The sequence below is a fragment of the Citrobacter sp. MGH110 genome, assembly GCF_001037515.1.
GTDB classification, from domain to species: Bacteria; Pseudomonadota; Gammaproteobacteria; order Enterobacterales; family Enterobacteriaceae; genus Citrobacter; species Citrobacter portucalensis.
The window spans coordinates 1-57,671 of the sequence record NZ_KQ089834.1 but is presented as its reverse complement, the minus strand read 5'-3'; the positions used below and the strand labels follow the sequence as shown (position 1 = coordinate 57,671).

The 57,671-nt window shown below is 53.0% G+C and carries 51 protein-coding genes, 6 tRNA genes and 2 rRNA genes (1 of these 59 running past the window's edge); 14 read left to right on the top strand and 45 right to left on the bottom strand.

Features of this window, described 5'->3' with window-relative positions; all coding sequences use genetic code 11:
* Nucleotides 1-298: the final stretch of an EamA family transporter RarD gene (gene rarD, locus SK38_RS22950; RefSeq protein WP_048215218.1), read on the top strand. Its footprint begins 596 nt before the window's first position; only the last 298 of its 894 coding nucleotides appear in the window; its start codon lies beyond the left edge, outside the window; its stop codon occupies nt 296-298.
* A 73-nt stretch (nt 299-371) separates the two neighbouring features.
* Here rarD and corA read toward each other — a convergent pair whose 3' ends face one another.
* From corA to lptM, 8 genes are all read right to left on the bottom strand, one after another.
* Nucleotides 372-1,322 carry a magnesium/cobalt transporter CorA gene (gene corA, locus SK38_RS22945; protein ID WP_003017920.1) on the bottom strand — a complete coding sequence of 317 codons (951 nt, stop codon included), beginning with the start codon at nt 1,320-1,322 and terminating at the stop codon, nt 372-374.
* Nucleotides 1,323-1,476: 154 nt separating this feature from the next.
* Nucleotides 1,477-1,533, bottom strand: coding sequence for a YsgD/CorL family protein (ysgD, locus tag SK38_RS25275; RefSeq protein WP_212723238.1), 57 nt, complete (start codon nt 1,531-1,533; stop codon nt 1,477-1,479).
* Between the two features lie 247 nt (nt 1,534-1,780).
* Entirely contained in the window at nt 1,781-3,943 is a 2,163-nt protein-coding gene (uvrD, locus tag SK38_RS22940; protein ID WP_003828957.1) for a DNA helicase II, read from the bottom strand.
* Nucleotides 3,944-4,031: 88 nt separating this feature from the next.
* Complete coding sequence (gene yigB, locus SK38_RS22935) at nt 4,032-4,748, bottom strand: 5-amino-6-(5-phospho-D-ribitylamino)uracil phosphatase YigB (RefSeq protein WP_032945701.1); 717 nt, start codon at nt 4,746-4,748, stop codon at nt 4,032-4,034.
* Entirely contained in the window at nt 4,748-5,650 is a 903-nt protein-coding gene (gene xerC, locus SK38_RS22930; protein WP_032945700.1) for a tyrosine recombinase XerC, read from the bottom strand. The genes yigB and xerC overlap by 1 nt, the downstream gene beginning before the upstream one ends.
* Nucleotides 5,647-6,354: a DUF484 domain-containing protein gene (locus SK38_RS22925; RefSeq protein WP_008787084.1), complete on the bottom strand. Its 708-nt coding sequence runs from the start codon at nt 6,352-6,354 to the stop codon at nt 5,647-5,649. Before SK38_RS22925 ends, xerC begins: the two co-directional genes overlap by 4 nt.
* Nucleotides 6,351-7,175 carry a diaminopimelate epimerase gene (gene dapF, locus SK38_RS22920; protein WP_003017933.1) on the bottom strand — a complete coding sequence of 275 codons (825 nt, stop codon included), beginning with the start codon at nt 7,173-7,175 and terminating at the stop codon, nt 6,351-6,353. Before dapF ends, SK38_RS22925 begins: the two co-directional genes overlap by 4 nt.
* A 49-nt stretch (nt 7,176-7,224) precedes the next feature.
* Nucleotides 7,225-7,428 (bottom strand): LPS translocon maturation chaperone LptM, encoded by a 204-nt coding sequence (gene lptM / locus SK38_RS22915; protein ID WP_003017937.1) that lies wholly within the window; start codon nt 7,426-7,428, stop codon nt 7,225-7,227.
* 138 nt (nt 7,429-7,566) lie between these two features.
* Here lptM and cyaY point away from each other — a divergent pair, with 138 nt between their 5' ends.
* Entirely contained in the window at nt 7,567-7,887 is a 321-nt protein-coding gene (gene cyaY, locus SK38_RS22910) for an iron donor protein CyaY (RefSeq protein ID WP_003828967.1), read from the top strand.
* A gap of 75 nt (nt 7,888-7,962) precedes the next feature.
* Here cyaY and cyaA read toward each other — a convergent pair whose 3' ends face one another.
* Nucleotides 7,963-10,509 (bottom strand): class I adenylate cyclase, encoded by a 2,547-nt coding sequence (gene cyaA, locus SK38_RS22905; RefSeq protein ID WP_048237124.1) that lies wholly within the window; start codon nt 10,507-10,509, stop codon nt 7,963-7,965.
* Between the two features lie 394 nt (nt 10,510-10,903).
* Between cyaA and hemC the strand changes: the two genes are divergently transcribed.
* The 4 genes from hemC to hemY are packed head-to-tail and all read left to right on the top strand — an operon-like array spanning nt 10,904 to nt 14,987.
* The gene (gene hemC, locus SK38_RS22900) at nt 10,904-11,845 is read left to right on the top strand and encodes a hydroxymethylbilane synthase (RefSeq protein WP_003841203.1); all 942 of its coding nucleotides are present in this window, start codon (nt 10,904-10,906) and stop codon (nt 11,843-11,845) included.
* The gene (gene hemD / locus SK38_RS22895; RefSeq protein WP_048237114.1) at nt 11,842-12,582 is read left to right on the top strand and encodes a uroporphyrinogen-III synthase; all 741 of its coding nucleotides are present in this window, start codon (nt 11,842-11,844) and stop codon (nt 12,580-12,582) included. Before hemC ends, hemD begins: the two co-directional genes overlap by 4 nt.
* Nucleotides 12,583-12,603: 21 nt before the next feature.
* Nucleotides 12,604-13,785 carry a uroporphyrinogen-III C-methyltransferase gene (gene hemX, locus SK38_RS22890; RefSeq protein ID WP_048237113.1) on the top strand — a complete coding sequence of 394 codons (1,182 nt, stop codon included), beginning with the start codon at nt 12,604-12,606 and terminating at the stop codon, nt 13,783-13,785.
* Nucleotides 13,786-13,787: 2 nt separating this feature from the next.
* The gene (gene hemY, locus SK38_RS22885; RefSeq protein ID WP_048215221.1) at nt 13,788-14,987 is read left to right on the top strand and encodes a protoheme IX biogenesis protein HemY; all 1,200 of its coding nucleotides are present in this window, start codon (nt 13,788-13,790) and stop codon (nt 14,985-14,987) included.
* Between the two features lie 454 nt (nt 14,988-15,441).
* Here hemY and SK38_RS22880 read toward each other — a convergent pair.
* The 20 genes from SK38_RS22880 to trxA all read right to left on the bottom strand — a co-directional run bounded on the left by SK38_RS22880 (nt 15,442) and on the right by trxA (nt 32,605).
* Nucleotides 15,442-15,518 (bottom strand) — tRNA-Pro (locus SK38_RS22880).
* A gap of 41 nt (nt 15,519-15,559) precedes the next feature.
* Nucleotides 15,560-15,645: transfer RNA gene (locus tag SK38_RS22875), tRNA-Leu, on the bottom strand.
* Between the two features lie 20 nt (nt 15,646-15,665).
* Nucleotides 15,666-15,741: transfer RNA gene (locus tag SK38_RS22870), tRNA-His, on the bottom strand.
* 56 nt (nt 15,742-15,797) lie between these two features.
* Nucleotides 15,798-15,874 (bottom strand) — tRNA-Arg (locus tag SK38_RS22865).
* Nucleotides 15,875-15,976: 102 nt separating this feature from the next.
* Nucleotides 15,977-17,362 carry a bifunctional threonine/serine APC transporter ThrP gene (thrP, locus tag SK38_RS22860; protein ID WP_048237112.1) on the bottom strand — a complete coding sequence of 462 codons (1,386 nt, stop codon included), beginning with the start codon at nt 17,360-17,362 and terminating at the stop codon, nt 15,977-15,979.
* A gap of 278 nt (nt 17,363-17,640) precedes the next feature.
* Nucleotides 17,641-18,381, bottom strand: coding sequence for a lipopolysaccharide N-acetylmannosaminouronosyltransferase (gene wecG, locus SK38_RS22855; RefSeq protein ID WP_048237111.1), 741 nt, complete (start codon nt 18,379-18,381; stop codon nt 17,641-17,643).
* Nucleotides 18,381-19,736: an ECA oligosaccharide polymerase gene (gene wzyE, locus SK38_RS22850; RefSeq protein ID WP_048237110.1), complete on the bottom strand. Its 1,356-nt coding sequence runs from the start codon at nt 19,734-19,736 to the stop codon at nt 18,381-18,383. Before wzyE ends, wecG begins: the two co-directional genes overlap by 1 nt.
* The gene (locus tag SK38_RS22845) at nt 19,733-20,812 is read right to left on the bottom strand and encodes a TDP-N-acetylfucosamine:lipid II N-acetylfucosaminyltransferase (protein WP_048237109.1); all 1,080 of its coding nucleotides are present in this window, start codon (nt 20,810-20,812) and stop codon (nt 19,733-19,735) included. Before SK38_RS22845 ends, wzyE begins: the two co-directional genes overlap by 4 nt.
* The gene (wzxE, locus tag SK38_RS22840; protein ID WP_003017971.1) at nt 20,809-22,059 is read right to left on the bottom strand and encodes a lipid III flippase WzxE; all 1,251 of its coding nucleotides are present in this window, start codon (nt 22,057-22,059) and stop codon (nt 20,809-20,811) included. The genes SK38_RS22845 and wzxE overlap by 4 nt, the downstream gene beginning before the upstream one ends.
* 1 nt (nt 22,060) lies before the next feature.
* On the bottom strand, nt 22,061-23,191 hold the full coding sequence (gene rffA, locus SK38_RS22835) for a dTDP-4-amino-4,6-dideoxygalactose transaminase (RefSeq protein ID WP_032945690.1): 1,131 nt from the start codon (nt 23,189-23,191) through the stop codon (nt 22,061-22,063).
* Nucleotides 23,192-23,195: 4 nt separating this feature from the next.
* Nucleotides 23,196-23,873 (bottom strand): dTDP-4-amino-4,6-dideoxy-D-galactose acyltransferase, encoded by a 678-nt coding sequence (gene rffC / locus SK38_RS22830; RefSeq protein WP_048237108.1) that lies wholly within the window; start codon nt 23,871-23,873, stop codon nt 23,196-23,198.
* A complete protein-coding gene (gene rfbA / locus SK38_RS22825) occupies nt 23,851-24,732 on the bottom strand; it encodes a glucose-1-phosphate thymidylyltransferase RfbA (RefSeq protein WP_032945685.1) in 882 nt (293 codons plus the stop codon). The genes rffC and rfbA overlap by 23 nt, the downstream gene beginning before the upstream one ends.
* Nucleotides 24,733-24,765: 33 nt before the next feature.
* Complete coding sequence (rffG, locus tag SK38_RS22820) at nt 24,766-25,833, bottom strand: dTDP-glucose 4,6-dehydratase (protein ID WP_032945684.1); 1,068 nt, start codon at nt 25,831-25,833, stop codon at nt 24,766-24,768.
* On the bottom strand, nt 25,833-27,095 hold the full coding sequence (gene wecC, locus SK38_RS22815; protein ID WP_008787073.1) for a UDP-N-acetyl-D-mannosamine dehydrogenase: 1,263 nt from the start codon (nt 27,093-27,095) through the stop codon (nt 25,833-25,835). The genes rffG and wecC overlap by 1 nt, the downstream gene beginning before the upstream one ends.
* Nucleotides 27,092-28,222 carry a non-hydrolyzing UDP-N-acetylglucosamine 2-epimerase gene (gene wecB, locus SK38_RS22810; RefSeq protein ID WP_048237107.1) on the bottom strand — a complete coding sequence of 377 codons (1,131 nt, stop codon included), beginning with the start codon at nt 28,220-28,222 and terminating at the stop codon, nt 27,092-27,094. The genes wecC and wecB overlap by 4 nt, the downstream gene beginning before the upstream one ends.
* A gap of 55 nt (nt 28,223-28,277) precedes the next feature.
* The gene (gene wzzE / locus SK38_RS22805) at nt 28,278-29,324 is read right to left on the bottom strand and encodes an ECA polysaccharide chain length modulation protein (protein WP_003829003.1); all 1,047 of its coding nucleotides are present in this window, start codon (nt 29,322-29,324) and stop codon (nt 28,278-28,280) included.
* 12 nt (nt 29,325-29,336) lie between these two features.
* Nucleotides 29,337-30,440 (bottom strand): UDP-N-acetylglucosamine--undecaprenyl-phosphate N-acetylglucosaminephosphotransferase, encoded by a 1,104-nt coding sequence (wecA, locus tag SK38_RS22800; RefSeq protein ID WP_032945680.1) that lies wholly within the window; start codon nt 30,438-30,440, stop codon nt 29,337-29,339.
* 238 nt (nt 30,441-30,678) lie between these two features.
* Nucleotides 30,679-31,938 carry a transcription termination factor Rho gene (rho, locus tag SK38_RS22795; RefSeq protein ID WP_002437993.1) on the bottom strand — a complete coding sequence of 420 codons (1,260 nt, stop codon included), beginning with the start codon at nt 31,936-31,938 and terminating at the stop codon, nt 30,679-30,681.
* Between the two features lie 87 nt (nt 31,939-32,025).
* The gene (locus SK38_RS24590; protein WP_071993059.1) at nt 32,026-32,145 is read right to left on the bottom strand and encodes a rho operon leader peptide; all 120 of its coding nucleotides are present in this window, start codon (nt 32,143-32,145) and stop codon (nt 32,026-32,028) included.
* Between the two features lie 130 nt (nt 32,146-32,275).
* Nucleotides 32,276-32,605, bottom strand: a complete 330-nt coding sequence (gene trxA, locus SK38_RS22790) for a thioredoxin TrxA (protein WP_001280776.1) — start codon at nt 32,603-32,605, stop codon at nt 32,276-32,278.
* Nucleotides 32,606-32,748: 143 nt separating this feature from the next.
* Here trxA and rhlB point away from each other — a divergent pair, with 143 nt between their 5' ends.
* Nucleotides 32,749-34,017 (top strand): ATP-dependent RNA helicase RhlB, encoded by a 1,269-nt coding sequence (gene rhlB / locus SK38_RS22785; RefSeq protein WP_003829013.1) that lies wholly within the window; start codon nt 32,749-32,751, stop codon nt 34,015-34,017.
* 136 nt (nt 34,018-34,153) lie between these two features.
* The gene (gene gppA / locus SK38_RS22780; RefSeq protein ID WP_003829016.1) at nt 34,154-35,635 is read left to right on the top strand and encodes a guanosine-5'-triphosphate,3'-diphosphate diphosphatase; all 1,482 of its coding nucleotides are present in this window, start codon (nt 34,154-34,156) and stop codon (nt 35,633-35,635) included.
* A gap of 51 nt (nt 35,636-35,686) precedes the next feature.
* Here the strand turns inward: gppA and rep are convergent, their stop codons facing one another.
* From rep to SK38_RS22760, 4 genes are all read right to left on the bottom strand, one after another.
* On the bottom strand, nt 35,687-37,708 hold the full coding sequence (rep, locus tag SK38_RS22775) for a DNA helicase Rep (protein WP_003829018.1): 2,022 nt from the start codon (nt 37,706-37,708) through the stop codon (nt 35,687-35,689).
* Between the two features lie 104 nt (nt 37,709-37,812).
* Nucleotides 37,813-38,541: a nicotinamide riboside transporter PnuC gene (gene pnuC, locus SK38_RS22770; RefSeq protein WP_048237106.1), complete on the bottom strand. Its 729-nt coding sequence runs from the start codon at nt 38,539-38,541 to the stop codon at nt 37,813-37,815.
* The gene (locus tag SK38_RS22765; RefSeq protein WP_048227515.1) at nt 38,541-39,290 is read right to left on the bottom strand and encodes a nucleoside phosphorylase; all 750 of its coding nucleotides are present in this window, start codon (nt 39,288-39,290) and stop codon (nt 38,541-38,543) included. The genes pnuC and SK38_RS22765 overlap by 1 nt, the downstream gene beginning before the upstream one ends.
* A gap of 25 nt (nt 39,291-39,315) precedes the next feature.
* Nucleotides 39,316-40,020: a Crp/Fnr family transcriptional regulator gene (locus tag SK38_RS22760; RefSeq protein WP_048237123.1), complete on the bottom strand. Its 705-nt coding sequence runs from the start codon at nt 40,018-40,020 to the stop codon at nt 39,316-39,318.
* 193 nt (nt 40,021-40,213) lie between these two features.
* On the opposite strand from SK38_RS22760, the gene ppiC (SK38_RS22755) reads away from it, so the two are divergent.
* Nucleotides 40,214-40,495: a peptidylprolyl isomerase PpiC gene (gene ppiC, locus SK38_RS22755; protein WP_038634595.1), complete on the top strand. Its 282-nt coding sequence runs from the start codon at nt 40,214-40,216 to the stop codon at nt 40,493-40,495.
* Nucleotides 40,496-40,544: 49 nt separating this feature from the next.
* On the top strand, nt 40,545-40,826 hold the full coding sequence (gene ppiC, locus SK38_RS22750) for a peptidylprolyl isomerase PpiC (RefSeq protein WP_003017999.1): 282 nt from the start codon (nt 40,545-40,547) through the stop codon (nt 40,824-40,826).
* Nucleotides 40,827-40,926: 100 nt separating this feature from the next.
* On the opposite strand, the gene ilvC is transcribed toward ppiC (SK38_RS22750), so the two are convergent.
* Nucleotides 40,927-42,402, bottom strand: coding sequence for a ketol-acid reductoisomerase (ilvC, locus tag SK38_RS22745; protein ID WP_003829020.1), 1,476 nt, complete (start codon nt 42,400-42,402; stop codon nt 40,927-40,929).
* A gap of 164 nt (nt 42,403-42,566) precedes the next feature.
* Here ilvC and ilvY point away from each other — a divergent pair, with 164 nt between their 5' ends.
* Nucleotides 42,567-43,469: an HTH-type transcriptional activator IlvY gene (gene ilvY / locus SK38_RS22740; protein ID WP_003829023.1), complete on the top strand. Its 903-nt coding sequence runs from the start codon at nt 42,567-42,569 to the stop codon at nt 43,467-43,469.
* Between the two features lie 172 nt (nt 43,470-43,641).
* The gene (gene fabV, locus SK38_RS22735) at nt 43,642-44,835 is read left to right on the top strand and encodes an enoyl-ACP reductase FabV (protein WP_008787067.1); all 1,194 of its coding nucleotides are present in this window, start codon (nt 43,642-43,644) and stop codon (nt 44,833-44,835) included.
* Between the two features lie 63 nt (nt 44,836-44,898).
* Here the strand turns inward: fabV and ilvA are convergent, their stop codons facing one another.
* The 6 genes from ilvA to ilvL form a co-directional block, all read right to left on the bottom strand.
* On the bottom strand, nt 44,899-46,443 hold the full coding sequence (gene ilvA, locus SK38_RS22730) for a threonine ammonia-lyase, biosynthetic (RefSeq protein ID WP_048237122.1): 1,545 nt from the start codon (nt 46,441-46,443) through the stop codon (nt 44,899-44,901).
* Nucleotides 46,444-46,448: 5 nt separating this feature from the next.
* Nucleotides 46,449-48,299, bottom strand: a complete 1,851-nt coding sequence (gene ilvD, locus SK38_RS22725) for a dihydroxy-acid dehydratase (RefSeq protein ID WP_003829028.1) — start codon at nt 48,297-48,299, stop codon at nt 46,449-46,451.
* Nucleotides 48,300-48,457: 158 nt separating this feature from the next.
* On the bottom strand, nt 48,458-49,387 hold the full coding sequence (locus SK38_RS22720) for a branched-chain amino acid transaminase (protein WP_048237105.1): 930 nt from the start codon (nt 49,385-49,387) through the stop codon (nt 48,458-48,460).
* 17 nt (nt 49,388-49,404) lie between these two features.
* Nucleotides 49,405-49,668: an acetolactate synthase 2 small subunit gene (gene ilvM, locus SK38_RS22715; protein ID WP_003018017.1), complete on the bottom strand. Its 264-nt coding sequence runs from the start codon at nt 49,666-49,668 to the stop codon at nt 49,405-49,407.
* The gene (gene ilvG, locus SK38_RS22710) at nt 49,665-51,311 is read right to left on the bottom strand and encodes an acetolactate synthase 2 catalytic subunit (RefSeq protein WP_003829032.1); all 1,647 of its coding nucleotides are present in this window, start codon (nt 51,309-51,311) and stop codon (nt 49,665-49,667) included. The genes ilvM and ilvG overlap by 4 nt, the downstream gene beginning before the upstream one ends.
* Before the next feature lie 139 nt (nt 51,312-51,450).
* Nucleotides 51,451-51,549, bottom strand: coding sequence for an ilv operon leader peptide (gene ilvL / locus SK38_RS24580; RefSeq protein WP_001311244.1), 99 nt, complete (start codon nt 51,547-51,549; stop codon nt 51,451-51,453).
* A gap of 352 nt (nt 51,550-51,901) precedes the next feature.
* Here ilvL and SK38_RS22705 point away from each other — a divergent pair, with 352 nt between their 5' ends.
* Complete coding sequence (locus tag SK38_RS22705; protein WP_048237104.1) at nt 51,902-53,422, top strand: YifB family Mg chelatase-like AAA ATPase; 1,521 nt, start codon at nt 51,902-51,904, stop codon at nt 53,420-53,422.
* Between the two features lie 24 nt (nt 53,423-53,446).
* Here the strand turns inward: SK38_RS22705 and maoP are convergent, their stop codons facing one another.
* Nucleotides 53,447-53,785 carry a macrodomain Ori organization protein MaoP gene (gene maoP, locus SK38_RS22700; protein ID WP_003018025.1) on the bottom strand — a complete coding sequence of 113 codons (339 nt, stop codon included), beginning with the start codon at nt 53,783-53,785 and terminating at the stop codon, nt 53,447-53,449.
* Nucleotides 53,786-53,891: 106 nt separating this feature from the next.
* Here maoP and hdfR point away from each other — a divergent pair, with 106 nt between their 5' ends.
* Nucleotides 53,892-54,737 carry an HTH-type transcriptional regulator HdfR gene (gene hdfR / locus SK38_RS22695; protein ID WP_008787063.1) on the top strand — a complete coding sequence of 282 codons (846 nt, stop codon included), beginning with the start codon at nt 53,892-53,894 and terminating at the stop codon, nt 54,735-54,737.
* A 100-nt stretch (nt 54,738-54,837) separates the two neighbouring features.
* Here the strand turns inward: hdfR and SK38_RS22690 are convergent.
* The 4 genes from SK38_RS22690 to SK38_RS22675 form a co-directional block, all read right to left on the bottom strand.
* Nucleotides 54,838-54,913, bottom strand: a tRNA-Trp gene (locus SK38_RS22690).
* 52 nt (nt 54,914-54,965) lie between these two features.
* Nucleotides 54,966-55,042, bottom strand: a tRNA-Asp gene (locus tag SK38_RS22685).
* A 55-nt stretch (nt 55,043-55,097) separates the two neighbouring features.
* Nucleotides 55,098-55,213: ribosomal RNA gene (gene rrf, locus SK38_RS22680) — 5S ribosomal RNA — on the bottom strand.
* Between the two features lie 97 nt (nt 55,214-55,310).
* A 23S ribosomal RNA gene (locus SK38_RS22675) occupies nt 55,311-57,671 on the bottom strand; the annotation flags it as partial.

The following is a 57,671-nucleotide window of genomic DNA, read 5'->3' as shown; positions in this document are numbered from 1 at the left end:
CAGCTCAACCAGCCATATGGGGCAAAACCCCATCTCGCTCAACCTGCTGCTGATTGCCGCGGGTGTCGTGACCACCATTCCGCTTCTGTGCTTTACCGGCGCGGCAACCCGCCTGCGTCTGTCAACGCTGGGATTCTTCCAGTATATCGGGCCTACGCTGATGTTCCTGCTGGCCGTCACCTTCTATGGTGAAGTTCCGGGAACGGATAAAATGGTCACGTTTGCGTTTATCTGGGTGGCGCTGGCGATTTTCGTGATGGATGCGATTTATACGCAACGACGGGTTCGTCGGAGCTAGGGGAGTGCCGGATGGCGCTTCGCTTATCCGGCCTACAAAAGCACATCGCCGTAGGCCGGATAAAGTACAGTTATTACAGCCAGTTCTTGCGCTTAAAGTACAGATACGGCGCCAAACCCGCGAGCATCATAAAGACAATCGCGCCCGGGTAACCGAAGCTCCAGTGCAATTCCGGCATAAACTCAAAGTTCATCCCGTAGCTGGAAGCCACCAGCGTCGGCGGCAGGAATACCACAGAAACCACCGAGAAGATCTTGATGATGCGGTTCTGCTCGATGTTGATAAAGCCCATCGCCGCCTGCATCAGGAAGTTAACCTTCTGGAACAGCGATTCATTATGAGGCAGCAGTGACTCGATATCGCGCAGGATCTCACGCGCCTGCTCCAGCTGACTGCCCGGCAAACGCGCTTTACGTACCAGGAAGTTCAGCGCGCGCTGGGTATCCATCAGACACAGACGTACCTTCCAGCCGATATCTTCCAGTTCCGCCAACGTCGACAGCGCTTCGTCATACTCATCGCCCTGACGCCCTTCCATGATCACACGGCTGAGTTTTTCCAGGTCGCTGTAGATGTTTTCGATTTCATCTGCCAGCTGTTCAATTTTGGTTTCGAACAGGTCGAGCAACAGCTCGTAAGCGTTACCATCCACCATCGCCTGGTTACGCGCACGCATGCGGTACAGGCGGAAGGCCGGCAGTTCGCGCTCGCGCAGAGTAAACAGGCGGCCTTCGCGAATGGTAAATGCGACGGTTGAGTTACCCGCGTGATCGTCGGCGTCTTCGTAAAAGAAGAAGGAGTGGATGTGCAGACCGTCTTCGTCTTCAAAAAAACGTGCGGATGCTTCGATGTCTTCCAGTTCAGGGCGCGTAGCCAGATTCTGGCCCAAGTCCTTTTGCACACGGTTTCGTTCTTCGTCATCCGGCTCGACTAAATCGACCCAAACCGAACTGGCCAGGTGCTCGATCTCGTCTGCCTCAAGGCGAGTTAAACGATTGTTTTCCAGTTGAAATGCGCTCAGCATGACCGGGACTCCCAATGCAAAAAATTATCGGACAGTTCGGAGGGCACACAGAAACAAATTGGGTTTCAGACCATTAAACAGCCTGACTCAGCGCGACGGGAAAAAACAGAAGGTCGCTGACAACCGCGAAGGCTATCAGCAAAAAGGGATAGCCTTAGGAGTTGATCCTGGATGACAGGATAATGAGCCAGTATCTACTGGGTGTGTCCAAGGCGAATGTCCTCTTAGCGTAATCGTGCGCGCATGTTACGCCAGCAAAATTTTGACGTCAACACGCAACGGATGGCGAAAAAGTAATAATTTCCCCTTATACAGAAAGGTTAGCAGAGGGGAATTATTTATCTATGATTTCAGAATATTAACCGACAGATAGCCGGATGGCGGCTTCGCCTTATCCGGCCTACAAATCAAAATATTACGTTCCGCGTAGGCCTGATAAGCGCAGCGACATCAGGCGATCATACCGTTTCCAGTCTGGCGTAGGCGGCAACCAGCCATTTGATCCCCTGCCCCTGGAACGCGACCTGCAAACGACTGTGTTCGCCGCTTCCTTCCAGGTTGACGATGGTGCCCTCGCCAAATTTAGCGTGGCGCACGCGCTGGCCGAGCTTATAGCCGGTATCATTTTCCGCCATTGGCGTGCCCATCCGCTGATGGCTCACCGGGCGGCTGACAGTGGCGCGCAGGCGAACCTCTTCAACGCACGCTTCCGGCAGTTCGCCGATAAAGCGCGACGGACGATGGTAAACCTCTTTGCCGTACAGACGACGCGTTTCGGCGTAGGTCAGCGTCAGCTTTTGCATTGCGCGGGTCACGCCTACGTAAGCCAGGCGGCGCTCTTCTTCGAGGCGACCGCCTTCGTCCAGCGACATCTGGCTGGGGAACATGCCTTCTTCCATCCCGACGATAAACACCTGCGGGAACTCCAGACCTTTCGCCGAGTGCAGCGTCATCAGTTGTACCGCGTCCTGCCAGGTATCCGCCTGCCCTTCGCCCGCTTCCAGCGCAGCGTGAGACAGGAATGCCTGCAGCGGCATTAAGTCTTCGTCTTCTTCGTTGTAGCTGAACTGGCGCGTTGCCGTCACCAGTTCGTCTAAGTTTTCGATACGCGTCTGGCCTTTCTCGCCTTTTTCCTGCTCGTACATCATGCGCAGGCCGGAGTCTTTAATCACCCGGTCAGTCTGCACGTGCAGCGGCATATCGGCGGTCTCCTGCGCCAGTGCGTCAATCAGCTCCATAAAGCGCTGTAAGGCGCTGGCGGCGCGACCCGCGAGGGCTTTTTCCTGCAACAGCTCACGACAGGCCTGCCACAACGTTAGCTGGCGGTCACGGGAGGTCTGACGCACCACATCCAAAGTACGATCGCCAATCCCGCGGGTGGGCGTATTCACCACGCGCTCAAATGCGGCGTCGTCATTGCGGTTGGCGATCAGGCGTAGGTAGGAAAGCGCATCTTTGATTTCCTGGCGTTCGAAGAAGCGCATCCCTCCATAAATCCGATACGGCATGCTGGCCTGTAACAACGCCTCTTCCAGTACGCGCGACTGGGCGTTGCTGCGATACAGAATGGCGCATTGCTCCAGCGCACCACCGTTGTCCTGCCAGGTCTTGATACGATTGACCACAAAGCGCGCTTCATCGAGTTCGTTGAACGCGCAGTACAGCGAGATCGGTTCGCCGTCGACGCCGTCGGTCCACAGCTTTTTACCCAGACGCCCGTTGTTGTTTTCAATCAGGGCGTTGGCCGCGCTGAGGATATTGTTAGTCGAGCGGTAGTTCTGCTCCAGGCGAATAGTTTCTGCGCCGGGGAAATCCGTGAGAAAGCGCTGGATGTTCTCCACCTGCGCTCCGCGCCAGCCGTAGATTGACTGATCGTCATCGCCGACGATCATTACCTTGCCGGTATCGCCCGCCAGCAGGCGGATCCACGCGTACTGAATGTTGTTGGTATCCTGAAATTCGTCCACCAGGATATTGGTAAAACGTTCGCGGTAGTGCTGCAGGATATGCGGTTTGTTGAGCCACAGCTCGTGGGCGCGCAGCAGCAGCTCGGCGAAATCCACCAGCCCCGCGCGGTCACACGCTTCCTGGTAAGCCTGATACACTTTCTGCCAGGTTTGCTCAACCGGGTTGCCGTAGCTTTGCAGATGATGCGGACGCAGCCCTTCGTCTTTCTGGCTGTTGATGAACCACATCGCCTGACGCGGCGGCCACTGCTTCTCATCAAGGTTCATCGCTTTGATCAGACGCTTGAGCAAACGCAGTTGGTCTTCACTGTCGAGGATCTGAAAATCCTGCGGCAGGTTCGCATCCATATGGTGCGCGCGCAGCAGGCGGTGGGCCAGACCGTGGAATGTCCCCACCCACATACCGCCCTGGCTGGTTCCCATGATCTGGCCGATACGGTGGCGCATTTCCGCCGCCGCTTTGTTGGTAAAGGTCACCGCCATAATGGAGTACGGCGAGTTATTCTCAACCGTCAGTAACCAGGCGATACGGTGCACCAGCACGCGCGTTTTACCACTCCCCGCGCCTGCCAGAACCAGCATGTTGCTGCGTGGCGCGGCCACCGCTTCACGCTGTTTATCATTAAGGCTGTCGAGCAGGTAAGAAACGTCCATTGGCACCGCCGCGTAAAAGTAGGTAAGGCGGATAAGCGTAGCGCCATCCGCCAAAAAGCTGGGTATATATACAGAGTTCTGCTGGTGATTATATCAGCGAGGTTAGAGATGCCAACTGTGAAATTTCGATATGCGGCAGCAAACGGCTGTCTGCAGTTTGCATCAGGTCGGCATTTTCCGGTTTGATCCAGCAGGCCTGCATACCACAACGGATGGCGCCCGCGACGTCCGTCGTCAGGTCATCACCCACGTGCAGAATCTCACCCACAGGCATTTTCAGTTTTTCCGCCGCCAAGGTGTACATGTCGCTAAAGGGTTTTGATCGCCCGTCGGGACCGGCGCGCAGCACAAACTCAAAGTAATCACCCAGGCCAAACAGTTCCGGCTGCGCGTTACCGTTGGTGATCGCCACCAGCGGCCATTTGCGGGCCAGCGCCTTCAGCGTGTCATGCGTCGTCTGCGGGACTTCAATGCGGCTACGCCATTTGGCAAAATTCATCATCGCCGCATTCGCCCCCATTCTGGCTTCTGCCGCTGACAACCCCGCCTCCAGCATAGCGCGCTCTACGGCACGGTGACGCCATTGGGTAACATCGTGGTAGATTTCCGGCTCAGCGTCGCGAACGGCCTGACGTAAGCGCTGTAGGTCGCTATTTTGCAGCGAATTCAACGCCGGATGGTAATTCTGTACAAACGCGAGCGCTTCCTGCTCGGTGCGTGTGATAACGGGACGGTTATCGTAAAGGGTGTCATCAAGGTCAAAGGTGAGCGCAGAAATGCGCCCCAAAGGCCGGTAAAAACGCATTATTTCCCCCGTTTGGCGCGCGGATGCGCCGCATCGTACACTGAAGCCAGGTGTTGAAAATCAAGATGGGTATAGATTTGAGTCGTGGAGAGATTGGCATGACCCAATAACTCCTGCACTCCGCGCAGATCGCCGCTCGACTCCAGCATATGCGTCGCAAAGGAGTGACGCAATTTGTGGGGATGTACGTGGCTGTTCAGCCCCTGCTTGATACCCCATTCAGCAAAGCGTTTCTGCACATTACGCGCCGAGATGCGTTTGCCCAGTTTGGACAGAAATAGCGCATCGTCATCGCTACCAAATAGCCCGCGTAGATCCAGCCAGTGCTCAATCCACGCCACCGCGTTGCGGCCAATCGGCAGGCGACGCTCTTTACTGCCCTTACCCATCACCCACACTTCGCCGGTGTCGAGGTCGAGATGTTTAATATCCAGCCCAACCAACTCAGATAAACGCAGACCCGCGCCGTACATCACTTCCAGCATTGCTCTATCGCGCACGGCAAGGGGATCGTTGAGATCGATATCCAGCAGACGATTAACATCGTCGACATCGATATTTTTAGGGAGATGACGCGGTGCTTTCGGCGCGGAAACGCTTTTTGCCGGATTAGCTTTCAGCTCGCCCTGATTAACCAGCCAGTCGAAGAAACTGCGTAACGCGGAGAGACGCAGCGCCAGACTCGCCGGCCCCAGTCCTTTACGACGGCTGCGAACAGCAAAACTACGTACCATCGCAGCATCACATTGTTGCCAGCTTTGCAGACCGGTCTCTCCGGCTAACGCAATGATGGCATCAAGCTGACGCTGATAATTAAGCAATGTGATCGGGCTAAGCTGACGCTCAACGCCCAGATAGCGCAAAAAGCGCGCCACATCCTGAGAAAGGGGTGAATCGGTCATACGCGTTCAATCCAGCGCTCCAGCAGCTCCGGCAACATCAGCGAGATTTCCTGCAGCAATTGCGTGCCTTGCCCCTGCTGGTAATGATTAACGTCACGGCTGCTAAACAGCATCACACCCAGAGAGCCATCTTGCCCGAGCATCGACATCGCCACCGAGCCTATGGCTTTCGCCTCCGGCATCATGACCAGCAATTCCGGACCATTGAGCGGCCCAAGATAGTGCTGTGACTGACCCAGACGCTGGATACGCAGCGGTTCAAAAGCCTGACGGCTTAATGCCAGATGGGTGAATTTTGATGGCGCGCCAAGTCGCCAGCGATCCGGGAACAGACGAACCGTCGCTCCGGCCAGCCCTAACTCACGCGCCCAGCGATGAAATCGCATCAGCATGTCGTCAAGACTGCTGGCCGACACCAGCCGCCCTTGCAGATTTAACAGACGATAGAACAGGCTTTCATTGGCGTTGGCTTGTTCCATCAACAACGCCATGTTCTCTTCCAGCACGTTAATATGATTACGTGCCCGCGCCATATGCCATTCCACTAAAGAGACCGTGCCCCGCACTGGGTGCGGAACTCGCATCGCTTCAACGGCCTGGGCATTACGGATAAAAAACTCAGGATTACGTTGCAGGTAATCGACGACCGCCCGGTCGTCCAGCTCCATGAGCGTTTCCTGTAGTTCTTCCCCTGGTTGCTTCATAAGTGAATAAATCCGTCGTAGACATGTGCCGCCGGGCCAGTCATATACAGCGGATGACCCGGACCTTTCCAGGCGATATCAAGTCGACCGCCCGGTAATTCCACCCTCACTTCTTCTGCCAGCAGACCCTGCTGGATACCGACCGCAACGGCAGCGCACGCACCGCTGCCGCAGGCCTGCGTTTCACCCGCACCGCGCTCATAGACGCGCAGTCGGATATGCTCGCGTTTTACCACCTGCATAAATCCGATATTGGCGCGTTCAGGGAAGCGTTCGTGGCTTTCCAGAACCGGTCCCAGTGTTTCTACCGTGGCCGTATCAACATCATCAACCTGAATCACGCAGTGCGGGTTCCCCATTGAAACCACGCCGCACAATACTGTCTGTTCGGCCGCGCGCATAATATAGGTCTTCTCTGCTTTGTTAGCGCGAAAAGGAACCTGCGAGGGTTCAAAATTGGGTTCGCCCATATTCACCCGCACCAGCTCGTCGTCGGTTACGGTTAATACCATACGACCATTCGCGGTACTGACGCGAATATCACGTTTATTGGTCAGCCCTTTCAGGCGAACAAAACGGGCAAAACAGCGGGCACCATTGCCACACTGTGACACTTCACTGCCGTCGGCATTAAAAATACGGTAGTGGAAATCCAGCTCCGGATCATACGGAGGCTCAACCACCAGCAGTTGATCAAATCCAACGCCGAGATGTCTGTCGGCCAGGCGGCGGATCAGCTCTGGTGAGAAAAAGACATTCTGCGTTACCGCGTCGACGACCATAAAATCGTTGCCAAGGCCATGCATTTTAGAGAATTGCATCATTCACTCCGTTCACGCGGGTACAGAAATGTAAAATCTATTCCTGCCGTTAGTAATTCACCTGAGAAGGCCCATCACTAATCCCACGATCGTTTTTCTCAGGCGTAGTGGATTGCGATTGCGGCTGAACGCTCTTGGTCGGAGGCGGCGCGGTTTTATCAGCTGGCGGGAAATAGAGCGGGCCTTTTAACCCACAGCCCGTCAGGCTGAACAGAGTAAAAATGACAGCGAGTGGCTTTAACACGTTTTTCATTATGGATTGCCTGTAAAGTTCATGCTTTCTGTTTTCTATCATCGCAGGAGAAGGCGTAAAAGCAAGAGTTTGGCTAAAAACTGCATCGCGATTTATTCCACGTTATACTGCGGGCATCACGAAAAATAGGATAAGAAAATGAACGACAGTGAATTTCATCGCCTTGCTGACACCCTGTGGATGACCATTGAAGAACGTCTGGATGACTGGGATGGCGACAGCGATATCGATTGTGAGATCAACGGCGGCGTGCTGACCATCAGCTTCGAAAACGGCAGCAAAATTATCATTAACCGTCAGGAGCCGCTGCACCAGGTGTGGCTGGCGACCAAACAGGGCGGCTACCACTTTGACCTGAAAGGCGACGAATGGATCTGCGACCGAAGCGGCGAAACGTTCTGGGATCTGTTGGAACAAGCGGCAACGCAGCAGGCGGGTGAAGAGGTGAGCTTCCGTTGATTTATTTGCCGGATGCGCTTTGCTTATCCGGCCTACTGTAGGCCCGGTAAACATAGCGCCACCGGGCAAGTTAACTCACGAGAAATACTGCTGTAACAGCGGTGTGTCGTTGTCCTGACTGGCTGGCGGAACAGCGCTAATCGGCTGGGTGCGGAACGGAATCACCTGCGCGCGCCCGTCAGTTTTCACAATCTGATAGAACTGCGGCAGGTTAAAGTTGATGAAGCTGGAGCCGTAGGTAAAACGATCGTGCGACGATGAGTAGAAACGGCTGACGTCGCGTACCAACTCCTCTTTGCTACCTTCGCAGTGGTGATACACCTCGGCCCGATTGCTTTCGTCCAGAATGTAGATATTAAAGCCCTGCTCATCACCCGTTTCTTCGAAAAAGAACTGAATAATCCCTTCGCTGGCAAAACCGTCGACCACCGACGGCAGTTTCACATGGTTGGTCTCAACCTGGACGGAAAGCCCGTGCAGTTTGTTATGTGAAATCGCGCCATAGAATTCAATTGCGTTTTCCAGCTTCTGTACCGAAACGTTCAGGCGCTCGAAGAACAATCCCCACGTCTGGCCGGAAACACGCAGCGCTTTGAAACGTCCGGTTTCCTGACGGGTGCTGGAGAGGCGTAATTCGATGCACTCAGACACCAGTTGCTGGACGCGGGTGCGAATTAAACCGCGCAGATGCTGGCTATAGCAGAAGACCTCGACGCTATCTGGCGGCGCGGCATCCTGGTGCATTTTGCCCAGAATCGTTTTTAACGCTTCAATCATCGCCTGCTCGCCGTTGAAGTGCAGCGTACGCACTTCATTCCACGAGTTGCGGTACAGCAGGTCGACGCTTCCTACCAGGCAATTTTGCTCTTCGCCAAAGCTGAAGACGTCCAGCTTACGGAAATCAAAATGTACCACCTGATTACGGAATGCGGCCGTTGGGTCATATTCGAGGTTAACGATAATCGCCAGATGGCGAATTTCGCATGGGCTATAGAGCGCTTTCGGCGTTGGCGCAGGCAGTCGCAGCGGGAAGTGGTGCGACACGTCGGCGACCATTTCCTGCAGCTTCGGCAAATCAACAATGCCGTTGCCCTTAATAAACAAATGCGTACGCGAGGTCAGCAGGCCATTGAACCAGGCCCACGCCACCAGCTTGTTGAGATAGCGGTTATATTCCAGCGGCTGATGGCTGATGATCGAGTCCATGTTAGGCGCGCGGTTGTAGAGATACCAACCTGAACGGTTAGCACGACCCGGCGGTACATGGATAAAGGTCAGATTCGGTTCCGAGAGATCCGGAGATATCTGTGGGTTCACCAGCGTGACTTTACCCGGTAACGCTTCAAACGCGGCATACAGCTTACGGGTCAGCACGCCGATATCCTGCGGGCTGGCGCTGACGCTGAGGTTATTGCGCCGCGCAAAGCGGATCAGGTTACGATAGCTCTGCATCATCGCATCGAGTAGTTCGTTATGCGCTTCGCGTACCTGGTCAATCTTCCAGTTAGCGCGGTTATCCAGCATAGTCAGACGCGCGTCATCCCAGCCCCACTCATTCACTAACTGACTTAATACTTCACGACGCCAACCCACGCAGGCGCGCTCGCGGCTCAGTTTCTCACACACTTTTAAGTAGAAACATCGACGCACTAAATCCAGGCGCGTCGGATCTTCGATCGCCGTGAGGTACTCGGTAACGCGCTCCAGCATCATGCAGTAAGGGTCGAGACCAAAAGAGACGATCTCGCCATCGTGCAGGCGCTGTTTAATATCTTTCGCCAACAGGCGTGGATTTGGGTATTCCCAGGAATAGGCTTCCAGCAGCAGCGTTTTCAGCACCGCTTTGTACGGGGAGTCGATACTCTTGTACAACTGCCAGAGGCTGGCGCCAAAGTACTCTTCGGCGGAAAGCGAACTGAGTCCGCCGAGATCCAGCCATTCGTTTGGCGTTAGCACCCCCTGCGCGTAGAGCGTCATGACGTAATCGTCGTAATGCTCTTCTTCGTCGCCAGGCACCATATTCCACAGAATACGTTTACCCGCGAGGCGCACAGCGGTGCGATAGAATTCATCAAGCAACAGGATATGCTGCGTCGAGCCACAGTCTTCACCACCCAGACTGCCGCTTTCATTGTGACGGAAACGGTTTTCATCAATCAGGAAGAAACTGACCTCCACGCCCAGCGAGGCGGCCCAGCTTTCCAGCAGGCTGCATTTACGCTGCAGCAGCTGGCGCTCTTCGCTATCCAGCCAGGATTGATGGCAGACCCAGATATCAAGGTCAGAGGAACAGCTTTGCCCTACCGAAGAGGTGCTGCCCATTGAGTAAACGCCGGTGATCGGCAGTTCGCCCTTGGGAGGATCCTGCGGCGACATACCGCGGTACAGTTCCAGTTCGTTCAGGTAGTGGCGTTGGGTTTCATCAGGCGTGTAAAAGCATATGCCTTTGGGAACGTTACCATCGAGGTAACCCGGCATCAGCGGATGGTGGTAGTGCAATAATGTCGGCAGCAGACTGTATACCTGCTGGAAGGCAGGTCCCATGGCAGCAAGCGCGCGATCCACACGCAGTTGATTTATGGCATCCAGTCTCTGTTTCAGAGTCTCAATATAGAGGTACAAGACGTATCGCCTGATGTTGCTATCCGTCATGTTGTCGATTGCCGCGGCGCAAGCGCTCACAATAATCGCCATCAATTCGGATAAACCGTATGTCAAAAATAACCGTTACCTGTTTTTCGCCCATATTTTTTAATGCTGTTCAGCCGAAAAAATGGTCTAAAACGTGATCAATTTAACACCTTGCTCATTGACCGTAAAGAAAGATGCGCTACATACAAGTGTAGCACCGTTCGTTACGTGTAAATTCCTTCATACGGTCGGGAGGTTTCTCGTCATTATTCACTGCCAGTGATGATGCAGCGCCTTTTCCTCTCACTTACGTTTGAGCGTAACGCTGACATCCCTTTGATAAGGATGTTAGGATGGTCAATGATTGATAATGACGGTAACAAGCATGTTAGACAATGTTTTGAGAATTGCCACACGCCAAAGCCCCCTTGCGCTCTGGCAGGCACATTATGTCAAAGACGCCTTAATGGCAAACCACCCCGGTCTGATCGTGGAACTGGTTCCTATGGTAACCCGTGGCGATGTGATCCTTGATACCCCGCTGGCGAAGGTCGGGGGGAAAGGGTTGTTTGTTAAAGAGCTGGAAGTCGCGCTGCTGGAAAAACGCGCCGATATCGCTGTGCATTCCATGAAGGATGTGCCGGTTGAATTCCCTGACGGTCTTGGGCTGGTCACCATTTGTGAGCGAGAGGATCCGCGCGATGCTTTCGTCTCAAATAAGTACAACACGTTGGATGAACTCCCCGCAGGCAGCATCGTCGGGACATCCAGTTTGCGTCGCCAGTGCCAGTTGGCGAAGCGTCGCCCGGATCTCGTCATCCGTTCGCTGCGCGGCAACGTAGGCACGCGCCTCAGCAAACTGGATAACGGCGATTATGACGCCATTATTCTGGCGGTCGCCGGATTAAAACGTTTAGGTCTTGAGTCGCGAGTCCGCACCGCTCTGCCGCCGGAAGTCTCCCTGCCCGCTGTCGGGCAAGGCGCAGTAGGCATAGAATGTCGACTGGATGATATGCGCACTCAGGCGCTGTTAGCGCCGCTCAACCATGAAGAGACCGCGCTACGCGTCAAAGCAGAACGCGCCATGAACACCCGCCTGGAAGGGGGATGTCAGGTACCTATTGGTAGCTATGCCGAAATCATCGACGGTGAGATTTGGCTACGTGCGCTGGTCGGCGCGCCAGACGGTTCACAGATGGTATGCGGAGAACGTCGCGGCGCCACACAGGATGCCGAACAGATGGGTATCTCTCTGGCAGAAGAACTGCTGGAGAACGGTGCGCGCGCCATTCTGGCGGAAGTTTATAACGGAGAAGCCCCCGCATGAGTATTCTGGTCACCCGCCCGTCTCCCGCAGGGGAAGAGTTAGTGAGCCGACTGCGCACACTGGGGCAGGTGGCCTGGAGTTTTCCGCTCATCGAGTTTTCACCTGGTCGGGAGCTGGCAACGGTTGCTTCCCGACTGTCGGCGCTGACGGAGAACGATCTGGTCTTCGCCCTCTCGCAGCACGCCGTTACCTTTGCAGATGCCGAGCTTCAGCAGCAAGAGAAAAGCTGGCCATCTCTTCCACGTTATTTTGCCATTGGCCGTACAACGGCGCTGGCGCTGCATACTGTTAGCGGCTTCAATATTCACTACCCTCTGGATCGGGAAATTAGCGAAGTCTTGCTACAATTACCTGAATTACAAAATATTGCGGGAAAACGCGCGCTTATATTACGCGGCAACGGTGGCCGGGAGCTGATAGGTGAAACCCTGACGGCACGCGGAGCCGATGTCGATTTTTGTGAATGTTATCAACGCAGTGCAAAACATTACGATGGTGCGGAAGAAGCGATGCGCTGGCAATCCCGTGGCGTAACCACGGTGGTTGTCACCAGCGGAGAGATGCTACAACAGCTCTGGTCGCTCATTCCGCAGTGGTATCGTGAGCACTGGTTACTACGCTGTCGGCTGTTGGTCGTCAGTGAGCGTCTGGCGCACCTCGCCCGGGAACTGGGCTGGCAAGATATTAAGGTCGCTGATAACGCCGACAACGATGCGCTACTACGCGCATTACAATAACTCTCATAATGGGATGCCATAATGACGGAACAAGAAAAATCCTCCGCCGTGGTTGAAGAGACCAGGGAGGCCGTGGAAACCACGTCACAGCCAGTCAATACTGAAAAAAAGAGTAAGAACAGCACGGCGCTGATTCTGAGCGCTGTGGCGATTGCTATTGCGCTGGCTGCAGGCGTTGGGCTGTACGGCTGGGGGAAACAACAGGCAACAACACAAACGGCAACCAGCGATGCGCTGGCGAACCAGCTGACGGCGCTGCAAAAAGCGCAGGAAAGCCAAAAAGCTGAGCTGGAAGGTATTATTAAACAGCAGGCAACACAGCTGGATGAAGCCACTCGCCAGCAGGCCACGCTGGTCAAACAGCTTGATGAAGTCCAGCAGAAAGTCGCCACCATCTCCGGCAGCGATGCTGGCACATGGCTGCTGGCGCAGGCTGATTTTCTGGTGAAACTGGCCGGTCGTAAATTATGGAGCGATCAGGACGTCACCACCGCCGCTGCGCTGTTGAAAAGCGCCGACGCCAGTCTGGCAGATATGAACGACCCGAGCTTAATTACCGCGCGACGTGCGATTACTGACGACATCGCGAGCCTGTCCGCGGTGACTCAGGTCGACTATGACGGCATTATCCTGAAAGTGAATCAGCTCTCTAATCAGATTGATAACCTGCGTCTGGCCGACAACGACACCGACGATTCTCCAATGGACTCTGACAGCAGCGAGCTTTCCAGTTCGATTAGTGAATGGCGCGTCAATCTGCAAAAAAGCTGGCAGAACTTTATGGACAGCTTTATCACTATTCGCCGTCGTGATGAAACCGCCGTCCCGCTGCTGGCACCGAACCAGGATGTTTACTTACGTGAGAACATCCGTTCTCGTCTGTTAGTGGCCGCACAGGCCGTGCCGCGTCATCAGGAAGAAACATACCGCCAGGCGCTGGAAAATGTCTCCACATGGGTGCGTGCTTACTACGACACCGACGATGCAGCGACCAAAGCGTTCCTTGAAGAAGTAGACCAGCTGAGCCAGCAAAGCATCAGTATGGATGTTCCGGAAACGCTGCAGAGCCAGGCTATTCTCGACAAGTTAATGCAGACCCGCGTACGTAATTTACTGGCGCAGCCTGCCACAGCACCGGTAGCAGTAGCACCTGCGCCAGCGCCTTCGACAGACGCTCCGGCAACCGCGCCGCAAGGAGAATAATGATGCTAAAAGTATTGTTGCTCTTTGTGCTGTTGATCGCCGGGATCGTCGTCGGTCCGATGATAGCCGGTCATCAGGGTTACGTGCTGATCCAGACGGATAACTACAATATCGAAACCAGCGTTACGGGCCTGGTGATCATCCTTATCGTCGCCATGGTCGTCCTGTTTGCGATTGAATGGCTGTTGCGCCGAATTTTCCGCACCGGCGCACATACCCGTGGGTGGTTTGTGGGTCGTAAGCGTCGTCGCGCCCGTAAACAGACCGAACAGGCCCTACTCAAACTGGCGGAAGGTGACTATCAGCAGGTTGAGAAGCTGATGTCGAAAAATGCCGATCATGCAGAACAGCCGGTAGTGAATTACCTGCTGGCAGCAGAAGCGGCTCAGCAACGCGGTGACGAAGCGCGCGCCAACCAACACCTTGAGCGTGCTGCCGAACTGGCCGGAAATGATACGATCCCGGTAGAAATCGCTCGCGTTCGCCTGCAACTGGCGCGTAATGAAAATCACGCCGCACGCCACAGCGTAGACAAACTGCTGGAAGTGACGCCACGTCATCCGGAAGTGCTGCGTCTGGCTGAGCAGGCCTACATTCGCACCGGCGCATGGAGTTCCTTGCTGGATATCATCCCATCCATGGCAAAAGCGCATGTGGGTGATGACGAGCACCGCGCCATGCTGGAACAACAGGCATGGGTTGGCTTGATGGATCAAGTCCGCGCCGATCAGGGCAGCGAGGGGCTGCGTGCATGGTGGAAAAACCAGAGCCGTAAAACCCGTCATCAGGTTGCCCTGCAGGTGGCGATGGCTGAACATCTGATTGAGTGTGACGATCACGATACGGCGCAGCAGGTCATCATTGATGGTTTGAAACGTCAGTACGATGACCGCCTGGTGCTGCCGATCCCGCGTCTGAAAACCAATAATCCGGAACAGATAGAAAAAGTGCTGCGCCAGCAGATTAAAGCCGTGGGCGATCGCCCGTTGCTGTGGAGTACGCTGGGTCAGTCGTTAATGAAGCATGGGGAATGGCAGGAAGCTACGCTTGCCTTCCGTGCTGCTCTCAAACAGCGCCCGGATGCCTATGACTACGCCTGGCTTGCTGACGCGCTGGACAGACTGCACCAGCCGGAAGAAGCCGCCACCATGCGCCGTGATGGCCTGATGTTGACGCTGCAGAACAACAATCCCCCGCAGTAATTCCCTCTTGCCCGGTGGCGCCTCGCTTACCGGGCCTACATATTTTTCAATCGCATAAACAAAATCCTTCGAGAAGTCACTTGAAGGATTTTGTTTATGCATAAAAAAACGCCCGCTCGGTAAGGAGCAGGCGTTAAACAGGTCTGTATGACAACATAAATGGGTGCTTCACTCAACGTTATGTCCATGGTGTTTGATGAGGCCTGAGCGACATCTGTCTGTGGACGATAAGCACCGTAAACGGCTCTGCATCATTCCTGAGTTTATGAGGCCAGATGGCGAACATAAGAGATGGAATGAGCATCTACTCGCATATTATTGCACAACGCATGCCACGATTGCACTGCAAAAACCAGGTATTCGGACTTTTTAAGACTTCAGGAAATTCGCAGATGCGCAGGCTAAGAAGGGAAAATCTGAAAACAAAAAACCCCGCCGAAGCGGGGTTCAAAATTGGTCGGCGAGAGAGGATTCGAACCTCCGACCCACTGGTCCCAAACCAGTTGCGCTACCAAGCTGCGCTACTCGCCGTTTTACTGCTTTTTGAATTTTTAGTTCAATTCTTTAAGTCGTGGTGCGAGGGGGGGGACTCGAACCCCCACATCCTAAGGACACTAACACCTGAAGCTAGCGCGTCTACCAATTCCGCCACCTTCGCATTTCACAACTTTAAATTAATGGGGTGGCTAATGGGATTCGAACCCACGACAACTGGAATCACAATCCAGGGCTCTACCAACTGAGCTATAGCCACCACTGCAAATCTTTTACGCGGTATTAAAACCACCGCAGCTCTGGCACCCTACTAAATGGTGCGCCCGACAGGATTCGAACCTGAGACCTCTGCCTCCGGAGGGCAGCGCTCTATCCAGCTGAGCTACGGGCGCTTAGCGCCGTTGCGGGGCTGGATATTACGGAGGTCTCGGTCTTCTGTCTAGTGCTTTTTTAAAATAAATTATCGTTTGGTCATGGTTTGTGCGTTTTGTCGCTTATTCCCGCAATTTATGGGCTGTGCCATGACGATTCAGACCAAAAACCTTATAAATGAGCGTCACGGCCAGTAAGAAACCCATGCCAACAAAAAGCGACATTCGGGTATCTTCATTAAAGTACATGCCAATTAATACGCAAATCAGGAACGCCATCGTCAAATAATTCGCCCACGGGAACAGAATGGAGCGGAATGGATGACTGGCAATCGCCGCTTTATGCGCCTGACGGAAACGCAACTGGCTTATCAGGATCACAAACCACGGCACCATCCCCGGCAACACGCTGGCACTATAGACATAAACAAACACGCGCTGCGGGTTAGGAATGATGTAGTTCAGGCATGAGCCAATCAGCAGGATCGCGATAGAAATAGCCACTCCGGCAACCGGCACGCCATGGCGTGATACTTTTCCAACAACGGCAGGAAGCTGGCGATTCTTTGCCAGCGCGTAGAGCATACGCCCACAGCTGTACATGCCGCTGTTACAGCCAGACAGCGCCGCCGTCAGCACCACAAAGTTAATAATCCCTGCCGCAGCAGTAATACCAATCTTGGCAAAGGTGAGAACAAACGGGCTGCCGTTGCTGCCAATCTCATTCCACGGGAAAATAGTGACGATGACAAAAATCGCACCAACGTAGAAAATCAGAATGCGCCACAGCACTTTACCCACCGCGCTACGCAGCGTGACCTGTGGATTCTTCGCTTCCCCTGCAGTGATGCCGATCAGCTCCACGCCCTGGTAAGACGCCACAACAATACACAATGCCGTGAGGAAGCCCTTCCAGCCCCCAGCAAAGAAGCCACCGTGCTCGGTCAGGTTGCCAAAACCAATCGCCTGGCCGCCATTGCCGAAGCCGAAGAAAATCACCCCAACCCCAATGACAATCATCACAATGATGGTGGTCACTTTGATCATGGCAAACCAGAACTCAATTTCACCATACAGGCGAACCGCAGCGAGGTTTGCCAACGCAACCAGTACGACCGCGATCAGTGCGGGTATCCATTGCGCCATTTCCGGAAACCAGAACTGCACATACACCCCGATGGCGGTAATCTCTGAGATCCCCACAGCCATCCACATAAACCAGTATGACCAGGCGGTGAGATAGCCAAAGAAGGGGCTCATATAACGGTGAGCGTAAACAGCGAATGAACCTGCAACCGGCTCGAGGAATAACATCTCCCCCATAGAACGCATAATGAAAAACACGAACAGCCCGGCGACGATATACGCCAGCAGAACCGAAGGTCCCGCCCATTTCAGGGTACTGGCGGCCCCCATAAATAGCCCAACGCCAATAGTGCCCCCAAGGGCAATTAATTCGATGTGACGAGCCTCCAGCCCACGCTGTAGCTCAGGTTTGTTCTCAGCCATAAATCCTCTTGATGTGTTTGCATGCTGTCCGGTATTACCGGTTCTCGTTATGGGTACATCTTGTTATGCCATAACAGGCCATGCGGCACCGACCGCTTTACGGTTGGCGCCAAAAACACCACGGCACTGCAATGATTGTTGCGAATGGTTTCCTAAAATCGCTTAAATGGCAATTAAAGCATTCAAAAAATGAATAGATTGTGCGAGAAAGCAGCGATTATGTTGTGAATAAGTAGCGTAATTAGCAGATCACGCTACTTATCAGAGGAGAGAGAGCGTCAGAGGTTGCCGGTATAGTGCCAGCGGAGATAGCGTAATAAGCGAAGTTGTCGAGTAATACGGCTCGGCTGCGACAATAAGCGATACAGCCACTCCAGCCCCAGATTTTGCCAGATTTTAGGCGCACGCTTAACGTGACCGGTAAAGACGTCGTAGGTGCCCCCTACGCCCATATACAGCGCGTCGGGGTGAGTCTTGCGGCAATCACGCATAAAGATCTCTTGTTTTGGCGAACCCATCGCCACCGTCACAATTTGCGCACCGCTGGCGTGAATACGCTCAAACAACGCCTGACGCTGCTCTGGGGTAAAATAACCGTCCTGACTACCCACAATGTTCACACGCCACTGCGCACGTAGTTTTGCTTCTGTTTGTGCCAGAACTTCAGGCTTGCCGCCAACCAGGAAAACTGGCGTTCCGTTTTGCCCAGCTCGCGCCATCAGCGCTTCCCAAAGGTCAGCTCCGGCCACGCGTGAAACCTGCGCCTGTGGGAATTTTTTGCGCACCGAACGCACCACGCTAATCCCATCCGCATACTTGAACTCCGCGGCGTTGATCAGCTCCCTCACTTCAGGGTTATCTTCTGCTGTCAGCATCTTCTCAGCGTTGATAGCCACCAGCGTTCCTGACCTGAGGCGTCCTTCGGCAAACAGGTAATTCAGCGCATGTTGCATATCGCGCCAGCCAATCAGTTGTAATCCACGCAGCGAATACAGCGGCGCAGTTGTGTTATCTGTCATTACGATCCTTCAATCTGTGTCTGGGGCAGCGATTTGATTCGTTTATGAATGAGTCCCGCGCTATCAAACAACCAGAACAGCAGTTTTGCCACCAGTAGGCAAACGCCGAAAATCACGAGGAAAAAGACCACTCGTGAGACAAACGAATCCAGCCCTTCACGTGCCAAAACGATCATATTGAAAATGGCGCCAAAACAGAAACTGTGCAAAATCGCCGCCTTATAGCGATTGGTTTCGCGATTGCCAAGCTCATACAGCCAGTCGAACCACTTGATAATGAGCCCAACAACAATCGCGCCTAATGGTATAAACAGCGCCCCGCCCATCACCACCAGTGAACCAATTAACGTCGGCGAAATCGCCAGTCCTGAGTGGTTGTTCAACACTTCCCAGGTAAAGTAGTTCGCTGAATTGAGTACAATACTCGGCCGCCCAGGCCACAGCCAGGAGGGAATAAAGACGTAGAAGTCACGGACGATCGGCGCCAGCCCCTGGAACTCAATATTGTGGTAATTCTGCAGCAATAGCGCCAGGTTCTCCCACGGTGAGAAGGTGTCGCGCGTAAGGTACAGGAACGTATAGAACGCCTCATCGCCGCTAACGCTCATTCCGTAGCGCTTCAACGCCAGCCAGAACATCCCGACAATGCCCAACACGCCTGCAGCGGCCAACATCCACAGCGAAATCCAGCCGCGAATAATGCCGATAAACAAGAAGATGGCAAACGCGATAATGATATTGGCGCGCGTCCCACCCACAATCATATAGGTCAGCAAACCAAACGCGACGGTACTCACGAGGAAGAACACCCACGCTTTGCTGTCCTGACGCAAGAAATAAACCACCAGCATTGCCGGAATGAAGAAGTAGAAGAAACGCTTCAGAGCGACGCCAGAGACTTCACTGGAAAAAATCTGGCTATAGGATTGCAGTCTGAACAGCAGGAATCCGTTGTGCATAAAGAAGATGCCCACGCTCACCAGCGCAATCGCCATCAGGATAACCCAGGTCAAATGGGCTTCAACGCGATTGATGGTAAACAGCGGCCTGCGCGGCTTATCATCTACTCGTTTGCGCAAGCGCGTTTTATACGTCACGTAGTAGACGGCATAGAAACAGGCGGCTGACAGCAAGGCCTGTAGAAGGATCTCCGGCGGAGCCACTGCCACATCAAAGCGGAACACCAGGATGCTGGTTAACGGGAATCCGAAGAAGAACGTCAGCAAGAACAACAATGAGAAGAAAACATTGAAGTTAAAACGCACGCGGCGGAACTCAAACCAGGTCAGCGTGGCGATAAACAAGGTGGAGAGCAGCCAGACCACCAGAAGACCGCTGAATTGCATCAGGCTCATACGGTTTCTCCTGAAGCAATGCGCAGCGCGTTGTGCCACGGCTGCAGATAATTCGGGCTAAAGAAGGTAATAGTATTTTTATCTACCGATGCCAACTGGCGCTGCGCTTCACGTACGACGCCTTCATTGAGATCATCAGTGGTAAATAACACCGGAAGATTTTGTTCCACCATATCCTGCCAGAAGGGATTTTCACGGTTGAGCACGCATGGGATACCCGCCTGGATCAGTAAACACAGTGTACCGATTCCCTGTTGACGGGCAAAAATAAAGTAACCCAAATCGCATTGACGCAATAACGCGAGATAAGCGTCAAATTCCAGCTTTTCACTCAAAATTTGCAGATTATCAGCGCTAAATAACGCCAGGCCAGCCTGGCGAACCTCGTCGATATAGGCCGCATTATTGGCGGGATAACCCATCGGCACAATCACATTCACCGTGTCGCCAAACTGCTGATGGACGGCGCGAAGCGCGGCAACATGCTCATTGCTGCGATCGCCAGAGTTGCCAACCAGCACCGTCATCTTGCCGCTGCGCTGGTAATCATTGCTCATGTTATTGAGTGAAGGATCCATTCGCGTTGGGAAATAGAGCAACTCACCCCGCACACGGGGATGTTGCTCGGCGAAATAACGTAAATCGCCCCGTGTGGCAAACACGCAGCCCACACGATTCTGCGCCATGCGGCGAATCGGGTAAAACAGGCGGAATTTCAGCCCACTGGAGACTTCGTATAAATCAGCGCCCCAGATATGCCAGTAAAACTGCGCCGGTTTAATCCCGCCACTCAGCAGCGCCAGCCACAGCCTGGTGTTGAACTGGCCGTGGAAGAAGAAACGCTGTTGGCGATCCGCTTTTGCTTTCGCGATCACAGCGTCAGCAAGCGCCTTTTTCCCGCTGTAGAAGCTTAGCGATAACGCCGGGCAGCTCTCACTGAGTCCCGCATCCTGACCGGCAACCATAAACGTGCGCGCATGCTCGCTCGTCGCGGCCAGCGAGTCGTTGAAAAACCGCAACACGGTTTGGTTATGGTGAGGGATATCCGATCCCAGAACGTGAATCAGTACAGTCATGCCCGCCTACGCCAGAGTAAAAACACGCCACAACAAAGAGAAAAATAGACGATGTACGTTGCCATATAAGCCTGTGCCGCTCCCAGCGCACCGTGTGCAGGGATCAGCCAGTGAGCAAACACCGTCAATAACATGAACTGGCTAATTTCAGCCAAAATATAAAACCGCAGCGATGCTTTCGCGATCACCAGATACCCAAAGACATACGCCCCAACTTTCAGTACATCGCCGACCAGTTGCCAGGCAAACAGATCGCGCATGGCGGTGAATTTTGCGGAGAAAAGCAGCCAGATCGCAAAATCACGCAGCAACCAAACAGTAAAGCTCGCAGCGGCAACCGCCGGTAACACGAACTTCAGCGACTTAACCACCTCGCGCGTAATGTCGCGCTTTTCGGTCAGTCGAGACAACGTCGGAAGCAAGTAAACGCTGAATGAGGCGGTAATGAATTGCAGATAAGCATCAGAGATACTGCTTACTCCCTGCCAAATCCCCACATCATCCCAACTGTACTGCGCCGCCAGCAGGTTTCGCATCATCACGTATGCCACTGGCAGCGTTACGGAGGTAATCAGCGCCATCAGGGTAAACTTGCTTAGCTGTCCAGCCAGACCGTTATCCCACGAGGGTTTCAGGTAATGCAGGGGAATTGCCCCACGCTTAATCAGCATAATAGCGGCGGGGATAACGACCAACGCGGGCACTAACGCCAGACCCAGCAAAGCACCTTCATACCCTCCCAGGCGATAACAGCCATAATAAGCCACTACGCCCACCAGGCTACCCACAATCAGCGACAGCGCGTTACCCGCCGCATCGCGAAAGCCCTTCATCAACGCCAGCAGCAGGTTCGCCCAGGCAATACCCATTTGCACCAGCGCAACCAGTCTTACCAGCCCCTGATAATGAGTATGGCCAAACAATCCCTGACTGATTGGCGCGGCCGCCAGCAGAAAAATCACCGCCATCAGCGTAGAGAATCCCAGCACCATCGCGGAAGATGTACCGACTACCTTACGGAGCCGGGTCGGATCGTCATGGTGCTGCGCAACATATTTCGTGACGCCGTTGAAAATGCCGGCCCCCGCCAGAACACCAAGCACGGTGACCATCTGGCGGAAGTTACCCGCCTGCCCCACGCCTGCCGGGCCAAACGACACCGCCAGCAGCTTCACGACCAGCAAACCTGCACCAATTTTTACCAGCGTACTGGCTGCCGTCCATAAGGACGCTTTAGCAAGCGACATATCAGGCGAAGTAGTTGAGTAAGGTCGAAATGACCGTTCGCTGGTTTACTGGCGACAGGTTGTAAAACAGCGGCAAGCGCAGCAGACGCTCGCTCTCTTTAGTGGTGAAACGATCAACACCGGCAAATACGCCGAATTTATCGCCAGCCGGACAATCATGTAGCGGGATATAGTGGAACACCGCCATAATTTCAGCTTCTTTCAAGAAGTTAATCAACGCCGTGCGATCGTCGATATCGCGCAGCTTGATATAAAACATATGGGCATTCTGCACGCAGTTTTCCGGGACAGAAGGCAGATCAATGCGTCCGGCACGCGCCAGCGGTTCGAGAGCATCATAGTAGTTCTGCCACAGCGCCAGACGCTGCTGGTTAATACGGTCAGCCGCTTCCAGTTGTGCCCACAGATAGGCAGCCTGCAGATCGGACATCAGATAGCTGGAGCCAATATCACGCCAGGTATACTTATCCACCTGACCGCGGAAAAACTGGCTGCGGTTAGTTCCTTTTTCACGGATGATCTCTGCACGTTCGACTAATTTTTTATCATTAATCAGCGTCGCACCACCTTCACCGCCTGCGGTATAGTTTTTGGTCTCATGGAAGCTAAAGCAACCGATGTGACCAATCGTCCCCAGCGCACGACCTTTGTAAGTCGACATGACGCCCTGGGCCGCATCTTCCACGACAAACAGGTTATGTTTGGTCGCCAGCGCCATGATGGTATCCATTTCACAGGCTACGCCCGCGTAATGCACCGGAACGATAGCGCGGGTCTTGTCGGTGATCGCCGCTTCAATCAGCGTTTCGTCAATGTTCATGGTATCCGGCCGGATATCAACAAAGACAATTTTCGCGCCGCGCAGCACGAAAGCATTGGCCGTGGAGACAAACGTATAGCTCGGCATAATGACTTCATCGCCAGGCTGGATATCCAGCAGCAATGCCGCCATCTCAAGCGATGCGGTGCAGGAAGGCGTCAGCAATACTTTCTCGCTGCCAAAATGCTGTTCCAGCCACTGTTGGCAGCGACGGGTAAAACCACCGTCGCCACACAGTTTGCCGCTGTTCATCGCAGACTGCATGTAATCGAGTTCAGTGCCCACCACCGGCGGTGCGTTAAATGGAATCATCGTGTCACCTGTATAACCAATACGCGGTGCTTTCCACATTCGCACCACTGTGTATATAACGTTTAAGCGCGGCGGTATTGCCCATTTGGGTCGCCACGCGCAATGTTGTTTTACCGCGAGCCTGCGCCCAGCAAAGGGCAGCCTGCATCAGTTCTGCTCCCGCCCCACGCCCGGCCAGCAGGCCAATTCGCGCATCGGTCGCATTCAGTTCACGCAGCGAGACATAGCCACGAATATCACCTGCCGGTGTACGAAAAACGAGGCATTGATGATCGAACGTCCCCAGCACCGCGTTTTCAATCCACTGCGCATAAAAACGCGTGCTGGCATCTGCGGCATACCACGGGGTACGAAAACGACTTTGCGCGAACGCCTGCCCTGCCAGTTGGCGTAATGCAGGGATATCCGTAGTTTGTGCGATCTGCGCACCGGGGTCGCCATGCGTACACATCACCGGCAGCACAAAATCCACTTCACCTTCAACCAGTGAGAAGCCCAACTGTTGCAGGGCGTCTAATTCATGGGTATTGGCGGCAGGAATTTTTGCCTGTACCCGCGACCAGGGCTGCAACATATCCGCAGTCAGAACCGGCGCGCGTTGGTCAAAACGCACAATGGCGCTATTCACGCCAAAGAACGTATTTTCCCAGCTAAGCGGCTCAATACTGGCGCGGACGAGCACGGAGCAGCTCCAGCAGGTATTGACCATAACCCGTTTTGGCCAGTGAACTGGCAGCACGCTTCACGCCTTCGTCATCCAGCCAACCGTTACGCCAGGCGATTTCTTCCAGACAGGCTATTTTAAAGCCCTGGCGTTTTTCCACCGTCTGCACAAAAGTACTCGCTTCGATAAGACTGTCGTGCGTACCGGTATCCAGCCAGGCAAAGCCACGCCCGAGCAATTCTACCGTCAGATGTCCGTCATCAAGATACATCTGGTTGATAGACGTAATCTCCAGCTCCCCACGCTCAGAAGGTTTTACGCGTTTTGCGTATTCCACCACCTTGCTGTCATAGAAATAGAGACCGGTCACCGCCCAGTTTGATTTTGGTGCTTTCGGCTTCTCTTCCAGCGAGATAGCTCGAAAATTGTCGTCAAACTCCACGACACCAAAACGTTCAGGATCCATCACCTGGTAACCAAACACCGTCGCGCCTTGCGTTCTGGCGGCTACGTGACGCAGTTTTGGACTGAATCCCTGACCAAAGAAGATATTGTCTCCTAACACCAGACATGATGGTTCCCCGTTAAGGAACGTTTCACCAATGATAAACGCCTGTGCTAATCCATCCGGACTGGGCTGCTCAGCATAGTGCAATTCAATGCCGAACTCAGATCCATCGCCCAGTAAGCGCTGGAAATAGCCTTTATCTTCCGGTGTAGTGATAATCAGGATTTCGCGAATTCCCGCCAGCATCAATACTGATAACGGGTAGTAAATCATCGGCTTATCGTAAATAGGCAATAGCTGCTTCGATACGCCACGCGTAATGGGATACAGGCGAGTACCTGAGCCACCCGCCAGAATGATACCTTTCATGCGTTGTCTCCTCCGGGAGCCAAAACCAGGCTGTTAGCCCTTCAGACCTAAACGTTCGCCCTGGTAACTGCCGTCCTGCACGGGTTTCCACCATGCCTGATTAGCCAGATACCACTGCACGGTTTTGCGCATTCCGCTTTCAAACGTTTCTTGCGGCATCCAGCCTAGTTCACGCGCAATTTTCGACGCGTCAATGGCATAACGCAAATCATGACCCGGGCGATCGTCCACAAAAGCGATCAAGTCGCGGTACTGCGCGATACCCTGCGGCTTTTGCGGTGCCAGCTCTTCCAACAGGCTGCAAACCGTTTCGACAACTTCCAGGTTTTTACGCTCGTTATGGCCACCGATATTATAGGTTTCTCCCACCGCGCCCGTTGTCGCCACACAATAGAGCGCCCTGGCGTGATCTTCTACATACAACCAATCACGGATCTGTTGCCCATTGCCGTAAACCGGCAACGGCTTCCCCGCCAATGCGTTGAGGATCATCAGCGGAATCAGTTTTTCCGGGAAATGGTACGGACCATAGTTGTTAGAACAGTTGGTTATCAGCGTTGGCAGACCGTAGGTACGCAGCCAGGCGCGAACCAGATGATCGCTGCTGGCTTTCGACGCGGAATAAGGGCTGCTCGGTGCATACGGTGTGGTTTCAGTGAAGAAATCATCCGTAGAATGCAGGTCGCCATACACCTCGTCAGTCGAGATATGGTGGAAACGAAACGCTGATTTTTTCTCGCTGGTTAAATCACTCCAGTAAGCGCGCGCCGCTTCCAACAGCGTGTAGGTTCCCACGATGTTAGTTTCGATAAAGGCGGCCGGACCATCAATTGAGCGATCGACGTGGCTTTCTGCCGCCAGATGCATCACGCAGTCCGGCTGATAGTGTTGAAACACCCTGTCGAGCGAAGCTCGATCGCAGATATCGACTTTCTCAAAGGTAAAACGAGGATTCTGTGCAACCGGCTCCAGCGACATCAGGTTTCCGGCATAGGTCAGCTTATCGACCACAATTGCCGCATCCTGAGTCTCCTGAATGATATGCCGTACAACCGCCGAGCCGATGAATCCCGCTCCACCGGTAACCAGAATTCGTTTCATTAGCGCCAGACCCCTTTGGTATCAACGATATATTGCTGGTGAACCGCATCGCCTTTAATGGCTTTAAATTCATTATGGTCGACCAGCAAGACCAGCACATCGGCGCTAGCCAGGGCATCGTCCAGCGCTGCCAGTTGGCACAGACCGTCCAGTTTTTTCGGCAGTTGATGGATGTTCGGTTCCACCACCAATGTTTCGCCTTTGTGCCAATGCGCGATGCTTTGCGCAATTCCCATCGCCGGGCTTTCACGTAAGTCATCAATATTCGGTTTAAATGCCAGACCAAAACAGGCAATTTTCACTTCGCTGGCCCGTTTATTAGTATCCGCCAGACAGTCGGCCACGGCAGCTTTTACCTGATCAACCACCCAATGAGGCTTACCGTCGTTTACCTCACGCGCGGTGCGAATCAATTTCGCCTGCTGCGGGTTCTGCGCCACGATAAACCACGGATCAACCGCGATACAGTGCCCGCCAACCCCCGGACCCGGTTGTAAAATATTCACGCGCGGATGGCGATTTGCCAGTCGAATCAGTTCCCAGACGTTGATCCCCTGATCGGCGCAAATCAGCGACAACTCATTGGCGAAAGCGATATTGACGTCGCGGAAGCTATTTTCAGTCAGTTTGCACATTTCCGCCGTACGGGCGTTGGTCACGACACATTCGCCCTCCAGGAAAATGTTGTACAGTTCGCTAGCACGCGCGGAACAGACGGAGGTCATTCCCCCAATCACGCGGTCGTTTTTAATCAGTTCAACCATCACCTGGCCCGGCAGCACTCGCTCTGGGCAATAAGCAATGTTAACGTCCGCGTGTTCACCGACTTGCTGCGGGAAAGTCAGGTCAGGACGCATTTCAGCCAGCCATGTGGCCATCTGTTCAGTGGCCCCGACAGGCGACGTCGATTCAAGGATCACCAACGCGCCTTTTTTCAGCACCGGTGCAAGAGATTTAGCCGCGGCTTCCACATAAACCATATCGGGTTCGTGCTCCCCCTTAAACGGAGTAGGCACAGCAATCAGATAGGCATCCGCATCTACAGGGGTTGTGGTCGCACGCAGAAATCCATTTTCGACCGCCGTTTTCACCACGGCGCCCAAATCTGGCTCAACGATATGAATTTCACCGCGATTAATGGTATCCACCGCGTGTTGATTTACATCTACGCCAATCACATGCTTTTGACGGGAAGCAAAGGCAGCCGCCGTCGGCAGTCCGATATAACCCAGCCCAATGACAGAAATGGTCGTAAAACTCATAGCGATATCCGATTATTTTTTAACGCGTGTAAAATGCGGCCACATGCCTGCCCGTCACCATACGGATTATGGGCGCGGCTCATGGTCTGATATTCATTGTCGTCATGCAGCAAACGCGTGACTTCTTCGACAATACGCTGCGGGTCGGTCCCTACCAGACGTACTGTGCCTGCAGTAATCGCTTCCGGACGTTCCGTCGTTTCGCGCATCACCAGTACCGGTTTCCCCAGAGATGGGGCTTCTTCCTGAATCCCGCCAGAGTCGGTAAGGATCAGCCAGGCGTGATTCATCAGCCAGACAAACGGCATATAATCCTGCGGTTCAATCAGGATGATGTTTTCAACGTGCCCCAGAATGCGATTAACCGGTTCGCTGACGTTAGGATTCAGGTGCACCGGATAGACAATCTGTACGTTCTGATTGGCCGCGGCAATTTCCGCCAGCGCATGACAAATGTGTTCAAAACCACGACCGAAGCTTTCCCGACGATGACCGGTCACCAGTATCATCTTTTTATCCGAGCTCAGGAATGGGTAATGCTCTGCCAGTTCAGCTCGTAATGCATCACTCGCCAGTACGCGATCGCGTACCCAGATCAACGCATCAATAACCGTATTACCTGTAACGAAGATACGGCTATCAGAAATGTTTTCCCGTAACAGGTTTTGGCGCGAGTTTTCTGTTGGTGCAAAATGATACATCGCCAGATGCCCGGTCAGCGTACGGTTCGCCTCTTCCGGCCAGGGAGAGTAGAGATCGCCTGTACGTAAGCCTGCCTCCACATGCCCTACCGGGATGCGCTGATAGAACGCGGCCAGGCTAGTAGCAATGGTGGTTGTGGTATCGCCGTGAACTAACACAACGTCAGGTTTAAAATCAGCCAGAATTGGCTTTAATCCTTCCAGTATTCGGCAGGTAATTTCTGTTAGTCCCTGACCTGGCTGCATAATATTGAGATCGTAGTCAGGTACAATGGAAAAGAGGTTCAACACCTGATCGAGCATCTCCCGATGCTGCGCCGTGACGCAAACTTTTGCCTCAAAATCAGGATCTTTTGCCAGCGCATGAACCAGAGGTGCCATTTTTATGGCCTCCGGTCGCGTGCCAAATACAGTCAGTACTTTCACATCGATTCTCTTCGGATTGGCAGTGAGGGCCCAGCCCCTCACTGCAACGATATTGCTAAATCGTGCGGCGACGGGTTAACGCGACACCAGCACCGATCAGAGCCCCAACGATGCCCCACATAATCATCAGGAAGGCACGACGAGGGCTGTCACGTTTTACCGGTTCCTCCGGCGTACGCAAATAACGATAGGTCTGAAAACGCGGATCCAGAGTTGGCCCAACGTTCAGTGTGTTAAGCATGGCTCGGTTTTGGAAGTAGTCCAGATCGAAATCGGGACCAACAGATTGCAGGTTTTCGAGTCGTGCCTGCAGCATAGGACGTCCAAGCAAAAACAGTTCAGAATCGGGTAGCTCTTCAGCCGGAACGTCAGTGGAAGTACGCGAAATATTATGCTGTTCAGCAATTTTGAGAGCCTGCTCAATGTTGTGAACTCGGCGAGAGAAAATCGATTTCGCCACTTCTTCCTGGCGTTTAACCTGCGCCTTCATCTGCACAGTGCGCGCAGCCCAGGCTCCCTTTAACTCGTCGTTCAGATGACGCGCCGCACGCTGACTGGCAAACGCGACGTACTGACGCAACAGATTGTTGGCATCAGGTGCCGTTTCGGCAATCAGCTTCACGCTGTCATTGGTATTACGAACCGCATCGCCGGGCATAAACTGAATGTTATTAATCAGTTCATCCAGCATCGCCGCATCGGCTTTACTGTTCCCCACCATACGTTGCTTGTAGTAATCAGTCTGCTGCCAGAATTCACGGCGCGTATCCCATGAGGCAAGCTGCATGATAAATTCTTTATAGGCCTCATCCATCACTGACGGCTGATCCGCAGATGCGAGACTGGCCTTGATGTCCAGGTTACGTAAGAACTGCTGCTGAGAGTAATAGCCGCCCAACATATTAACCGTTGGCCTGTCTGAAATCGCCGTCGCGCTCCACTCCTGACGAGCAAAAAACGTATAGGCGAGAGCGACTAACGCAAAGGCGAGAGCCATACCGACGATCCACACCTTCCCTGTCCACAAAGTACGAAACAACCCACGGATGTCCAGTTCATTTTCAGCGCTCATGGCATGTTCCCCCGGTAATGGTTGTGTCATCGTACCCTCAATTTATTTGGTTAAGTTTGGTTTACTGTCACGGTTTCTACGCAACTTGCGCTTCCAGCGTTTGATAAATCTCGCTACCTTCCAGGCACGTTTAATACAATAGTCATACAAGACAAATGCCAGTAAAAAGAGCACCAGCATCACCCATTCCGGAACGACCCGAGAATATTCAGCCAACACGCCGATAGAAGCCAGGATCGCAGCAGCCAGCGTAATCAGGACAAAAGCCTGTCGGGAAGTAAACCCGGCGCGCATAATTAAATGGTGAATATGTTGGCGGTCCGGGGAGAAAGGGCTCATACCTTTACGTAAACGACGATACATGATCGCCACCATATCCATTAACGGAATGGCAATAATCCACAGTGCGGTGACCGGGCTAATAGGATGCGTTTTACCTTGAGTGGTCTCCAGCAGGATCCAGATGACCGTAAAGCCAATCAGCGTACTCCCCGCATCGCCCATAAAGACCTTATAGCGACGTCCGAGAATACCCAGGTTCAGCATGATGTAAGGCAGAATGGCGGCGATCATGGCAAAACACCAGATAGCCAGGCTTGTCTGGCCGTCAAACCACAAGATAAGCCCCATTGCGGCGAATGATACGCTGGATAGCCCGCCTAACAGACCATCAATCCCATCCACCATGTTAAAGGCGTTAATTGCAGCCCAAACGGCGAAAAGGGTAAGGAAATAGCCAAAAGGACCGAGCACCATCTCCCAAGGGCCAAAAATGAACCCAAGGCTCAACAGATAGAGCTTACCTACCGCCATCATAATGATGCCGATGATAGCCTGGATGGTCGCACGGATTTTTACACTGATATCAAAGCGGTCGTCCAGTGCACCGATAAACACCAGTACACCGGCACAAGCCAGGTAGAGAGTTGCATGCGGGATATAATAATCGGCGATGAGGAACGTAAAGCAAATGCCTGCGTAAACCGAAATCCCCCCAACCAACGGAATCAGTCCCTGATGACGTTTGCGGAAGTTGGGTTTATCCACCAATCCTATCTTTTTCGCAACCTTGCGGGCAAAGAAAAGAAACAGCGTTGTGAATAAAAAAATACTGATGAGATCAGTACTTGCTGTCAGTAAATTCACTATACATACTCTCAAAGAATATCAATATATGAAGTATAACCATCCAGGCGATTATTCAGAAGAGAAACCCGATTCCATATCAGGTGGTTCTGTATGATTATTAACCACAAAATACGAATTACAACCCTTCATCGCCAGGCGGTATGTCATACCGGATTATTATTATTGTGTCGTTAAGATTACATCCACAAAAGCAAAACGCCACGTAAAAACGTGGCGTTTTCAGATGATGCCCGAATCAGGAACGCTTCATCATATCGAAGAAGTCGTCGTTGGTCTTGGTCATCGCCAGTTTGTTAATGAGGAATTCCATTGCGTCGATTTCACCCATCGGATGGATGATTTTGCGCAGGATCCACATTTTCTGCAGCTCTTCCTGGGTAGTGAGCAGCTCTTCTTTACGGGTACCAGAACGGTTGTAGTCGATAGCCGGGAAGACGCGTTTTTCAGCAATCTTACGAGAGAGATGCAGTTCCATGTTGCCGGTACCTTTAAACTCTTCGTAGATAACTTCATCCATTTTAGAGCCGGTATCAATCAGCGCAGTCGCGATGATGGTCAGGCTACCGCCCTCTTCCACGTTACGTGCAGCACCAAAGAAACGCTTAGGACGATGCAGGGCGTTGGCGTCCACACCACCGGTCAGTACTTTACCGGAAGCCGGAACCACGGTGTTATATGCACGCGCCAGACGGGTGATGGAGTCAAGCAGAATGATAACGTCTTTCTTGTGTTCAACCAGACGTTTCGCCTTCTCGATAACCATTTCCGCAACCTGAACGTGGCGGGAGGCTGGTTCGTCAAAGGTAGAGGCAACCACTTCACCTTTCACCAGACGCTGCATCTCGGTAACTTCTTCCGGACGTTCGTCAATCAGCAGCACCATCAGCACGCAGTCAGGATGATTGTATGCAATGCTCTGCGCGATATTCTGCAGCAGCATGGTTTTACCCGCTTTCGGCGGAGCAACAATCAGACCACGTTGGCCACGACCGATCGGCGATGCCAGATCCAGTACACGCGCCGTTAAGTCTTCAGTAGAACCGTTACCGCGTTCCATACGCAGACGAGAGTTTGCGTGCAGCGGCGTTAAGTTCTCAAAGAGGATTTTGTTACGGGCGTTTTCTGGTTTGTCGTAGTTAACTTCGTTAACTTTCAACAGCGCAAAGTAGCGTTCACCTTCTTTCGGCGGGCGAATCTTACCAGAAATGGTATCACCAGTGCGGAGGTTGAAACGACGGATTTGGCTGGGAGAAACGTAGATGTCATCAGGACCGGCGAGGTAGGAGCTGTCTGCAGAGCGGAGGAAACCAAATCCATCCTGCAATATCTCCAGCACACCGTCACCAAAGATATCTTCGCCACTCTTTGCGTGCTGCTTCAGGATGGCAAAAATAATGTCCTGCTTGCGCATACGAGCCAGGTTTTCCAGGCCCATATTTTCGCCGAGAGTGATCAGCTCAGAAACCGGCGTATTCTTTAATTCGGTAAGATTCATAATGGTGTGAGTTCTTAAACTTGGGGTAAATCTCGAACTTAATGTTGTGAATGGTATGGCAGGGTCATCCATGCCTGTTTACGGCCATCAACTCATGTCTGTTCGCTGTCTGGTCACAGGAAAGTACGCAGAACTGAAACGACAAGACGGATTGAGTGACAAGCCAAGAATCTGTCCACTCCTCGCGCGAGAAACAACGGGAAGTATTGGATATAACTAGATTCAAACTTAATAAGGTATGTTTAATACGAAGTCAACACTAACTTAGCACGACTCAAGTCGGGCGTCCAGTCATCCGAATCATTTCGAAGTAGGGTCGCCCGATCATGAGACTTCCTTACGCTAAATTAGCGTCGAGGAATTCTTTCAACTGACCTTTGGACAGCGCGCCGACTTTCGTCGCCGCAACTTCGCCGTTTTTAAACAGCAGCAGGGTCGGGATGCCACGGATACCATACTTCGGCGCGGTGCCTGGGTTTTGGTCAATGTTCAGTTTAGCAACCGTCAGTTTGCCCTGATATTCGTCAGCGATTTCATCCAGAATCGGAGCGATCATTTTGCACGGACCGCACCACTCTGCCCAGAAATCAACGAGGATTGCTCCGTCCGCTTTGAGTACATCCGTGTCAAAACTGTCGTCAGTCAGGTGAATAATTTTATCGCTCATAATAACTCCACAGGAATAAGCCTGGTGCATTGGTGTAGCATTAATCAACGACGTGTTGATGTAGCATTAACCAACTAAAGGTTGACTTTATTTCACCGGATACGCTTTCGTAAAGCAATAGTAAGCTGATATTCTACCACACTATGAGCAAAACACATTTAACAGAACAGAAGTTTTCCGACTTCGCCCTGCACCCAAAGGTGATAGAAGCCCTTGAAAATAAAGGCTTTCATAACTGTACGCCCATTCAGGCCCTCGCGCTGCCGCTAACGCTGGCTGGTCGTGATGTTGCCGGGCAGGCGCAAACCGGTACCGGAAAAACGATGGCGTTCCTGACGTCAACGTTTCATTATCTTCTCTCTCATCCCGCGATTGCCGATCGCAAGGTGAACCAACCGCGTGCGTTAATTATGGCGCCAACGCGTGAGTTAGCCGTGCAGATCCACGCCGATGCCGAGCCGCTGGCACAGACCACTGGTCTGAAATTAGGCCTGGCGTATGGCGGCGATGGTTACGATAAACAGCTGAAAGTGCTGGAAAGCGGCGTCGATATTCTTATCGGCACGACCGGTCGTCTCATCGACTATGCAAAACAGAACCACATTAATCTGGGCGCGATCCAGGTCGTGGTGCTGGATGAAGCCGATCGTATGTACGATCTGGGCTTTATTAAAGATATCCGTTGGCTGTTCCGTCGTATGCCGCCAACCACCCAACGTCTGAACATGCTGTTTTCTGCAACCCTCTCATACCGCGTTCGCGAACTGGCGTTCGAACAGATGAATAACGCTGAGTACGTTGAAGTCGAACCGGAACAGAAAACTGGCCACCGCATTAAAGAAGAGCTCTTCTACCCTTCCAACGAAGAGAAAATGCGTTTGCTGCAAACGCTGATTGAAGAAGAGTGGCCAGATCGCGCCATTGTTTTTGCTAACACCAAGCATCGTTGTGAAGATATCTGGGGCAGCCTTGCTGCGGACGGTCATCGCGTCGGTCTGCTGACCGGTGACGTAGCACAGAAAAAACGTCTGCGTATTCTTGATGAGTTCACCCGTGGCGATCTCGACATTCTCGTTGCGACGGATGTCGCTGCGCGTGGCCTGCATATCCCAGCAGTAACGCACGTATTTAACTATGACCTGCCGGATGACTGTGAAGATTACGTTCACCGAATCGGTCGTACCGGACGTGCTGGCGCAAGCGGTCACTCTATCAGCCTGGCCTGTGAAGAGTACGCGCTGAATTTACCTGCAATCGAGACCTATATCGGCCACTCGATTCCGGTCAGCAAATATAACCCGGATGCGCTGATGACCGATCTGCCGAAGCCGTTGCGCTTAACGCGCCCGCGTACAGGCAATGGCCCACGCCGTACCGGTGGTGCTCCGCGTAATCGTCGTCGTTCAGGTTAAGAAAAGTTATGCCATACACAAAATCATTCAGCCTGTATCAAGGCGGCAAGAAAACGAATCCCGATGAGCTTATTTTAGTAGGTGATTCGGGTGAGAGAACGCAGCCAACACAGATACAGGTTGAAGGATGAAGTGTATGAATTCTACTTCGCTGTATGCAGCAATCGATCTCGGCTCGAATAGTTTTCATATGCTGGTTGTACGCGAGGTGGCAGGAAGCATCCAGACGCTCACGCGTATCAAACGCAAAGTGCGTCTGGCCGCTGGACTCAACGGTGACAACGAGCTCTCTGTTGAAGCGATGGAGCGCGGCTGGCAATGCTTGCGCTTGTTTGCAGAACGTCTGCAGGATATTCCGCATCCTCAAATCCGCGTGGTCGCCACCGCAACATTACGCATCGCCGTAAATGCCGATGTGTTTATTGCTAAAGCGCAAGAGATCCTTGGCTGCCCTGTCCAGGTAATTAGCGGTGAAGAAGAAGCGCGACTGATTTATCAAGGTGTAGCCCATACAACCGGCGGTGCCGATCAGCGTCTGGTTGTGGATATTGGTGGCGCCAGCACTGAATTAGTCACTGGTTCCGGCGCACAAACCACCTCTCTGTTCAGCCTGTCGATGGGCTGCGTCACCTGGCTCGAACGCTATTTTACCGATCGTAATCTGGCACAGGAAAACTTTGACGAGGCAGAGAAGGCCGCACGTGAAGTTCTGCGCCCGGTCGCCGACAAACTGCGTTTTCATGGCTGGAAAGTTTGCGTTGGTGCCTCTGGTACCGTCCAGGCGTTGCAGGAAATCATGATGGCGCAGGGTATGGATGAGCGCATTACGCTGGCCAAACTTCAGCAGCTTAAGCAGCGCGCCATTCACTGTGGTCGTCTGGAAGAGCTGGAAATCGAAGGGTTAACGCTGGAACGTGCGCTGGTTTTCCCCAGCGGGCTGGCCATTCTGATTGCTATTTTCACCGAACTGAACATTCAATGCATGACCCTGGCCGGCGGCGCATTACGTGAAGGTCTGGTCTACGGCATGCTGCATCTGGCGGTGGATCAGGATATTCGTAGCCGCACATTACGCAATATCCAGCGTCGCTTTATGGTCGATACAGAGCAAGCACATCGCGTTGCCAATTTAGCGACTAAATTTCTCGATCAGGTAGAAAAAAAGTGGCATCTTGAACCGATTAGCCGCGAACTACTGATTAGTGCCTGTCAGCTGCATGAAATTGGCCTAAGCGTTGATTTTAAACAGGCACCACAGCATGCCGCTTATCTGGTGCGCAATCTCGATCTCCCGGGTTTTACCCCTGCGCAAAAGAAACTGCTAGCAACGCTGTTACTCAACCAGACCAATCCCGTCGATCTCTCTTCGCTCCACCAGCAAAACGCAGTGCCACCGCGCATCGCGGAGCATCTTTGCCGTTTGCTACGTTTGGCGATCATCTTCGCCAGCCGTCGCCGTGACGATCTTGTGCCGGAAATTCAAATGGATGCAAGAAACGAGCACCTGACGGTCACGCTACCAGAAGGCTGGCTGGAACATCATCCGCTAGGTAAAGAGTTAATCGATCAGGAAAGTCAGTGGCAAAGCTATGTCCACTGGCCACTGGACGTTCATTAGATGTTGGTTGCCGGATAGCGCGCGTTTACACGTATCCGACCTACAAAATACCTACTTCGCTTTGGCTTTCGCCATCATTGCCCGAATATTAGCAATGCTGGCCTGCCCTTTTTGCATCCGCTCCTCAGCGCTCACCACTTTACGCTCTTGCTCCCAGATAACGTCATCCTGTGGCAGCTCCAGCAGGAAACGACTCGGTTCCGGACGCACCAGCTCACCGTACTGACGACGCTCTTTACACAGCGTGAAGATGAGTTCTTTCTGTGCACGCGTAATCCCTACGTAAGCCAGACGACGTTCTTCGTCGATATTGTCTTCATCGATACTGCTCTGGTGCGGCAAAAATCCTTCTTCCATTCCCACCATAAACACGTACGGGAACTCCAGCCCTTTGGAGGCATGCAGCGTCATCAACTGCACCTGATCCAGCTCTTCTTCGCTCTCTCCACGCTCCATCATGTCGCGCAGGGTAAAGCGAGTAACGACCTGGGTCAGGGTCATCGGCTCTTCCAGCTCACTGCCTTCCAGCATCTCCGTCATCCAGCTGAACAGCGTATTGACGTTTTTCATACGCATTTCAGCCGCTTTCGGGCTCGGCGAGGTTTCATACAGCCAGGATTCGTAATCAATACCGTGAATCAGATCGCGTACAGCGGCAACCGGTTCGCGCTCCGCCAGGCGCTGAATTTCACCCAGCCAGTGCGTAAAGCGGGTCAGAGAGTCATACCCGCGCCCGGTCAGTGTCTGGCTAAGCCCCATATCAAAGCTGGCGGTAAACAGGCTTTTATTACGTGTCATCGCCCATTCACCCAACTTTTGCAGCGTGGCCGGACCGATTTCACGCTTTGGCGTGTTTACGATGCGCAAAAATGCGCTGTCGTCATCCGGGTTGCTCAGCACACGCAGGTAGGCCAGCAAATCTTTAATCTCCGGACGCGAGAAGAACGATGTTCCGCCGGAAATTTTGTACGGGATACGGTTCTGCATCAGAAACTTTTCGAACACGCGCGACTGATGATTACCGCGATACAGGATGGCGTAGTCTTTATATTGCGTCTTGTTCACAAAGTGATGGGCAATTAATTCCCCGGTCACACGTTCGGCTTCATGCTCTTCATTATTTGCGCTCAGCACCTTCAGCTCAGCGCCGTAGCCCAGCTCAGAAAAGAGCCGCTTTTCAAAGACGTGTGGATTGTTCGCAATGAGGATGTTCGCCGCTTTCAGGATGCGACCTGATGAACGGTAGTTTTGCTCCAGCTTCACCACCTGTAAAGCCGGAAAATCTTTGCTCAACAGTACCAGGTTCTGCGGACGGGCGCCGCGCCAGGAGTAGATCGACTGATCGTCATCACCCACGACGGTAAAGCGCGCACGTTTCCCTACCAGCAACTTCACCAGCTCGTACTGGCTGGTGTTGGTATCCTGATATTCATCCACCAGCAGGTAGCGGATTCTGTTTTGCCAGCGCTCACGCACTTCTTCATTGCGCTGTAGCAGCAGAGTGGGCAGCAGGATAAGATCGTCAAAATCGAGGACGTTACACGCCTTCATATGCGCGTCATACAGACCATAGCAGTGGGCAAAAATACGATCGCGCTCGCCCTTTGCGCTGGCTGCCGCCTGCGCCGGAGTCATCAGATCGTTTTTCCAGTTGGAGATCGTCGAGATCAGCTGCTGGAGAATAAGCTTATCGTCTTCGATTAGCCCTTCGGTCAGTTCCTTAAGCAAGGCCACCTGGTCAGTATCGTCAAACAACGAGAAGTTAGATTTCATCCCCAGCGCCGCGTATTCACGCTTAATGATATCCAGTCCCAGGGTGTGGAAGGTGGAGATCATCAACCCACGCGCCTCTTTACGACCCAGCGTTTGCGCCACGCGCTCTTTCATCTCGCGCGCAGCCTTATTGGTAAAGGTCACTGCCGCAATATGTCGTGCCTGATAGCCACATTCACGGATCAGATGGGCTATTTTGTTGGTGATAACACGCGTCTTGCCGGAACCCGCTCCCGCCAGCACCAGGCAAGGTCCGGTGACGAATTCGACGGCTTGTTGTTGTCCGGGGTTCAAACGCATAAGGGATTGCTCAATCTGTAAACACGGGGGAGGTGGATTGTAGCAGAAAGAGGGAGAAAAAGAGTATCTGGCTACCCCTGTGAGTAGCCAGAAAATCGGGTCAATCAGGAAACCGTCGCGGCAAGCGGTGTGTAACCGTTGCGCTGTGCGCTCTTGATCCAGCTGTAGGATCCCATCACCGCGATTGCCGTCAGCAGGACATACTCAAGCGACATGGCGTAAACGCCCTGTACCGCGTAAATAACCACACTAATCACGTCGATGAGCACCCACAGCAGCCAGTTTTCGACATATTTACGCGTCATCAGAATCATGGCCGCAATCGACAACACCAGCATGGTGGAATCCCAGAACGGGAAGGCATCGGGCTGAAGGTCAGGCATCGCGACCGGTATACCTATCATTTGTAGCAGTGCAATCATAATGCGGGTAAGCGCTGCAAACACCGGATCGATAAACAGCGTCATCAAAACTATCGCCACCGCGCAAACGCCGCCCAGTACCAGGGTTTGCTGGCGGGAAAGCCAACGTACCTTGAGTGCAGCTTCCTGCGCCTCATTTTGTCGGCTCCACGCATACCAACCGTAAATGTTAGCGGCGAAGAAAAACACCTGTAGCAACAAGCTGGCATAGAGCTGAATCTGGAAAAAGATTGCCGCAAACAGCGTGACGTTAATCAGGCCAAACAGGTAATTGATGATTTTTTCCCGGCTGGCACACCAGATACATAACAGACCAAATACGGTACCAATGGCTTCAATCCAAGATAGTGCATAGCCGCCTTCGCCGAGAGGAATGTTGACCATTACATTGTTAATGCTAAAAAAGTCCATCACTGACCTCCTTGCTGACTATCGGAATGAATGGCGCGTAGCGCCAGGGTAATTTGCCGTTCTTCGCCCTGTTGGCACAACGTTTCCTGCTGGACATAATCATTGATACTGCTATCCAGACAACCGTTGTGGGCAACCACCACATTGAGTAATGACGCCGTACGTAACCCGCGCAGCGCACCGATGGTCATCAAAGCGGCACTTTCCATATCCGCACCCAGAACGCCGAGTGCCGACCACTGCGCATCCAGTTCCGCTTCCCGGTCGGTATAAAAACTATCGTGGCTGCGCACCAGGCCGCATGTGGCGGGAATATTCATCTGCCGCGCTTGCGCCATCAGTTCCCAGGTTAACTGCGGGTCGGCGCAGGCCGGATAGCCCGCAGGCGCATAGGTACGGCTGGTCCCGTCATCCGTTACCGCGGCATGGGCGATAATCACGTCACCAAGCGCAAGATTATCCTGCAATGCCCCGCAGCTACCGATACGAATCAGGGTCTTTACACCGATTTGACGCAGTTCTTCAATGGCAATAGCCGTAGACGGTCCACCGATTCCGGTAGAGAGCACTAAAATCTCGATCCCCTGATACCAACCTCGCGCGGCGCGAAACTCACGGTTTTGACCAAGCGATTCTGGGTTATCAAGAAAATTGGCGATGCGATCTACCCGCAACGGGTCTCCCGGCAGCAGCGCATAGCGTGCGCCTGTCATCTCCTTGCTTAACTGGATATGGGGTTGCAGCGACATTCTCCCGCCTCCTTCACTCTTGCGGTTATCCGATATCAGCCTCCCGCTTTAATTTGTCAGGGGCTAACAACACAATGCGTTCACCATCGGTATCAATAATCTGTAACGCTTTCAGGTCATGCAAAATACGATTAATACTGCGGGTCGTCGCCGCCAGTTCCTGACTGAAGTTTAGCTTATCCAGCAAAATTTCATTCGTGCCATCTTGTTGATAACGCAGCCATAACGCCTGGCACACTCGCTGATACAGCGAGTAAAGATTGTCGCTGCTGGCCTTTTTCGACAGCTGGTAATATTGCTGACTAAAGAAGCGCAGCATCCGCTGGTTAAAATGGTTATCTAACGCCAGCCAGCGGCTGAAGTATTCCTGCGATAAGCTCAGAAGCTGCACATGTCCTACCGCCACTACCGAACAGATGTAATGGCGCGACTCAAAAATCTCGAGTTCGCCCAGCATATCGCCTTTCCGGTAGCGGGCTTGACGATAACGACGTCCATCTTCAGCCTCATAGAAAACATCGACTTCACCGGCAATAATCAGCGAAAAACGCTGACATATTTCCCCCTGCCGACAGATAAAGGCACCGCGTTGGATCTCTTCAAAACGCCAGCGCTGCATGATGTCCAGAGGGCAATATTTCAATAATTCATAGAGCTGTGGATCGCGAACAATATCACCCAGCCCGGTAAGCCATCCGACTGAAAATTCAGTTTTTTTCATTGTATCCATGATATCTCGCTCCATGGCTGTAGGGACAGGACGGAGGTCCCCGGCAAAAGGGAATGCGGCAGAGAAAATGTCGCTCATCTCCCGTTTCCATGCATCAGACGAGACATCTGTCCCGCGATGGCGAAGAGTATATGTCCACGACTAAGACGGGTGATAAAGTAATGGGACATCTTTGAGACATGAGAACAAAATAATGGCTAAGAGCGCGGCAGCCCTACATATCCTGGTGAAAGAAGAGAAATTAGCTCTGGAGATCCTGAGCAAGCTGGATCGCGGTATTAGCTTCGATCATTTGGCAAAACGCTATTCTCGCTGCCCCTCTGGGCGCAACGGAGGCGATCTGGGCGAGTTCAAACAGGGGATGATGGTGGGGCCATTTGATGCCGCTGTGTTTAGCTGCCCACTGCTTAAACCTTACGGGCCTGTAAAAACCAAATTTGGCTACCACATCATCAAAGTGCTGTATCGACGGTAAGCCATGCTAAAATCGCGAGCCTTACAGACCCCCTTTTGAAGGCACGATCATGGCAAAAACAGCAGCAGCAGTGCATATCCTTGTTAAAGAAGAGAAACTGGCACTGGATCTTCTGGAACAGATTAAAAACGGCGCCGACTTCGGCAAACTGGCGAAGAAACACTCCATCTGCCCATCAGGCAAACGCGGCGGTGATTTAGGCGAATTCCGTCAGGGCCAGATGGTTCCGGCGTTCGATAAAGTGGTCTTTTCCTGCCCTGTGCTGGAGCCAACCGGTCCGCTGCACACTCAGTTCGGTTACCACATCATTAAAGTGCTGTACCGTAACTAATAGAAAGCCCGGTGTTTAAACACCGGGCTTTTTTTGCCGGATAGCGCTTCGCTTATCCGGCCTACGAAGCGCTGTTGATATGCCATTCCTCTATGAGGAATTATCCTGCGACCGCAATGCGCTTCATATCGGTCATGTAGCCACGCAGTTTCTGGCCCACTTTCTCGATAGCATGGCCGCGAATCGCATCGTTCACGTCACGCAGCTGCGCGTTGTCTACCGCGCCTTCAGCAATCGCTTTGCCCAGGTCGCCGGTCTGCAGGGTGGTCATGAACTCTTTCAGCAGCGGTACGCAAGCGTAAGAGAACAGGTAGTTGCCGTATTCTGCGGTATCAGAGATAACCACGTTCATTTCGTACAGACGCTTACGGGCAATAGTGTTGGCGATCAGCGGCAGTTCGTGCAGTGATTCGTAGTAAGCAGATTCTTCGATGATGCCGGAATCCACCATGGTTTCGAACGCCAGCTCAACGCCCGCTTTCACCATCGCAATCATCAGAACGCCTTTATCAAAGTATTCCTGCTCGCCGATTTTACCGTCGAACTGGGCAGCGGTTTCGAACGCGGTTTTGCCGGTCTCTTCACGCCAGGTCAGCAGTTTCTTATCGTCGTTGGCCCAGTCAGCCATCATGCCGGAAGAGAATTCACCGGAGATGATGTCGTCCATGTGTTTCTGGAACAGCGGCGCCATGATCTCTTTCAGCTGTTCGGACAGCGCGTAAGCACGCAGTTTCGCCGGGTTAGACAGACGGTCCATCATCAGAGTGATGCCGCCCTGCTTCAGCGCTTCGGTGATAGTTTCCCAGCCGAACTGAATCAGTTTTTCAGCATATGCCGGGTCAGTACCTTCTTCTACCAGCTTATCGAAGCACAGCAGAGAACCGGCCTGCAGCATACCGCACAGGATAGTCTGCTCACCCATCAGATCAGATTTCACTTCCGCAACGAAGGAGGACTCCAGCACACCCGCACGGTGACCGCCAGTAGCCGCAGCCCAGGCTTTAGCAATCGCCATGCCTTCGCCTTTCGGATCATTTTCCGGGTGAACGGCGATCAGCGTAGGTACGCCGAAACCACGTTTGTACTCTTCACGAACTTCAGTACCCGGGCATTTCGGTGCCACCATCACAACGGTGATGTCTTTACGGATCTGCTCACCCACTTCCACGATATTGAAGCCGTGGGAGTAACCCAGCGCTGCGCCGTCTTTCATCAGCGGCTGTACAGAACGCACAACGTCGGAGTGCTGCTTGTCCGGAGTCAGGTTAACCACCAGATCAGCCTGCGGGATCAGCTCTTCGTAGGTACCCACTTTGAAGCCGTTTTCGGTCGCTTTACGCCAGGAAGCACGCTTCTCAGCAATGGCTTCTTTACGCAGTGCGTAGGAGATATCCAGCCCGGAGTCACGCATGTTCAGGCCCTGGTTCAGACCCTGGGCGCCACAGCCGACGATGACCACTTTTTTACCCTGAAGGTAGCTCGCACCATCGGCGAATTCGTCGCGACCCATAAAGCGACATTTACCCAGCTGTGCCAGCTGCTGGCGCAGGTTCAGTGTATTAAAGTAGTTAGCCATGATGGTGTACTCCGTGATGTTGTGTTGTGGTGCTTATTATTCGGTTCGCAGATTTGTATTTGCGAGATTGAATCCACATTACAACAGGAAATTTATTGCGGAAATTGATATATTCACAACGTCACATTGCAATTTATGCAACGTAGAAAATCGGAGGCTCGTCTGTGGATTTACGCGATCTGAAAATGTTCCTGCATTTGGCTGAAAGTCGTCACTTTGGCCGCAGCGCGCGGGCAATGCACGTCAGCCCATCCACGCTTTCCCGGCAGATTCAGCGCCTCGAAGAAGACCTCGGCCAGCCGCTGTTTGTGCGCGATAACCGCACGGTTACACTGACCGAAGCAGGTGAAGAGCTGCGCGTGTTTGCCCAACAGACGCTGTTGCAGTACCAGCAGTTACGCCACACCCTAGATCAACAAGGGCCGTCGCTGTCGGGCGAACTGCATATCTTCTGTTCGGTAACTGCCGCCTACAGCCATCTGCCGCCAATCCTTGACCGTTTCCGCGCCGAGCATCCGTCAGTGGAAATTAAGCTCACCACCGGCGACGCCGCCGATGCGATGGATAAAGTGGTCACTGGTGAAGCCGATCTGGCAATTGCCGGTAAGCCCGAAACGCTGCCTGGCGCGGTGGCGTTCTCGATGCTGGAGAATCTGACGGTTGTGTTGATCGCTCCAGCGCTGCCCTGCCCGGTGCGAAATCAGGTATCGGTCGATAAGCCGGACTGGTCAACGGTGCCGTTTATCATGGCCGATCAGGGTCCGGTACGCCGCCGCATCGAGTTGTGGTTCCGTCGTCACAAAATCAGCAACCCATCGATTTACGCCACGGTGGGTGGCCACGAAGCGATGGTCTCAATGGTAGCACTGGGCTGCGGCGTGGCGCTGCTGCCGGAAGTGGTGCTAGAAAACAGCCCGGAGCCGGTACGTAATCGCGTGATGATTTTAGAGCGCAGTGACGAAAAAACACCGTTCGAGCTTGGCGTCTGCGCGCCGAAAAAGCGGCTGCATGAACCGCTGATCGACGCGTTTTGGAAGATTGTTCTGGAACGTAAATCCGCAGAGTAGCGCCAGCGTCAGGTCTAAAATCAGTGGTAGATTCAGTATTGGCGCTCCTTTTCTGTATAATGTCGTGATCCATTGTAGTGGGGGGCTTGTTAACCATCGCGTTAAGCAGGCCAGAACAGACGGTGTCATTGCGCACTTGACAGCGAAAATACAAACTTAATTAGCCATCATTATGATAATCAAACCAAAAATTCGTGGATTCATCTGTACAACGACCCATCCGACTGGCTGCAAAGTCAACGTGGAAAAGCAGATCGAGTATGTTAAGCAGAACGGGAAAATCGAGAACGGCCCGTCTCGCGTGCTGGTGATCGGTGCTTCCACCGGTTACGGTCTGGCTTCCAGAATTTCCGCCGCCTTTGGCAGCGGTGCCGCCACTATCGGGGTATTTTTCGAAAAACCGGGCACGGATACCAAACCAGGTTCCGCAGGCTGGTATAACTCTGCAGCTTTCGACGAAGCGGCCAAGCGTGAAGGTCTGTACTCCAAAAGCATTAACGGCGATGCGTTCTCTGACGAATGCCGTGATGAAGTGATCAAACTGATCAAAGAAGACCTGGGTCAGATTGACCTGGTGGTTTACTCACTGGCTTCCCCAGTGCGTAAAATGCCGAAAACCGGTGAAATCGTCCGTTCAGCGCTGAAGCCAATCGGTGAGGTTTACACTTCTAAAGCGATCGATACCAACAAAGATCAGATCATCACCGCCAGCATTGAGCCGGCTACCGAAGAAGAAGTTCAGAACACCGTCACCGTCATGGGCGGCGAAGACTGGGAACTGTGGATGGGCGCGCTGAGCGAAGCGGGCGTGCTGGCTGATGGCGTGAAAACCGTAGCCTACTCCTACATCGGTACCGACCTGACCTGGCCAATCTACTGGCACGGCGCGCTGGGCAAAGCGAAAGAAGACCTCGATCGCGCGGCGGGTGAACTGCGTAACCAGCTGGCACCGCTAAACGGTTCCGCTAACGTTGCCGTACTGAAGTCCGTCATCACCCAGGCATCTTCTGCGATTCCGGTAATGCCGCTGTACATCTCCATGGTCTTCAAGCTGATGAAAGCGCAGGGGATTCACGAAGGTTGTATTGAGCAGATCAACCGTCTGATGACCACCAGCCTGTACGGCGATAAAGTGGCGCTTGATGACAACCAGCGTATCCGTATGGATGACTGGGAACTGCGTGACGACATTCAGCAGGCATGTCGCGATCTGTGGCCGCTGATCACTACCGAAAACCTGGCGCAAGAAACTGACTATGCAGGATACAAGCAGGAATTCCTGAACCTGTTCGGTTTTGCCCTCGACGGTGTGGATTACGATGCTGACGTGAATACCGAAGTCGAATTCGACGTTATCACGCTGTAATCTGCTGATACAGTAGCAAAAAGGGTTCATGTTTTTACATGAACCCTTTTTTAATGGCTGTCGTTAACCCGCCAGGAAGAACCTGAATGCCGGGTTATGTGTTTCATCATGACAGTCATAACCCAGTTCATTCAGCCGCGTTTCGAAATCAGGCTCGTGTTCACCCAACTCAAACGCTGCCAGCACACGACCATAGTCAGTGCCGTGACTGCGATAGTGGAACAATGAAATATTCCAGTGCGTCCCCAGGGTATGCAGGAATTTGAGCAACGCCCCCGGCGACTCCGGAAATTCGAAGCTATAAAGACGTTCCTGTAAGGGTTTCGACGGACGTCCACCGACCATATAGCGCACGTGTAGCTTCGCCATCTCGTCATCGGACAGATCCACCACGCTATAGCCGCCCTCATTGAGCAGTTGCAGGATTTCCTTACGCTCTTCCAGCCCACGGCTCAGACGTACGCCGACAAAAATGCAGGCGTCCTTCGCATCAGCAAAGCGGTAGTTAAACTCGGTCACCGAGCGCCCACCCAGCAGTTGGCAAAACTTCAGGAAGCTGCCCTTTTCTTCCGGGATGGTCACGGCCAGCAAGGCTTCGCGCTGTTCCCCCAGCTCGCAACGTTCGGAAACGTAGCGCAGGCCGTGGAAGTTAACGTTAGCGCCGGAAAGAACATGCGCCAGGCGCTCGCCGCGAATATTATGCTGGGCGATGTATTTTTTCATCCCCGCCAGCGCCAGCGCCCCGGAAGGCTCCGCCACCGCACGTACATCCTCGAACAGGTCTTTCATTGCCGCGCAAATAGCATCACTATCGACAGTGATAATATCGTCGAGATATTCCTGGCACAGACGGAAGGTTTCATCACCAATACGTTTCACCGCCACGCCTTCGGCAAAGAGACCCACTCGCGGCAGATCCACCGGATGACCGGCATCCAGCGCCGCTTTCAGACAGGCCGAATCTTCCGCTTCCACGGCAATCACTTTGATTTGCGGCATCAGCTGTTTAATTAGCACCGCAACACCTGCCGCTAATCCGCCACCACCAACTGGCACAAATACGCGATCGAGATGCGCGTCCTGCTGGAGCAGCTCCAGCGCCAGCGTGCCCTGCCCGGCAATCACCATCGGATGATCGAACGGCGGCACCCAGGTAAACCCCTGCTGCTGCGACAATTCAATCGCTTTGGCTTTGGCTTCATCAAAGTTCGCGCCGTGCAGCAGCACTTCTCCGCCGAAGCCGCGAACGGCGTCGACTTTGATATCGGCGGTAGCCGTTGGCATGACAATCAGCGCCTTCACGCCTAATCGCGCAGAAGAGAAAGCGACGCCCTGAGCATGATTACCAGCCGATGCGGTAATGACGCCATGCGCTTTTTGCTCTTCGGTCAAGCCCGCCATCATGCCATAGGCACCGCGTAGCTTGAAGCTGTGAACAGGTTGACGGTCTTCGCGCTTCACCAGAATGACATTGTCGAGGCGCGAAGAGAGTTTTTCCATTTTCTGTAGCGGCGTTACCTGTGCCGCTTCGTATACCGGCGCACGCAGTACCGCTCTGAGATACTCGGCACCCTCAGGAGCGCCGGATAGAGGTTGTGAATCCGCCATGGTCATTATCCCCCGAGCTTCGACTTATCGCGCACCGCACCTTTGTCGGCACTGGTTGCCAGGCTGGCGTAGGCGCGCAGTGCAAAGGAGACCTGACGCTGACGATCTTTTGGCGTCCAGGCTTTGTCACCGCGAGCTTCCTGCGCTTCACGGCGCGCAGCGATTTCCGCATCACTCAGTTGAAGTTGAATACCACGATTCGGGATATCGATGGCAATCATGTCACCATCTTCGATAATCGCGATATTACCGCCGCTGGCCGCTTCCGGAGAAACGTGACCAATGGAAAGCCCCGAAGTACCGCCGGAGAAACGACCATCGGTAATCAGCGCGCAAGCCTTACCGAGGCCCATCGATTTCAGGAAGGTGGTTGGGTAGAGCATTTCCTGCATGCCTGGCCCGCCTTTCGGCCCTTCGTAGCGAATGACAACCACGTCGCCAGCCACCACTTTACCGCCGAGGATGGCTTCAACCGCATCGTCCTGGCTTTCATACACTTTTGCCGGGCCGGTGAATTTCAGGATGCTGTCATCCACGCCTGCGGTTTTTACAATACAGCCGTTTTCCGCGAAGTTACCGTACAGAACTGCCAGACCGCCGTCTTTGCTGTAAGCGTGCTCCAGCGAGCGAATGCAGCCTTCAGCGCGGTCGTCATCCAGCGTATCCCAACGGCAATCCTGTGAGAATGCCTGGGTTGTACGAATGCCGGCCGGGCCAGCACGGAACATTTTTTTCACCGCATCGTCTTTGGTCAACATCACGTCATACCGATCGAGCGTTTGCGGCAGAGTCAGCCCCAGCACGTTTTTCACGTCGCGGTTCAGCAGTCCAGCACGATCCAGTTCGCCTAAAATACCCAGTACGCCGCCTGCGCGATGCACGTCTTCCATATGGTATTTCTGCGTACTCGGCGCCACTTTACACAGCTGCGGGACTTTGCGGGACAGCTTGTCGATATCACTCATGGTGAAGTCGATTTCCGCTTCCTGCGCGGCCGCCAGTAGGTGCAGAACGGTATTGGTGGAGCCGCCCATGGCGATATCCAGCGTCATGGCGTTCTCAAACGCTGCCTTGCTGGCAATGTTGCGCGGCAGCGCGGAAGCATCGTCCTGCTCATAATAACGTTTGGTCAGCTCGACGATGCGCTTACCTGCGTTGAGGAACAGTTCTTTACGGTCGGCGTGAGTCGCCAGCAGTGAACCGTTACCCGGCTGCGACAGGCCCAGCGCTTCAGTCAGGCAGTTCATCGAGTTAGCGGTGAACATACCGGAACAGGAGCCGCAGGTCGGACAGGCGGAACGTTCAACCTGCTCGCTTTGTGAGTCGGAAACTTTCGGGTCAGCACCCTGAATCATCGCATCAACCAGGTCGAGCTTGATGATTTGGTCAGAGAGCTTGGTTTTCCCGGCTTCCATCGGACCGCCGGAAACAAAGATCACCGGAATATTCAGGCGCAAAGAGGCCATTAACATCCCGGGGGTGATTTTGTCGCAGTTGGAGATGCAGACCATCGCATCGGCGCAGTGGGCGTTAACCATGTACTCAACGGAGTCAGCGATCAGCTCACGCGACGGCAGTGAATACAGCATGCCGCCATGACCCATGGCGATACCATCATCCACAGCAATGGTGTTGAACTCTTTCGCCACGCCGCCTGAGGCTTCGATTTGTTCGGCAACCAGCTTACCGAGATCGCGCAGGTGGACGTGACCCGGCACAAACTGGGTAAAGGAGTTCACCACAGCGATAATCGGTTTACCGAAGTCATCATCGGTCATCCCGGTGGCGCGCCACAATGCGCGGGCACCCGCCATATTGCGGCCGTGGGTGGTGGTAGCAGAACGATACTTAGGCATGCTTGATTAACTCCCGTCTGTCTTTCCCCTGCATACTTCACGCCGCAGGTGCGTTGGCCGCCTCGCTCACCCCAGTCACTTACTGCAGTAAGCTCCTGGGACTTGCTGCGTTGCCGTCTTCCTGCAACGTGAATTATTTTGGGGAAATATTAATTTTGTTATTGGTTTACTGAATCCAACCAGCCGTATTTATCTTCCGTTTCACCGGTGAAGAGCCCAAAGAAGGCCTGCTGGATGCGTTTGGTGACCGGACCGCAGCGGCCTTCGCCCACCTGGATACCATCGACACTGCGTACTGGGGTGATTTCAGCCGCGGTACCGGACATGAACACTTCGTCAGCCAGGTACAGTGATTCACGGGACAACACCTGCTCACGTACTTCGATATCGAGATCTTTCGCCAGCTTAATGATCGCGTCACGGGTAATACCCGGCAGTGCAGAAGAGGTAAACGGCGGGGTAAACAGAATGCCGTCTTTTACTTCAAACAGGTTTTCGCCCGCACCTTCGGAGATGTAGCCATTCACGTCCAGCGCAATGCCTTCCTGATAGCCATGACGACGCGCTTCGCTACCCACCAGCAGCGAAGACAGATAGTTACCGCCCGCTTTAGCCGCAGTAGGGATGGTGTTCGGCGCAACGCGGTTCCAGGAAGAAACCATCGCGTCGATCCCCTGCTCCAGCGCTTCTGCACCAAGGTAAGCACCCCACGGGAACGCGGCGATGATCACGTCAGTGGTGTATCCCGCTGGCGGGTTAACGCCCATCCCCACGTCGCCAACAAACACCAGCGGACGGATATAGGCGCTGGTCAGATTGTTTTTACGAATCACCTCGCGGCAAGCTTCCATCAGCTCATTAACGCTCTGAGAAACCGGAAAACGATAGATCTTGGCTGAATCACGCAGACGCTGCATATGTTCGCGATGACGGAACACCACCGGCCCTTTGTGAGAATCGTAGCAACGGATGCCTTCGAATACTGAAGTACCGTAGTGCAGCGCGTGGGACATCACGTGGACCTTCGCGTCTTCCCAACGAATCATCTCGCCATTAGACCAAATGTAATCAGCTTTTTTCGTCGTCATTTTTCTTCCTTTTGCGCTCAGGCGCGGATTTGTTGTGATGTGGTTGTGCTCTGGCAGATAGCAACATGTGCAACGTCTACCAGTTTACTTAACTGACTAAACAGTAAGTCGACCGACCGGGGGCTGGCAACGGTCAATTCGATATTTATATTTTGCGCATCGCTGGCGGCTTCCATATTCATGGAGCACACCTGAAAACCGCGATGGCGTACCACGCGTAAAACACGTTCTAACGTTTCCGGATTGAAACGAGCCTCAACGGCGACCTGATGTTGCATCATGATAATTTCTCCAGCATTTCTGAGTTACTGGCACCTGGCGGTACCAGAGGCCAGACATTCTCAAGTTCGTCGATTGAGACATGAAGCAGGTATGGCCCCTCGCTGTTCAGCATGGTGTCGAGTGCCGCTTCAACCTGGTCTTTACGGGTGATGTGTTGACCTGGTATGCCGAAGGCGCTGGCCAACATGAGGAAATCGGGGTTATCGGTAAGGGTGGTTTCGCTATAACGTTCCTGGAAAAACAGCTGCTGCCATTGTCGCACCATGCCTAACCGCTGGTTGTCGAGTAAGACTATTTTCAGCGGCAACTGCTTGCGTTTTACGGTGCCCAGCTCCTGTACATTCATCATGAAGGAGCCGTCACCGGAGATACAGATTACCGTATCGTTCGGGCGAGCAACCTGCGCACCAACCGCTGCTGGCAGGCCAAAGCCCATCGTACCCAGGCCGCTCGAGGTGATGAAATTTTCCGGGCGGGTGTAGGTCATATGCTGCGCCGACCACATCTGATGCTGACCAACATCCGTTGTCACTACGCTGTCCGCGGGTTTGCGATCGGACAACTGCTTCAACAACAGTGGCGCGTAGATAGCCTCACCGGGATGATCATAGCGCCAGGTATGCTCTGTGCGCAGTTCAGCGCTATGCTGACGCCATGCGTCAATCTTCAGAGATTGCTGCAATGCCGGCAGCAGAGAATTTAAATCACCCTGCAGGGCGACGTGCGCCTGCCGCAGCTTGTTCATTTCCGCAGGGTCGATATCCATGTGGATCACGCTGGCGTTCGGCGCGAAGGTATTCAGCTTGCCGGTCACCCGGTCATCAAAACGCGCACCCACTGCAATCAGTAAATCACATTCTTGCACCGCGAAATTTGCCGCTTTAGTGCCATGCATTCCCAACATACCCAAATAGTATGGGTAGTCAGCTTCTACTGCACCCAGCCCCTTCAACGTGCAGGCGACCGGCATTTGGGTTACCGCGATAAATTCACGCAGGGCCGGGACCGCCTGCGCCATACCAACGCCGCCACCGACGTACAGGATCGGTTTTTGCGCCTGCGCCAGCATTTTACGCGCCTGCTCAACGTCAGCGTGCGGGAAAACCTCTACGTTTTCGACGGTCGTAAAATACGGCTCCAGCGTACCGCTGGCCAGCTGGATATCTTTCGGGATATCAACCAGAACCGGACCCGGACGACCGGAGTTCGCCACAGCGAAAGCCTCTGCCATGATGCGCGGCAGCTCTTCCAGTGACTGCACCAGGAAACTGTGTTTGGTGCAGGACAAAGACATACCCAGAACGTCCACTTCCTGGAACGCATCCGTTCCGATGAAAGGTGAGGCCACCTGGCCGGTGATCGCCACCACAGGAACAGAATCTAACAGCGCATCGGCAAGGCCGGTGATCAGGTTAGTAGCACCAGGTCCGGAAGTGGCGATACACACGCCGGTTTTACCGGTCGCACGGGCATAGCCAATTGCCGCCATTGCCGCGCCCTGCTCGTGTCGGCACAACAGGTGTTCTACGCCGCCGTCATACAACGCATCGTAAACCGGCATAATTGCGCCACCAGGATAACCAAAGACGGTTTGAACCCCTTGTGCACGCAACGCATGTACCACCCACTGTGCCCCATTCATAGTTACATCCCCGCCGTAAATCTTGAGAAACAGAATTTTATGCTACCGTTCACTTTCTGCTCCTCATGTATGTTTTTAAGGTCAAAAAAAACCCCCGGACCTTTCGGTGCGGGGGTCTTAGTTCGTTAAGGCTTGTTTTCTAAGCCTTTCCTCGTCCAAGTGCAGCCCCGCACGGTGGGATAATAATCACCACCACGCTAATCACGACCAGGCTAATCACTCGTAGAAGGGCTGTCATTTTTGTATTTTCTTGCATCTTGTTCGAAGGAATACCTAAAGAGTTACCATAGAATTTGCAAATGACACAAGATATTTTTTTATTCGTTTTTCTGACGCCGTTAACGGTTTAGATAAATATCATTGTTTTTTATACAAAAAATCAAAAGTGAAAATATTTCACGTCTCAGGTGATTCTCGGCAACCCGTTCCCTACTAAAAACGTTATTCAAAAGTGTTTGCGAACGCTATTCCAGGCTTTATGCAAGCAGTATTGAGCTACATAAAAACACGGGAATAAGCCTCTAAAAACCGTAATTATGTGAAATCTTGCCGCGATGTATTGCGACATAATGCTTTCATCAGGAGGGCTTATGTCACTATCGATTGTTCACACACGCGCTGCGCTGGGCGTGAATGCGCCAGCCATTACCATCGAGGTACATATCAGCAATGGTTTGCCTGGTTTAACCATGGTGGGATTACCCGAAACAACGGTAAAAGAGGCTCGCGATCGAGTTCGCAGTGCGATTATTAATAGCGGTTATGAATTCCCGGCAAAGAAGATAACCATAAACCTCGCTCCGGCCGATCTCCCGAAAGAAGGGGGACGATATGATTTACCTATCGCAGTTGCGCTTCTGGCAGCGTCTGAGCAGCTTACAACCCATAACCTCGATACATATGAGCTGGTAGGCGAATTAGCGCTTACAGGCGCGTTACGCGGCGTTCCCGGTGCGATATCAAGTGCAACTGAAGCTATTCGCGCAGGCAGGAGAATTATTGTCGCAAAAGAGAATGCAGCTGAAGTGGGACTGATACACGGTGAAGGGTGCCTGATAGCCGATCATCTACAGGCCGTATGCGCATTTCTCGAAGGTAAGCATGATTTAGACAGACCATCATCGGCAGATTTTACCCCCTGCGCATTAGCAGATGATCTGAGCGATGTTATCGGCCAGGAACAGGGTAAACGCGGACTGGAACTTACCGCAGCTGGCGGTCATAACCTCTTACTCATCGGGCCGCCGGGAACGGGTAAGACCATGCTGGCCAGTCGCCTGAGAGGATTGCTTCCGCCACTGAGTAATGATGAGGCACTGGAAAGCGCCGCGATTCTAAGTCTGGTCAATTCCGACACGCTACAAAAACAGTGGAAACAACGCCCTTTTCGTTCGCCGCATCACAGTGCTTCATTAACCGCCATGGTCGGTGGAGGCTCTATTCCTGCGCCAGGCGAGATATCTCTGGCGCATAACGGCATACTGTTTCTGGATGAACTTCCCGAGTTTGAGCGGCGCACGCTGGATGCACTGCGAGAGCCCATTGAGTCCGGGCAGATTCATTTATCCCGCACTCGGGCAAAAATAACTTACCCCGCGCGTTTTCAGCTTATTGCTGCCATGAATCCCAGCCCAACAGGACATTATCAGGGGAACCATAACCGCTGTACCCCAGAGCAGACGCTACGCTACCTCAATCGATTATCAGGTCCATTTCTTGACCGCTTCGATCTCTCCCTCGAAATCCCCTTACCGCCGCCCGGCATACTCAGCCAGAGCCAGGTAAAAGGGGAAGATAGCGCAACGGTGAAGCAACGCGTTATGGCAGCACGAGAGCGTCAGTATCAGCGGCAGAATAAGTTAAATGCGCACCTGGACAGTCAGGATATCCATAAATACTGTCCATTGCGTAGCGACGATGCGCAATGGCTTGAAGAAACGCTCGCGCATCTCGGATTATCCATCCGCGCATGGTTACGCCTGATAAAGGTCGCTCGAACGATCGCGGATATAGAACAATCTGACCATATCTCTCGCCAGCACTTACAGGAGGCTGTTGGGTATCGGGCGATAGACAGATTACTCATTCATTTGCAGAAACTACTGGCATAAAAAAAGGGCTTTCGCCCTTTTTTATTAATCATCAGATTCGGTGTAGTCTTCCGCACCTTCCACCTGAGGTTTCCCACCAGACAGCGTGTGGAAGCGTTTTGGACGCTTAATGCGCGTCATGTATTTGGACCACACACGTTCAGCTTCGGTAACCGGTTCGCGCTCACCACGGCATACCGCAACAAACAGTTTTTCTTCTTCCGTTACCGGCTCACGCTTGCCCAGATCCAGCTCGTTGAAAGCATAACCGTGACGCTCAAGCAGTTGTGCTTCTTTAATGGTGAAATCACCATGACGGGAGAATCCGCGGGGATAATATTTATTATCGAAATATCGATTAGTCGTCGTAAAGCTTTCCGCCATCCTGCACGCTCCTAATTCTTTGGCCGAGCTATTTATGGCGCGGAGTATTAGTTACGCTTGACAGAGCGTCAAACAAAAGATTTAAATCATAACGACAAATAATTTTATGGAGCGAGTTGTGGATACGGAATTGTTAAAAACTTTCCTGGAAGTTAGCCGGACACGCCACTTTGGCAGGGCTGCTGAAGCGCTCTATCTGACCCAATCAGCGGTTAGTTTTCGGATCAGACAACTGGAAAATCAATTGGGTGTAAACCTGTTCACCCGACACAGAAACAATATCCGTTTAACCGCTGCAGGTGAAAAATTATTACCTTACGCTGAAACGCTGATGAATACGTGGCAAGCAGCACGTAAGGAGGTTGCGAATACCTCGCGGCATAACGAGTTTTCTATTGGTGCCAGCGCATCCCTCTGGGAATGCATGCTTAATGGCTGGCTGGGGCGTTTGTACCAATCCCAGGAGCCGCAATCCAGCCTGCAATTTGAAGCGAGGATCGCGCAGCGACAGTCGTTAGTAAAACAGCTTCATGAACGACAGCTTGATCTATTGATTACTACCGAAACGCCCAAAATGGACGAATTTAGCAGCCAACTGTTGGGATATTTCACGCTGGCGCTCTATTGCAGTTCTCCTTCACAAACCAAAGATGAACTGAATTATCTGCGTCTGGAATGGGGACCTGACTTTCAGCAACACGAGGCTGGATTGATTGCGGGAGATGAAGTGCCGGTACTTACCACCAGTTCGGCAGAATTAGCCAGGCAGCAACTTTCAGTCCTCAAAGGTTTTAGCTGGCTACCGGTCAGCTGGGCTAAAGGTAAAAGCGATCTCCATACGGTTACCGACAGTACAACGCTTTCACGCCCGTTATATGCAGTTTGGCTGCAAAATAGCGATAAACATGCGCTGATTTGCGATCTGCTGAGAACGAATATTCTGGAAGATTAAGGAAAACGCTGGCAAGGATGCCGGGAGTAAAATAGAAAGAAGGAAAAACTCAAATTACAGGTAAAAAAAAATCCTTAGCAATAATGCTAAGGATTGTTTCTGGCAGGGGCGGAGAGACTCGAACTCGCGACACCCGGTTTTGGAGACCGGTGCTCTACCAACTGAGCTACGCCCCTAAATCTTCTTATCATTAAGCCTGCTTAGTAGCAGGCTTAATTTTCTAATAAGTGGCGGAACGGACGGGACTCGAACCCGCGACCCCCTGCGTGACAGGCAGGTATTCTAACCAACTGAACTACCGCTCCACCGAATTTCTTTGTCACTACCCGGATTCTTCATCCCGGTTTACTGCAATTTGATGCCTGGCAGTTCCCTACTCTCGCATGGGGAGACCCCACACTACCATCGGCGCTACGGCGTTTCACTTCTGAGTTCGGCATGGGGTCAGGTGGGACCACCGCGCTACAGCCGCCAGGCAAATTCTGTTTATCAACACACCTCCTGGGCATGTCGACATAATCTGTAATCAAGCTGAATTTCGATGTCTCTTCGCCAAAACATCTTCGGCGTTGTAAGGTTAAGCCTCACGGTTCATTAGTATCGGTTAGCTCAATGTATCGCTACACTTACACACCCGACCTATCAACGTCGTCGTCTTCAACGTTCCTTCAGGACCCTTAAAGGGTCAGGGAGAACTCATCTCGGGGCAAGTTTCGTGCTTAGATGCTTTCAGCACTTATCTCTTCCGCATTTAGCTACCGGGCAATGCCATTGGCATGACAACCCGAACACCAGTGATGCGTCCACTCCGGTCCTCTCGTACTAGGAGCAGCCCCCCTCAATTCTCCAGCGCCCACGGCAGATAGGGACCGAACTGTCTCACGACGTTCTAAACCCAGCTCGCGTACCACTTTAAATGGCGAACAGCCATACCCTTGGGACCTACTTCAGCCCCAGGATGTGATGAGCCGACATCGAGGTGCCAAACACCGCCGTCGATATGAACTCTTGGGCGGTATCAGCCTGTTATCCCCGGAGTACCTTTTATCCGTTGAGCGATGGCCCTTCCATTCAGAACCACCGGATCACTAAGACCTGCTTTCGCACCTGCTCGAGCCGTCACTCTCGCAGTCAAGCTAGCTTATGCCTTTGCACTAACCTCCTGATGTCCGACCAGGATTAGCTAACCTTCGTGCTCCTCCGTTACTCTTTAGGAGGAGACCGCCCCAGTCAAACTACCCACCAGACACTGTCCGCAACCCGGATTACGGGTCTACGTTAGAACACCAGCCATTAAAGGGTGGTATTTCAAGGATGGCTCCATGCAGACTGGCGTCCACACTTCAAAGCCTCCCACCTATCCTACACATCAAGGACCAGTGTTCAGTGTCAAGCTATAGTAAAGGTTCACGGGGTCTTTCCGTCTTGCCGCGGGTACACTGCATCTTCACAGCGAGTTCAATTTCACTGAGTCTCGGGTGGAGACAGCCTGGCCATCATTACGCCATTCGTGCAGGTCGGAACTTACCCGACAAGGAATTTCGCTACCTTAGGACCGTTATAGTTACGGCCGCCGTTTACCGGGGCTTCGATCAAGAGCTTCTCCTTACGGATAACCCCATCAATTAACCTTCCGGCACCGGGCAGGCGTCACACCGTATACGTCCACTTTCGTGTTTGCACAGTGCTGTGTTTTTAATAAACAGTTGCAGCCAGCTGGTATCTTCGACTGATTTCAGCTCCATGAGTAAATCACTTCACCTACATATCAGCGTGCCTTCTCCCGAAGTTACGGCACCATTTTGCCTAGTTCCTTCACCCGAGTTCTCTCAAGCGCCTTGGTATTCTCTACCTGACCACCTGTGTCGGTTTGGGGTACGATTTCGTGTTACCTGATGCTTAGAGGCTTTTCCTGGAAGCAGGGCATTTGTTACTTCAGCACCGTAGTGCCTCGTCATCACACCTCAGCGTTAATAAGGTACCGGATTTACCTGGAACCTCCGCCTACATGCTTAAACCGGGACAACCGTCGCCCGGCTAACATAGCCTTCTCCGTCCCCCCTTCGCAGTAACACCAAGTACAGGAATATTAACCTGTTTCCCATCGACTACGCCTTTCGGCCTCGCCTTAGGGGTCGACTCACCCTGCCCCGATTAACGTTGGACAGGAACCCTTGGTCTTCCGGCGTGCGGGTTTTTCACCCGCATTATCGTTACTTATGTCAGCATTCGCACTTCTGATACCTCCAGCATGCCTCACGACACACCTTCAACGGCTTACAGAACGCTCCCCTACCCAACAACACATAGTGTCGCTGCCGCAGCTTCGGTGCATGGTTTAGCCCCGTTACATCTTCCGCGCAGGCCGACTCGACCAGTGAGCTATTACGCTTTCTTTAAATGATGGCTGCTTCTAAGCCAACATCCTGGCTGTCTGTGCCTTCCCACATCGTTTCCCACTTAACCATGACTTTGGGACCTTAGCTGGCGGTCTGGGTTGTTTCCCTCTTCACGACGGACGTTAGCACCCGCCGTGTGTCTCCCGTGATAACATTCTTCGGTATTCGCAGTTTGCATCGGGTTGGTAAGTCGGGATGACCCCCTAGCCGAAACAGTGCTCTACCCCCGAAGATGAATTCACGAGGCGCTACCTAAATAGCTTTCGGGGAGAACCAGCTATCTCCCGGTTTGATTGGCCTTTCACCCCCAGCCACAAGTCATCCGCTAATTTTTCAACATTAGTCGGTTCGGTCCTCCAGTTAGTGTTACCCAACCTTCAACCTGCCCATGGCTAGATCACCGGGTTTCGGGTCTATACCCTGCAACTTAACGCCCAGTTAAGACTCGGTTTCCCTTCGGCTCCCCTATTCGGTTAACCTTGCTACAGAATATAAGTCGCTGACCCATTATACAAAAGGTACGCAGTCACACCCC

Bases quoted from the DNA above. Each gene is read 5' to 3' on its own strand.
- corA (WP_003017920.1), bottom strand. From the start codon at position 1,322: ATGCTGAGCGCATTTCAACTGGAAAACAATCGTTTAACTCGCCTTGAG.
- uvrD (WP_003828957.1), bottom strand. From the start codon at position 3,943: ATGGACGTTTCTTACCTGCTCGACAGCCTTAATGATAAACAGCGTGAA.
- yigB (WP_032945701.1), bottom strand. From the start codon at position 4,748: ATGCGTTTTTACCGGCCTTTGGGGCGCATTTCTGCGCTCACCTTTGAC.
- xerC (WP_032945700.1), bottom strand. From the start codon at position 5,650: ATGACCGATTCACCCCTTTCTCAGGATGTGGCGCGCTTTTTGCGCTAT.
- SK38_RS22925 (WP_008787084.1), bottom strand. From the start codon at position 6,354: ATGAAGCAACCAGGGGAAGAACTACAGGAAACGCTCATGGAGCTGGAC.
- dapF (WP_003017933.1), bottom strand. From the start codon at position 7,175: ATGCAATTCTCTAAAATGCATGGCCTTGGCAACGATTTTATGGTCGTC.
- lptM (WP_003017937.1), bottom strand. From the start codon at position 7,428: ATGAAAAACGTGTTAAAGCCACTCGCTGTCATTTTTACTCTGTTCAGC.
- cyaY (WP_003828967.1), top strand. From the start codon at position 7,567: ATGAACGACAGTGAATTTCATCGCCTTGCTGACACCCTGTGGATGACC.
- hemC (WP_003841203.1), top strand. From the start codon at position 10,904: ATGTTAGACAATGTTTTGAGAATTGCCACACGCCAAAGCCCCCTTGCG.
- hemD (WP_048237114.1), top strand. From the start codon at position 11,842: ATGAGTATTCTGGTCACCCGCCCGTCTCCCGCAGGGGAAGAGTTAGTG.
- hemX (WP_048237113.1), top strand. From the start codon at position 12,604: ATGACGGAACAAGAAAAATCCTCCGCCGTGGTTGAAGAGACCAGGGAG.
- hemY (WP_048215221.1), top strand. From the start codon at position 13,788: ATGCTAAAAGTATTGTTGCTCTTTGTGCTGTTGATCGCCGGGATCGTC.
- thrP (WP_048237112.1), bottom strand. From the start codon at position 17,362: ATGGCTGAGAACAAACCTGAGCTACAGCGTGGGCTGGAGGCTCGTCAC.
- wecG (WP_048237111.1), bottom strand. From the start codon at position 18,381: ATGACAGATAACACAACTGCGCCGCTGTATTCGCTGCGTGGATTACAA.
- wzyE (WP_048237110.1), bottom strand. From the start codon at position 19,736: ATGAGCCTGATGCAATTCAGCGGTCTTCTGGTGGTCTGGCTGCTCTCC.
- SK38_RS22845 (WP_048237109.1), bottom strand. From the start codon at position 20,812: ATGACTGTACTGATTCACGTTCTGGGATCGGATATCCCTCACCATAAC.
- wzxE (WP_003017971.1), bottom strand. From the start codon at position 22,059: ATGTCGCTTGCTAAAGCGTCCTTATGGACGGCAGCCAGTACGCTGGTA.
- rffA (WP_032945690.1), bottom strand. From the start codon at position 23,191: ATGATTCCATTTAACGCACCGCCGGTGGTGGGCACTGAACTCGATTAC.
- rfbA (WP_032945685.1), bottom strand. From the start codon at position 24,732: ATGAAAGGTATCATTCTGGCGGGTGGCTCAGGTACTCGCCTGTATCCC.
- rffG (WP_032945684.1), bottom strand. From the start codon at position 25,833: ATGAAACGAATTCTGGTTACCGGTGGAGCGGGATTCATCGGCTCGGCG.
- wecC (WP_008787073.1), bottom strand. From the start codon at position 27,095: ATGAGTTTTACGACCATTTCTGTCATTGGGCTGGGTTATATCGGACTG.
- wzzE (WP_003829003.1), bottom strand. From the start codon at position 29,324: ATGACACAACCATTACCGGGGGAACATGCCATGAGCGCTGAAAATGAA.
- rho (WP_002437993.1), bottom strand. From the start codon at position 31,938: ATGAATCTTACCGAATTAAAGAATACGCCGGTTTCTGAGCTGATCACT.
- trxA (WP_001280776.1), bottom strand. From the start codon at position 32,605: ATGAGCGATAAAATTATTCACCTGACTGACGACAGTTTTGACACGGAT.
- rhlB (WP_003829013.1), top strand. From the start codon at position 32,749: ATGAGCAAAACACATTTAACAGAACAGAAGTTTTCCGACTTCGCCCTG.
- gppA (WP_003829016.1), top strand. From the start codon at position 34,154: ATGAATTCTACTTCGCTGTATGCAGCAATCGATCTCGGCTCGAATAGT.
- rep (WP_003829018.1), bottom strand. From the start codon at position 37,708: ATGCGTTTGAACCCCGGACAACAACAAGCCGTCGAATTCGTCACCGGA.
- pnuC (WP_048237106.1), bottom strand. From the start codon at position 38,541: ATGGACTTTTTTAGCATTAACAATGTAATGGTCAACATTCCTCTCGGC.
- SK38_RS22765 (WP_048227515.1), bottom strand. From the start codon at position 39,290: ATGTCGCTGCAACCCCATATCCAGTTAAGCAAGGAGATGACAGGCGCA.
- SK38_RS22760 (WP_048237123.1), bottom strand. From the start codon at position 40,020: ATGGATACAATGAAAAAAACTGAATTTTCAGTCGGATGGCTTACCGGG.
- ppiC (WP_038634595.1), top strand. From the start codon at position 40,214: ATGGCTAAGAGCGCGGCAGCCCTACATATCCTGGTGAAAGAAGAGAAA.
- ppiC (WP_003017999.1), top strand. From the start codon at position 40,545: ATGGCAAAAACAGCAGCAGCAGTGCATATCCTTGTTAAAGAAGAGAAA.
- ilvC (WP_003829020.1), bottom strand. From the start codon at position 42,402: ATGGCTAACTACTTTAATACACTGAACCTGCGCCAGCAGCTGGCACAG.
- fabV (WP_008787067.1), top strand. From the start codon at position 43,642: ATGATAATCAAACCAAAAATTCGTGGATTCATCTGTACAACGACCCAT.
- ilvA (WP_048237122.1), bottom strand. From the start codon at position 46,443: ATGGCGGATTCACAACCTCTATCCGGCGCTCCTGAGGGTGCCGAGTAT.
- ilvD (WP_003829028.1), bottom strand. From the start codon at position 48,299: ATGCCTAAGTATCGTTCTGCTACCACCACCCACGGCCGCAATATGGCG.
- SK38_RS22720 (WP_048237105.1), bottom strand. From the start codon at position 49,387: ATGACGACGAAAAAAGCTGATTACATTTGGTCTAATGGCGAGATGATT.
- ilvM (WP_003018017.1), bottom strand. From the start codon at position 49,668: ATGATGCAACATCAGGTCGCCGTTGAGGCTCGTTTCAATCCGGAAACG.
- ilvG (WP_003829032.1), bottom strand. From the start codon at position 51,311: ATGAATGGGGCACAGTGGGTGGTACATGCGTTGCGTGCACAAGGGGTT.
- ilvL (WP_001311244.1), bottom strand. From the start codon at position 51,549: ATGACAGCCCTTCTACGAGTGATTAGCCTGGTCGTGATTAGCGTGGTG.
- SK38_RS22705 (WP_048237104.1), top strand. From the start codon at position 51,902: ATGTCACTATCGATTGTTCACACACGCGCTGCGCTGGGCGTGAATGCG.
- maoP (WP_003018025.1), bottom strand. From the start codon at position 53,785: ATGGCGGAAAGCTTTACGACGACTAATCGATATTTCGATAATAAATAT.
- hdfR (WP_008787063.1), top strand. From the start codon at position 53,892: ATGGAGCGAGTTGTGGATACGGAATTGTTAAAAACTTTCCTGGAAGTT.